The sequence below is a fragment of the Streptomyces sp. NPDC088733 genome (assembly GCF_044751185.1).
In the GTDB taxonomy this organism is placed as follows: domain Bacteria; phylum Actinomycetota; class Actinomycetes; order Streptomycetales; family Streptomycetaceae; genus Actinacidiphila.
This window is the reverse complement of the sequence record NZ_JBIVLH010000044.1, coordinates 1-41,348: the sequence shown is the minus strand read 5'-3', so window position 1 is coordinate 41,348 and position 41,348 is coordinate 1. Positions and strand designations below refer to the sequence as shown.

The 41,348-nt window shown below is 73.5% G+C and carries 4 protein-coding genes and 5 pseudogenes; 2 read left to right on the top strand and 7 right to left on the bottom strand.

Annotated elements, in window-relative coordinates; all coding sequences use genetic code 11:
• The first annotated feature begins 172 nt into the window (after nucleotides 1-172).
• Nucleotides 173-8,275, top strand: a complete 8,103-nt coding sequence (locus ACIP64_RS40200) for a type I polyketide synthase (protein WP_401597474.1) — start codon at nucleotides 173-175, stop codon at nucleotides 8,273-8,275.
• A 169-nt stretch (nucleotides 8,276-8,444) separates the two neighbouring features.
• Nucleotides 8,445-9,641, top strand: coding sequence for a cytochrome P450 (locus ACIP64_RS40195; protein WP_401597472.1), 1,197 nt, complete (start codon nucleotides 8,445-8,447; stop codon nucleotides 9,639-9,641).
• Between the two features lie 126 nt (nucleotides 9,642-9,767).
• Here the strand turns inward: ACIP64_RS40195 and ACIP64_RS40190 are convergent.
• The 7 genes and pseudogenes from ACIP64_RS40190 to ACIP64_RS40160 form a co-directional block, all read right to left on the bottom strand.
• Nucleotides 9,768-15,050: pseudogene (locus tag ACIP64_RS40190) on the bottom strand (SDR family NAD(P)-dependent oxidoreductase); the annotation flags it as partial.
• 122 nt (nucleotides 15,051-15,172) lie between these two features.
• Complete coding sequence (locus ACIP64_RS40185; protein WP_401597476.1) at nucleotides 15,173-21,604, bottom strand: type I polyketide synthase; 6,432 nt, start codon at nucleotides 21,602-21,604, stop codon at nucleotides 15,173-15,175.
• Between the two features lie 52 nt (nucleotides 21,605-21,656).
• Nucleotides 21,657-24,503, bottom strand: a pseudogene (locus ACIP64_RS40180) (type I polyketide synthase); the annotation flags it as partial.
• Nucleotides 24,504-24,716: 213 nt separating this feature from the next.
• Nucleotides 24,717-27,276 (bottom strand): annotated as a pseudogene (locus tag ACIP64_RS40175) (type I polyketide synthase); the annotation flags it as partial.
• 45 nt (nucleotides 27,277-27,321) lie between these two features.
• Nucleotides 27,322-32,937 (bottom strand): annotated as a pseudogene (locus tag ACIP64_RS40170) (SDR family NAD(P)-dependent oxidoreductase); the annotation flags it as partial.
• Between the two features lie 60 nt (nucleotides 32,938-32,997).
• A pseudogene (locus tag ACIP64_RS40165) lies at nucleotides 32,998-39,213 on the bottom strand (type I polyketide synthase); the annotation flags it as partial.
• 475 nt (nucleotides 39,214-39,688) lie between these two features.
• Nucleotides 39,689-41,348: phosphopantetheine-binding protein (locus ACIP64_RS40160; protein WP_401597470.1), on the bottom strand; the 1,660-nt coding region annotated here is incomplete at its 5' end.

Sequence of the window (41,348 nt, the reverse complement as noted above, 5' to 3'; positions counted from 1 at the left end):
GCTCCACACCCGCGGGATCCCCGTCGACTGGACCCCCGCCTACACCAACACCCACCCCCGCCGAATCCCCCTGCCCACCTACGCCTTCCAACACATCCACTACTGGCTGAACTCCGACGCGGCCGCCCGCGGCGCCTCGGGCCACGGCCAGATCTCGTCCGCCCACCCGCTGATGACCGCCGTGATCCCAATGCCGGACTCCGACGGTGTGACACTCACCGGGCGGATCTCGCTGGACACCCACTCCTGGCTGGCTGACCACACCGTTCTCGGCAGCACTGTCGTGCCCGGTACGACCTTCGTCGAGCTGGCGATCCGCGCCGGCGACCAGGTGGACTGCGGGACCCTGGACGAACTCACCCTCCAGACGCCGCTGGTCCTGCCGCCGCAGGGCGCTGTCGCGATTCAAGTCGCCGTCGGCCCGGCCGAGTCCGACGGCCGACGCCCGGTGAGCGTCTACTCGCGCGGCGAGGGGCAGTCCCCCGACGCCCCGTGGATCCGGCACGCCCAGGGACTGCTCGACCGGACTCGCCGGAGTGAAGACGTCGACCTGCGGGTCTGGCCGCCGGCGGGAGCCGTCCCGGTCGACGTGACGGGCCTGTACGAGGAGATGGCGGGCCGCGGTTACGGTTACGGTCCGGTGTTCCAGGGGCTGACGGCCGCCTGGCGACGTGGCGACGAGGTGTTCGCCGAGGTCGTGCTCCCCGAGGCGGCCCGGTCCGACGCGGCCGCGTTCGGACTGCACCCCGCCCTGCTCGACGCGATGCTGCACGCCACCGAACTCTTCGTACGCCCCGACACCGCGGAATCCGGGATCGCGCTGCCGTTCGCCTGGACCGGGGTCCGCCTCTACGCGAGCGGCGCCACCGCCCTGCGCGCGCGGCTGGCGGCCGATCGGTCGGGCGCGGTGTCCTTCACCTTCGCCGACCTGCAGGGTGAGCCGGTCGGTTCGGTCGGGGCACTGGTCTCACGTCCGGTGACCGCCGACCAGCTGGACCGGCCGAGCGACCACGCCGCGGCCGGGCTCCACCGGATCGCCTGGACGCCCTGGACTCCTGCGAGGTCAGGCGGTGCGGCCTCCGGCGCCACACCGACCACCCCGCACGCCTGGGCCGTTCTCGACCTCGACCGGGACGCTCCTCAGCTGCCCGTACCGGCGCACACCGCCGTCACTCACCACCCCGATCTGGCCACGCTCACCGAGGCCGTCGACCAGGGTGCCTCTCGGCCTGATCTCCTCGTGCTTCCGCTGAACCCTCCGGTGGCCGACCCCGCCGTCCTGCGGGCCACCCTGCACCGCGTCCTCGACGTGCTGCAGAACTGGGTCACCACCGCGCACTACGACGACGTCCCGCTGGTCGTGCTGACCCGCGGGGGCGTCAGCACCGACACGGACGAGCACGCACCCAACCCCGTGACCACGGCGATCGCCGCCATGGTCCGATCGGTACAGGCGGAGAACCCCGGCCGTGTCGCGCTGGTCGACCTCGATCCCTCGGGTGACCCGGCCGCCGACACCGCGGTCCTTGCCCACCTCGCCGAGATCACCGATCCGGCCGTCGACCACGAGCCCGAGGTGGCGGTGCGTGCGGGTGGGGTGGTGGTGCCGCGTCTGGTGCGGGCGGTTGCCGGTTCGGGGGTGGTGTCGTTCGCCGAGGGCGGGACGGTGCTGGTGACCGGTGGCACCGGCGGCCTCGGAGCCCTGACGGCTCGTCATCTGGTGGAGCGACACGGCGTACGGCACCTGCTGCTGGTGAGCCGGCGTGGCCTGGAGGCTCCGGGTGCGCGGGAGTTGTGTGAGGAGTTGTCTGCGCTGGGCGCGGAGGCGGTGGATGTGGTGGCGTGTGATGTGTCGGATCGCGGGCAGGTGGCGGCGCTGCTGGCGTCGGTTCCGGCCGGGCACCCGCTGACGGGTGTGATCCACACCGCGGGTGTGTTGGACGACGGGACCCTGACGTCGTTGACGCCCGAACGCATGGACACGGTGCTGGCGCCGAAGGCGGATGCTGCGTGGCATCTGCATGAGTTGACGCGGGACCTGCCGTTGTCGGCGTTTGTGTTGTTCTCGTCGGCTTCGGGTTCGTGGGATGGGGCGGGGCAGGGGAATTATGCGGCGGCGAACGGTTTTCTGGATGGTCTGGCTGTGTTGCGGCGGTCGGAGGGTTTGGTGGGGGTGTCGTTGGGGTGGGGTTTGTGGGATGTGCGGAGTGGGATGACGGGTCATCTGTCGGGGGCTGATGTGTCTCGGATGGCTCGTGGGGGTGTGGTGGGGTTGTCCGCGGGTGAGGGGATGGCTCTGTTTGATGTGGGGTGTGGTGCGGGGGTGCCGGTGGTGTTGCCGGTGCGGTTGGATGTGGCGGCGGTGCGGGCGTCGGGTGGGGGTGTGCCGTGGTTGTTGCGGGGGTTGGTGCCTGTTGGTGTGGTGCGGCGTTCTGTGTCGGCTGGTGTGGTGGGGTCCGGTGCTGGTTCGTTGGCTGATGCGTTGGTGCGGATGCCGCGTGAGGAGCAGGACCGGGTACTGACCGATCTCGTCCGCAACCAGGTCGCAGCGGTACTCGGACACGAGGACGGCCAGGCCGTCCAGCTCTCGCGGGCGTTCAAGGAACTCGGCTTCGACTCCCTGCTCGCCATCGAACTGCGCAACCGCCTCAACGAGCGGACCGGTATCAAACTGCCGGTCACCCTGGTCTTCGACCACCCGAGCTCGGAGATCCTGACCGGATACCTCAGGACCCGGCTGGTCGGCTCGGAACCGGCCGAGCCGATCCAGGCGCCGGCCGGCGTCGCGGTCTCGGACACGGACCCGATCGTGATCGTGGGCATGGCGTGCCGCTTCCCGGGCGGGGTGACCGGCCCGGACGGCCTCTGGGACCTCGTGGCTCAGGAACGGGACGCCATCTCGTCGTTCCCCGACGACCGTGGTTGGGACCTGGAGAAGATCTTTGACCCGGAACCGGGTCTGCCGGGGCGTACTTACACGCGCGAAGGCGGCTTCCTTCACGACGCGGCGGATTTCGATGCGGAGTTTTTCGGGATTTCGCCGCGGGAGGCGTTGGCGACGGATCCGCAGCAGCGGTTGCTGCTGGAGACGGCGTGGGAGGCGTTGGAGCACGCCGGGATCGACCCGACGGGGCTGCGTTCCAGCCGGACGGGTGTGTTCGCGGGTGTGATGTATCACGATTACGGGTCGCGGGTGCTGGAGGTTCCGGAGGGTGTCGAGGCGTTCCTCGGCAACGGCAGCCTGGGCAGCGTCGTGTCGGGTCGTATCTCGTATGTGTTGGGTCTTGAGGGTCCTGCGGTGAGCGTGGACACGGCGTGTTCGTCGTCGTTGGTGGCGTTGCATCTTGCGGCGCAGTCGCTGCGGCAGGGGGAGTGCTCGCTTGCTCTGGTGGGTGGTGTGACGGTGATGTCGACGCCGGAGACGTTCACGGATTTCGGTCAGCAGCGTGGTCTGTCGGTGGACGGGCGGTGCAGGTCGTTCGCGGCTGCGGCTGATGGTGTGGGTTGGAGTGAGGGGGTGGGGCTGCTGGTGGTGGAGCGGTTGTCGGATGCGCGGCGGCTGGGGCATGAGGTGTGGGCTGTGGTGCGGGGCAGTGCGGTGAATCAGGACGGGGCGAGCAATGGTCTGACGGCGCCGAACGGTCCTTCGCAGCAGCGGGTGATCCGGCAGGCTCTGGCGCAGGCGGGTCTGGGTGTGGGGGATGTGGATGTGGTCGACGGGCATGGGACTGCTACGCGGTTGGGTGATCCGATCGAGGCGCAGGCGTTGCTGGCGACCTATGGTCAGCGGTCGGGTGGGCGTCCGTTGTTCCTGGGTTCGGTGAAGTCGAATCTGGGGCATGCGCAGGCGGCTGCGGGTGTGGCGGGTGTGATCAAGATGGTGATGGCGATGCGTCATCGGACGCTGCCGGTGACGTTGCATGTGGATGAGCCGTCGCCGCAGGTGGACTGGTCGGTGGGTGCGGTGGAGTTGCTGACGCAGGCCCGCGAGTGGGAGGTGGAGGGGCGTCCGCGCCGTGCGGGTGTGTCGTCCTTCGGGATCAGCGGCACCAACGCCCACGTCATCCTCGAAGAAGCACCCGAGGTTCCGGAGTCCGTACCGGGATCGGCAGACGGCTGGGCAGGTGGTGCGTTGCCGTTTGTGGTGTCGGGGCGTGGTGTGGGTGGTTTGCGGGGGCAGGCTGGGGTGTTGCGGGATTTTGTTGCTGGTTCTGTGGGTGTGGGGCTGGCGGATGTGGCGGTGTCGTTGGTGTCGTCGCGTGCGGTGCTGGGTGATCGTGGGGTGGTTGTCGCGGGGGATCGGGAGGGGTTGCTGGCGGGGTTGGACGATCTTGCCGCGGGTCGGGGTGTGTCCGGTGGTGTGGTGTCGGGGGTGGCGCCGTCGGGTGGTGTGAGGCCGGTGTTCGTTTTCCCGGGTCAGGGTTCTCAGTGGGTGGGGATGGCTCGGGGGTTGTGGGAGGGTGTGCCGGTTTTCGCGCGGTGGTTGGAGGAGTGCTGCGGGGCGTTGTCGGCGCAGGGTGGGGTGGATGTGCTCGGTGCGTTGCTGGGCCGGGATGACGCGTTGTCGCTGGATCGGGTTGATGTGGTGCAGCCTGCGTTGTTCGCGGTGCAGGTGGCGTTGGCGCAGACGTGGCGGGCGTTCGGTGTGGAGCCGGGTGCTGTGGTGGGGCATTCGCAGGGGGAGATCGCCGCGGCGTTCGTTGCGGGTGTGTTGTCGTTGGAGGACGCGGCGCGTGTGGTGGTGGTGCGCAGTGGGTTGATCGCTGGGGGGTTGGCCGGTGGTGGGGCGATGGTGTCGGTTGCTCTGCCGGCGGTGGAGGTTGCGGGGCGGCTTGCTGCTTGGGGTGGGCGGGTGTCGGTTGCGGTGGTGAACGGTCCGCGGTCGGTGGTGGTTGCCGGGCAGGCGGATGCGGTTGCCGAGGTGGAGGCTGTGTTCGCGGGGGAGGGTGTGCGGGTGCGGCGGGTTGCGGTGGATTACGCGTCGCACAGTGTGATGGTGGAGGCGATCCGGGGGGAGTTGCTGGAGGGTTTGTCGGGGGTGGTGTCGGGTGTGTCGGCGGTGCCGTTCTATTCGGCGGTGACGGCTGGGGTGCTGGGGGGTGAGGGGCTGGATGCGGGGTACTGGTACCGGAATCTGCGGGAGCCGGTGCGGTTCGAGGAGGTGGTGCGGCGGTTGGCCGCGGATGGTTTCTCGATGGCGGTGGAGGTCAGTCCGCATCCGGTGCTCGTTCCGGCGATCGAGGAGATCTTCGCGGAGGGCGAGGGTGGCCGTTCGCTGGTGACGGTGGGGACGTTGCGGCGTGAGCGTGGTGGTGTCGGTGATCTGTACCGGGCGTTCGGTGAGGCTTTCGTGCAGGGTGCGTCCGTTGATTGGGCGCGGGTGTTCGAGGGTTCGGGTGCGCGGCGGGTGGCGTTGCCGACGTATGCGTTCCAGCGGCGCAGGTACTGGCTGGACCTGGCACGCACGGTTCCCACCGATGCCACCCACCTCGGCCAGACCCCCCTCACCCACCCCCTGGTGGGGGCCGTCGTCCCGCTGTCCGACCCGGACGGTCTCGTGATGACCGGCCGGCTCTCCCTGCCGACCCACCCCTGGCTCGCCGACCACGCCGTCATGGGGCAGACGCTGCTCCCCGGAGCGGCGCTGGTGGAACTGGCGGTCCGGGCCGGCGACGAGACCGGCTGTGATCATCTGGAGGAACTGACCCTGGAGGCACCGGTGTTGCTCTCCGGTCCCGAAGGTGTCGCGCTTCAGGTCGTCGTCGGTGCCGGAGACGAGGACGGCAGGCGGCCGGTGACCGTACGGTCCCGCCCGGACGCCTCCGCGTCCGGTGCCTGGACCCGGCATGCGACCGGAACACTCGCTGCCTCCCGCCGCCCCGCCTCCTTCGACCTGCGGCAGTGGCCGCCGGCCGGCGCGCGGGCGATCGACCTCGACGGGGTCTACGACCGCCTGGCCGACCGCGGTTACGGCTACGGCCCGGTGTTCCAGGGCCTGACCGCGGCCTGGCAGCGCGGCGACGAGGTCTTCGCCGAGGTTGTGCTCCCCGAGGCGGCCCGCTCCGACGCGGCCGCGTTCGGACTGCACCCCGCCCTGCTCGACGCCGCTCTCCAGACGTCGATGCTCGGCGACGATTCCGACGCGGCGGTGTCCCTGCCGTTCTCCTGGACCAGGGTGACCCTCTTCGCCAGCGGCGCGCGGACCCTCCGGGTGCGGCTGGCACGGACCGGGACCGACACGGTCTCGCTCGCGCTGGCGGACGCCACCGGAGCCCCGGTCGCCGAAGTAGCCGGCCTGGTCGCACGTCCACTGCCGGCCGGCGGGCTGTCTCCGGCCGCACCGGCGGAGGACACCGTCCACCAGGTCGCCTGGGAGCCGTTCACCGCCCCCGACGTCGCGATCGACCCGAAGACCTGGGCCCGGCTGGGGACCGCCGCTGACGACGTACGCGTGGCCGGCGGCGCGGGACTCGCGGTCTACCCGGACCTCGCGGTCCTCACCGCGGCGCTCGACGGCGGGGCGACAGCGCCCGAGACCGTGCTGCTGCCCTGCTCCCCGGTCGCGGAAGAAGGTGCCGACGTGCCCGCGAGGCTGCGCCGGACCCTCTGGCACACCGCGGACAGCCTCCGCGGATGGCTCGCCGACGACCGCACCGCCGGCTCCCGGCTGGTGCTCCTCACCCGGGGCGCGGTCCCGGTGACGGCCGGCGGCACGGTCGCCGATCCGGTGGCCGCGTCGGTGTGGGGTCTCGTCCGCTCCGCGCAGGCCGAGCACCCGGGGCGGTTCGTCGTGGTCGACCTGGACGGGGCGGGCACGCTGCCCGTGACGCTGCTGGCGAGCATCCTCGCGGCCGGGGAGCCGCAGGCGGCGATCGGCTCGGGGACCGCGTTCGTTCCCCGGCTGCGGCCCGCCGCATCACCCGGCGCGACCGCCCCGCACACCGGTTTCGCCGAGGGCGGGACGGTGCTGGTGACCGGTGGCACCGGTGGCCTGGGGGCCCTGACGGCCCGTCATCTGGTGGAGCGGCACGGGGTACGGCGCCTGCTGCTCGCGGGCCGGCGTGGTCTGGAAGCCCCGGGGGCGCGGGAGTTGCGGGAGGAGCTGTCCGCGCTGGGGGCGCAGGTGGTGGACGTGGTGGCGTGTGATGTGTCGGATCGCGGGCAGGTGGCGGCGTTGCTGGCGTCGGTTCCGGCCGGGCACCCGCTGACGGCTGTGATCCACACCGCGGGCGTGCTGGACGACGCGACGCTGACCTCGCTGACGTCCGAGCGGCTGGACACGGTGCTGGCGCCGAAGGCGGACGCCGCCTGGCACCTGCACGAACTGACCCGGGACCTCCCGCTGTCGGCGTTCGTCCTCTACTCCTCTCTCGCCGGCACGCTGGAGACCGGAGGCCAGGCCAACTACGCGGCCGCCAACGCCTTCCTCGACGGTCTGGCCCACCACCGGCGGACCCTCGGACTGCCCGCGCTGTCCCTGCCGTGGGGGCTGTGGTCCCAGCCGACCGGGATGACCGGCGGTCTGGACGCCACCGGCCTGCACCGCATCAAATGCACGGGCACGGTGCCGCTGACCCCGCAGGAGAGCCTGGCGCTGCTCGACCGGGCACTCGCGGCCGCGGACGCCGCAGTCCTGGTGCCCACCCGGCTCGACCTGGACGTGTTGCGGCGCAGCGACCCGGAAACGGCGGCCGCGCTCCTGCGCGGCTACGTCCGCCCGCCGCGGCGGCAGGCCGCCGCGGGCGCGGCCGGCCCCGCGTCATGGCGCGACCAGCTGGCACGCCGGACGCCCGGGGAGCGGCGCCGCGCCGTGACCGAGATGGTCAGGCGGGCCGTCGCGGGTGTGCTCGGGTACGACGGTGCGGAAGCCGTACGTCCCACGCAGTCCTTCCGCGAGATGGGATTCGACTCGCTGGGCGCTGTCGAACTGCGCAACCGCCTTGCCACGGAGACCGGTATCCGGCTGCCCGCCACGCTGGTCTTCGACCACCCGAGCCCGTCGGCGCTCGCCGAGCACCTGCTGGAGCAGGTCGCTCCGGCGGAGGCGGCGGCAGCCGTTGACGACGCCTCGGCCGGGGAGCGACTGCGGGCGATCCCGCTCTCCCGGATTCGGGAGGCCGGCCTTCTGGACGCTCTGCTGGCACTCGCCCAGCCGTCCGATCGGTCGCCGGCCGTCTCGCCGGCCGAACCGGCCGCCGACGAGAGCGAGTCGATCAAGGCGATGGACGTGGACGCCCTGATCCGGAAGGCGCTCGGTGAACCGACGGCCGAGTGACGGCGTTCGCGGGGCCCGGCGAACAGCGCCCCCGCGGGGAGTCGACGCCGCGGGCGGGGTGTCCCGCCCGTAAGGGCCGTTCAGGTATCTGAAGTCCGGCAGCAGCCGTCCCGGAAGGGACGGCTGCTGCCCTGGTGATTGCGAGGACCACATGACAGAAGCGGCTTCGGTGAACGCCGCACCACCCACCCCCGTCCCCTATCCCTTCACCGGCAGTCACGGCCTCGATGTGCACGAGGCGTACGCCGCCGCCAGGGCGGCGGACGGGATGATCCGCGTGCAGTTGCCGTACGGTGAACCGGCCTGGCTCGCCACGCGCTACGAGGACGTGCGGTTCGTCATGGGCGACGCGCGGTTCTCACGCGCGATGTCGGTGCAGCCCGGCGAACCCCGCTACACACCGGCCGTCAGCGAGACGACCATCATCTCGTTCGACGCGCCCGAGCACACGCGGCTGCGGACCCCGGTGGTCCGCGCCTTCTCCAGGCTTCGGGTGGAGGACATGCGCCCCTGGGTGCGCAAGGTCGCCGACGAGCTGCTGGACGCCATGATCGCGGGCGGCGACCGTGGCGATCTGGTGGGGGGATTCGCGTTGCCGCTGCCGATCGCGATCCTCTGCGAACTGCTCGGCGTGCCGGACGCCGACCGGCCGCAGTTCCGCGAGTGGAGTGATGCGGCCCTGTCGACGAGCCCGCTGCCGGCCGAGGAGCGGGAGCAGCGCATCATGGCCCTCTACGGTTATCTGGCGGCGCGGGTCGCGGCGGCCCGCGGCGCGGAGGAGCCGCAGCAGCACGACCTGCTGTCCGCGCTGGTGGCCGCGCAGGACCCGGAGGACGAGCTCAGCGAGCAGGAGCTCACCGAACTCGTCCTGGGCATCGTCTTCTCGGGCTACGAGACGACCGCCTCGATGTTCCCCGACTGTGTTCACGTGCTTCTGGGGCATCCGGACGAGTGGGCCGCTCTGGTCGCCGATCCCGAGCTGATCCCCACCGCTGTCGAGGAGTTGGTGCGGTTCGTGCCGATGGGTATCGGCGGGGCGTTTCCGCGTTACGCCAAGGAGGACGTGGAAGTCGGCGGAGTGCTGGTCCGCGCGGGCGAGCCCGTCCTGCCCGTCATCTACGCGGCGAACCGCGACGCCGGCCAGTTCCCCGAGCCGGACGCGATCCGGCTCGACCGGTCGGCCAACCAGCACCTCAGCTTCGGCCACGGAGCCCACTACTGCCTCGGCTCGAGGCTGGCCCGAGTCGAGTTGCAGGAGGCACTGCACGCACTGGTGACGAAGATGCCGGAGCTGAAGGCGGTCGAGGACATCCAGTGGAAGGAATCGGTCATACGGTCGCCGGAGCGGATGGTCGTGAGCTGGTGAACAGCGGGAGGCGGGTCTGCTGAGCAGGCCCGCCGCCCCGGCGACCGCCGTGTGTACGGTGGCGGCACAACGCGCGACGCCCCGGGCCTGCCAGGCCCGGGGCGTCGCGCTGTCTCTGTCACACCGTCAGATCAGCCGTTTCGACGTCAGCCAGTCGTGAACCGCTCGGGCTGTGTGAGCGCCGTGTTCCTCCATCATCGAGTAGTGGTTGCCGGGCACGTCGACCACGTGGTCCATGCCCTCCAGCGTCGTCTGCCAGGGGCCGTGCGTCGACTCGGGGTCCATCGGCTCACTGGCCCGGACCAGGAGCACGGGCACCTCGATCGGCCGGGGACGCCAGCCGGTGAAGAACCCGAACGACCAGATGTAGGCGGCCAGTCGAGTGCTGTCGATGGGTACCACCCCGGCGGCCCGGTCGTACATCACCCGCATCATCGCGACCCGGGCCTCGTCCAGGTAGGGGTCGTCGAGGGTGTAGGTGTCGAGCAGCGCCACCGCCCGGGGCGGACGGCCCAGTGCGCACAGATGCCGGGCGATCTCGTACGCGACGAGTCCCCCCGAGGACGTGCCGAGCAGGACGAACGGTTGGTCACCCACATGCCGCAGCACCGCCTGCGCCTGGAGCGACAGCAGGGCCGCCGCGTCGGCGGGCAGCGGTTCGTCCTCCGTGAACCCGGGCGCGGCCAGGGCGGAGACGCTCCCCGGACCCGGCCAGGCGGCGGCGAACCGGTAGTACACGTGGGCGCCCGTGATCGGGACGATCGGGTTGACGCAGACCATCCGCAGGCCGCCCTCGCCCGACACCAGGGGCACCGGCGCGGGTGGCTGCGCCATCTGGGACGGATCGCTGAACATCGGCCGCAGCCGGGCGACGCTCATCAGCAACTGCCCGGCGTCCTCGGCCCTGCCCCGCTCGACGGCGTCGAAGTACAGGTCGCTGACCTTGTCGGTCATCGCGGTGTCGGCCGCCGTTGCCGCTGCCGCCCCGGGGTCCGCGCCGGCCAGCTGCTCGCCGACGTACTGCGCGAAGTCCGCCAGGTCGGGGTGGTCGAAGACGACCGTGGGCCGCAGGTTCAGGCCGGTCGCCCGGTTCAGCCGGTTGCGCAACTGCATGGCGGTGAGGGAGTCGAATCCCAGGTCGGGGAAGGCGCGACGGGTGTCCACGGCCTCCGCCGCCTTGTGGCCGAGCACCGCGGCGACGTGCTCGCGGACCAGTTCCAGCGCGGCCTGCTGCCGTGCGGCCCCGCTGAGGGCGGCCGGCCTGGCCGCCGTCCCGGCCGGATCGCCGTCCGGTACCGTGTCGCGGTGCTCCGCGGTGGCCGGCTCTCGCAGTGCCCGCCGCACCTCGGGCAGCTCGCCGAGCAGGGGGCTGGGGCGCCCGGAGGTGAACCCGAGCGCGAAACGCGCCCAGTCGACACCGGCGATCACGGCGCAGCCGTCGTCATGGGCCACGGCTTCCAGCAGTGCGTCCAGCGCCCGGTCGCCGTCCATCGGCAGCACTCCGCGCCGCCGCAGGAACCGTTCGGCCTCCGCGTTGCCCGCCATGCCGTCACCGGCCCAGGCCCCCCAGGCGATCGAGGTGGCCGCGGCGCCGCGGGACCGCCGCCGCTCGGCGAGCGCGTCGAGCGCGGCGTTGGCCGGCGCGTAGGCGCCGTGTCCGGCACTGCCCCACACCCCGGAGCCGGAGGAGAACAGCACGAACGCGTCCAGCGGGCGGTCACCGAGCAACTCGTCCAGGAGCTCGGCGCCCCGGACTTTGCCGGACAGCGTCTCGGCGAGCTCGGTGATGTCCAGGTCCCCCAGCGGCACCGGCCGTACGGTCCCCGCGGCATGCACCACCGCTGTGACGGGCTGCGCCTGCGGTACCGCCGCCAGCACCGCGGCGAGCGCCTCTCGGTCGCTGACATCGCATGCCGCGAGCGTCACCGAGGCGCCGGACGCCTCCAGTTCCGCGGTGAGCTCCTCGGCCCCCGGGGCCTGGGCGCCCCGTCTGCTCAGCAGCAGCAGGTGTTCCGCGCCCTCGGCCGCGAGCCTGCGGGCGACCCGCGCCCCCACCCCGCCGGTGCCGCCGGTGATCATCACCGTGCCGTGCGGCCGCCAGTCCCTCGCGGTCGCGGGATCCGTCCGAGGCTCGGCGCGGACCAGGCGTCGTACCGAGGCCCCACCGGCTCTCAGGGCGATCTGGTCCTCGCCGTGGCCGCCGCAGATCGCGGAGGCCAGCAGGTCGGAGCCGGCGTCCGGCGCCCAGTCGACCAGCCCGCCCCAGACATGAGGAAGCTCCAGCGCGGCCACCCGCCCGAAGCCCCACAGCTGCGCCTGTGCGACAACCGGCGCCGCGTCCGACGGGGAGACCGCCACCGCGCCCCGGGTCAGCAGCCAGAGCGGGGCGCCGGACGCGATGTCACCGAGCGCCTGCACCAGCGCCAGGGTGGCCGCCATCCCGGTGGGGACCTCAGGACGGGCAGGGTGCGGCCGCTCGTCCAGGCCGAGCAGGCTGACCACACCTGCGGCGCCCTCGGCGGCGGTCCGCAGCCGGTTCGTCAGCGAGGTCCGGTCCGCTGCCGCCTCGACGGTGAACAGCTCCACCTGGGCGCCCGCCCGGGTGAGGGCCTCGGTCACCGATGCGGCCGGCTCAGCGTTCACATTCCCGTCCGGCACGGCCAGCAGCCACCGGCCGGATGCCGTGGCGGCGGGCAGCGCACCGGGCCCCCGCCACACGACCTGGTGGCGCAGGCCCTCGGACGCCGGGTCCTCGGTGTCCTGGGTGTCGGGCAGCGGCAGCCAGAAGCGCTCGTGCTGGAAGGCGTACGTCGGCAGGTCCACCCGACGTCTCCCGGCGCCGAACACGGCCCGCCAGTCCACGTGCGTGCCGTGCACATGGACCTCGGCGAGGGAGGCCAGGAACCGGTCCCAGCCGCCGTCCCCGCGGTGCAGCGTGCCGGTCGCCACGACGTCAAGACCGAGGGCGGCCGCGGTCTCCGTCACGGCGAAGCGCAGCGCCGGGTGTCCGCTGGGCTCGACGAAGACCCGGTGGTCCTGTGCGAGCAGCGCCCGGGTGGCCTGTTCGAAGGAGACCGTGAGCCGGAGGTTGTCGTACCAGTAGGCGGCGTCGAGCCGCGCGGTGTCCAACTCGCCACCCGTCACGGAGGAGAAGAACGGGATACGGGAGGAGCGCGGTACCGTCCCGGCCAGGTCGGCCAGCAGGGCAGCCCGGACCTCGTCCACCTGCGCCGAGTGGGAGGCGTAGTCCACCGCCAGCCGGCGTGTCCGCACTCCCTCGGCCGCCCACTGCTCCTCCAGGGCCGCGAGGGCCTCGGGCTCGCCGGCGACGACGGCCGAGGACGGTCCGTTCACCGCGGCCACGGACACCCGTCCCTCCCAGGGCCTGAGGTATTCCGCCAAGCGGTCCTCCGGCAGCGCCACGGACGTCATCCCGCCGCGGCCGGCGATCCGGGCCACCGCCATGCTGCGCAGTGCCACGATCCGTGCCGCGTCCCGCAGCGTCAGCGCCCCGGCCACATAAGCGGCGGCGATCTCGCCCTGGGAGTGACCCACCACGGCGGCGGGCTCCACGCCGACGGAACGCCACACGGCGGCGAGGGAGACCATCACCGCCCACAGCACCGGCTGGACGACGTCCACCCGGGCCAGCGCGGCCTCGTCGTGCAGGACGTCCAGGAGCGACCAGTCCACGAACTCGCCGAGTGCCGCCGCGCATTCGGCCATGCTTTCGGCGAACACCGGAGAGGTCGCCAGCAGGCCGTCGGCCATACCGAGCCACTGCCAGCCCTGTCCGGGGAAGACGAACACGCTCCGGGCGCCGGGCTGTGCGACGCCGTCGACCACCGGTGCCGCCGGGTCCCCGGCCGCGAAGGCCGCCAGGGCGCCGGTCAGCTCGGCGTGGTCCCGCCCCACCGCGACCGCACGGTGGGCGAGGACCGGACGGCTGGACACCAGCGAGAACCCGACGTCCGCCGGGTCCGGGTGCGGCTGGGCGGACACCCGGGCCACCAGCCGGGCCGCCTGCTCCCGCAGCGCCGCCGCACTCGCACCCGAGACCACCCACGGCACCACCTCAGGCGCGGGAGAACCCACCTCCGCCGGCTCCGTCAGTCCCTTCGGCTCGGGTGCCTGTTCGAGAATGACGTGGGCGTTGGTGCCGCTGATGCCGAAGGCCGACACGGCCGCGCGGCGCGGCCGGCCGCGGTCCGGCCAGGGGGTCTCCCGGTCGAGCAGTGCGACGGCGCCGGCGGTCCAGTCGATGTGGGTCGAGGGTCTGCCGATGTGCAGCGTCACCGGGAGGGTGCCGTGCCGCATCGCCATGACCATCTTGACGATCCCGGCGATTCCGGCCGCTGCCTGGGTGTGGCCGATGTTGGATTTGACGGAGCCGAGGTGGAGGGGGTGTTCGGCGGCGCGGTCGCGGCCGTAGGTGGCGATCAGCGCCTGCGCCTCGATGGGGTCGCCGAGGACGGTGCCGGTGCCGTGGGCCTCGACGGCGTCGACGTCGTCCGGCGCCAGTCCCGCGTCGGTCAGCGCCTGCCGGATGACGCGCTGTTGCGCCGGGCCGTTGGGGGCGGTGAGGCCATTGCTGGTGCCGTCCTGGTTGACCGCGCTGCCGCGGACGACGGCGAGGACGGGATGCCCGTCGCGTACGGCGTCGGACAGCCGCTCCAGCACCAGGACACCGGCGCCCTCGGACCAGACCGTGCCGTCCGCTGCGTCCGAGAACGGCCGGCAGCGGCCGTCGGGCGAGAGCCCGCGCTGCCGGCTGAACTCCAGGAACATCCCCGGCGTCGACATCACGCTGACCCCGCCGGCGAGGGCGAAGGAGCACTCCCCGCGCCGCAGCGCGTTGGCCGCCAGATGGACCGCCACCAGCGCCGACGAGCAGGCGGTGTCCACCGACAGTGCCGGGCCGCCCAGCCCGAGGGCGTAGGAGATCCGGCCCGACATCACGCTGGTGGCCGCCCCGGTGCTCAGGTAGCCCTCGAACTCCTCGGGAACCGTGCCCATCCGCCCGTAACCCTGGTGGAACGCGCCGACGAACACCCCGCCGCCGCTGCCCGCCACGCTCTGCGGATCGATACCGGCCCGTTCCAGCGCTTCCCAGGCGGTCTCCAGCAGCAGCCGCTGCTGGGGGTCCATCGCGTGCGCCTCGCGCGGGGAGATCCGGAAGAACTCGGCGTCGAAGCCGGTGGCGTCGTCGATGAACCCGCCGGTGCCGACGTACGTCGTCCCCGGCTGGTCGGGGTCGGAGCTGAACAGGTCAGTGGTGTCCCAGCCGCGGTCGGTGGGGAAGGGGGAGATGGCGTCGACGCCCGCGGTGACGAGATTCCACAGGTCCTCTGGGGTGGTGACACCGCCGGGGAAGCGGCAGCCGATGCCGACGATGGCGATCGGCTCGTGCTGTGCTTCCTGGACGGCGGTCAACCGCCCCCGGCTCTCGTGGAGTTCGGCTGTGACCCGTTTGAGGACGTCGACCAGCTGTTCTTGCGTAGCCACTGAGGCTTCCTTTCCGGTGCCCGATCTCAGGCGATGCCGAACTCGTTGTCGATGAAGGCGAGGATCTCGTCCGCGCTCGCGTCCTGGAGCTGCTTGGTGACCTCGGTGTCCGGCGTCTCCGCCTGGTGCCGCTCACGCCAGCGCGTCAGCAGCTGCTCCAGCCGGTCCGTCACATCGGCCACGTCCGCGCTCTCCGACACCCCCTCCAGCTCCGACTGGAGCCGTTCCAGGCTGCTGCGCACCCCGTCCAGCCGGCGTCCCTCGAAGACATCGGCGAGCAGCCGCTCGCCGAGCAGCGCGGACGTCGGGTAGTCGAACACCGAGGTCGCGGGCAGCCGCAGCCCGCTGGCCGCCACCAGCCGGTTCCGCAGCTCCACCGCCGACAACGAGTCGAACCCGAGCTCCCGGAACGGCTGCGCGGGATCGACCGCCTGGGCGCCGGGACGGCCCAGCACCACGGCGGCGTGGTCGCGCACCAAATCGACCGTGAACCGCAACCGGTCGGCCGCGGGTACCCCGGCCAGCCGGTCCGCGAGCGACGTGGCCTGCGCCGCCGCCGGCGCGGCCCGGCGTGCGGCACCGCGTACCAGCGCCCGCATCACATGCGGCACTTGTTCGGGGGAGTCGGCCTTGACCCGTGCCAGATCCGCCGCTCCCACCACCGGTTCCACCGCGCGCGACGCGGCGTCGAACAGCGCGAGCCCGCGCTCCGCCGTGAGCATGCCCAGGCCGTTCCGCTCCAGCCGGCGGATGTCCGCCTCGGACAGCGCGGACGTCATGCCCTGGCCCTGGCTCCAGGAGCCCCAGGCCAGCGACAGACCCGGCAGACCCAGCCGGCGCCGGTGCTCCGCCAAGGCGTCGAGCGCGGTGTTCGCCGCCGCGTAGTTGCCCTGTCCCGGTCCGCCGAACGTACCGGCGAGGGAGGAGAACAGCACGAACGCCGCGAGGTCGGTTCCCCGTGTCAGTTCGTGCAGCCACCAGGCGGCATCGACCTTGGGGCGCAGCACCACGTCGAACCGCTCGGCGGTCAGCGCGTCCACTGTGCCGTCGTCCAGCACACCGGCCGTGTGGAAGACCCCAGTCAGGGGGTGCTGCACGGGGACCTCGCCGAGCAGGCGTTCCAGCGCTCCCCGGTCCGCGATGTCGCAGGCGGCGACCCGGACTTCGGCGCCGAGCGCGGCAACCGAGGCCACCAGGTCGCCGACACCGGCGGCCCGCTCGCCACTGCGGCTGACCAGCAGCAGGTGTCGTACGCCGTGCTTCTCCACCAGGTGCCGGGCCAGCAGCCCGCCCAGACCGCCGGTACCGCCGGTGATCAGGACCGTCCCCTCCGGGTCGAGCGCGGCGGGAACGGTCAGTGCGACCTTGCCGACGTGCCGGGCCTGGCTGATGAAGCGGAACGCCTCCTGGGCCTGGCGTACATCCCACGCACGGACCGGCAGGGGAGCGAGAGCGCCCTCCCGGAAGAGGTCCATCAGCGCGAACAACATCTCACGGATGCGGTCGGGCCCCGCGTCGACGAGGTCGAACGCCTGATAGGTGACGGCGGCGTGCGCGGCGGCCACCTCGGCGGTCTGGCGGATGTCGGTCTTCCCCATCTCCACGAAGCGCCCGCCGCGCGGAAGCAGTCGTAGTGACGCGTCGACGAACTCGCCGGCCAGGGAGTTCAGCACCACATCCATGCCGCGCCCACCGGTGGCCGCCCGGAACCGTTCCTCGAACTCCAGCGTCCGGGAGGACGCGAGGTGGTCGTCGGGCACGCCGAGTGCGCGCACCGCGTCCCACTTGTCCTCACTGGCCGTGGCGTACACCTCGGCGCCCAGATGCCGCGCCAGCTGCACGGCGGCCATGCCCACGCCGCCCGCGCCCGCGTGCACCAGCACCGCGTCGCCGGGGCGCACCCCCGCCAGGTCGACCAGCCCGTAGTACGCGGTGAGGAACACCACCGGGGTGGAGGAGGCCTGCGCGAACGTCCATCCGCCGGGAACGGGGGCCAGCATGCGCTCGTCGGCCACCGCGACCGGCCCGAAGCCGCCCGCGGTCACGCCCAGCACCCGGTCACCCGGACGCAGGCCGGTCACACCGGGGCCGGTCTCCAGCACCACGCCCGCGACCTCGCCGCCCAGCGGTCCGGGGTCGCCGGGGTACATGCCCAAAGCGCTCAGGACGTCGCGGAAGTTCACGCCCGCGGCCCTTACCGCGATGCGTACCCGCCCGTCGGCCAGGGGTGCCTCGGCGTCCGGGGCAGCCGCCAGCGACAGGTCCTCCAGCACCCGGCGCTCACCGCGTTCCAGCCGCCATGCGGCCGTGGCGGCCGGCGGCGTGAGAACCCCCGCGTTGTCGAGCGGTACCAGCCGTGCACCGCTGAGCGCGCCGTCCGCCACCCGCAGTTGGGGCTCGCCGGAGGCGACGGCCTCGGCCAGCAGGGCTGCGGGGAGGCCGGCGGTGTCGGAGACGACCAGGACGAACCGCCCGGGGTTCTCCTGCTGCGCGCTGCGCACCAGGCCCCGGCCCGCAGCCGCCGCGACACCTGCCTCGTCCGTCCCGTGCAGGAGGACCACCAGCAGGGAGGCTGCGAACATCTCGTCCGAGACCCAGCGCTGCAGGGGCGCCAGGAGCTGCCCGGCCACCGAGCGCGTCGCGTCCGGAAGCCCCGCGGCGGGCGCCGTCACCGGCAGCACCACCACCTCCGGGACCGCCGTGCCCGCCTCGACGGCGGTGCTGAGGGCGTCCAGGTCGGTGAAGTGCCGGAGGCCGGGAACCGACGACCCGTCACCGAGGACGGCCCACCGGTCACCGGGCTCGGGGGCGGTGCCGTGCCCGGCGGGAACGGCCGACCAGTCGAGCCGGAACAGTGACCGGGCGGTGTCCCGGGGTGCGCCTGTCGCGCGGGCGCGCGGACGCACGGTGAGGGCGCCCACGGACAGCACCGGCAGCCCTGAGACGTCTGCCGCCTCGACGGACACGGTGTCGTCGCCCACCGTTCGCAGCCGGACCCGCAGCGAGGTCGCGCCGGCGTTGTGCACGGTGACGTCGCTCCAGGAGAACGGCACCACGGATGTGTCCCCGCCGCCGATGGACATGAGCGCGATCGGGTGCAGCGCGGCGTCGAGCAGCGCGGGGTGCACCGAGGAGCGGGCGCCCTCGTCGAGCTGGGCGTCGGGCAGGTGGATCTCGGCGAACATCTCGTCGTCCCGCCGCCAGGCCCCGCTCAGCCCGCGGAAGGCCGGTCCGTACACCAGGTGCGCCTGGTCGGCGAGCCGGTCGTGGAACCCGTCCAGGTCCACCGGTTCGGCGCCGGACGGCGGCCACACGGCGGCGTCGAAACCGCCGCCGCCCGCGGCGCCGGCCGCCGCCAGCACGCCGGAGGCGTGCCGGACCCAGCCGGACTCCTCCTCGCCGGATCCGTCGTCCGTCAGGCGGGACAGTATCCGCACCGGACGGCGGCCCGACGCGTCGGCCGCCTCCACGACCACCCGGACGTCCGCCGACGCGCCCTCGGGCAGCACCAGGGGAGTCTCGATGGTGAGTTCCTCGACCACCGGGCAGCCGGCCTCGGCGCCGCCGCGTACCGCGATCTCCACGAAGGCCGTGCTCGGCAGCAGTACCTCACCGCTCACCCGGTGGTCCACCAGCCACGGGTGGGTGTGCACCGCAAGCCGACCGGTGTACACGAACCCGTCGGAATCGGGCAGTTCCAGCCCCGCGCCGATCAGTGTGTGGTCGACGGGGGTCAGACCCACCGCTGAGACGTCGTCACCCGACGGTGCCGTACGCCAGTAGGGCTGGTGCTGGAAGGGGTAGGTGGGCAGGTCGACGTGCCGGGGGCCGTCGGTGAAGAACGAAGCCCAGTTCGCGGGGGTCGCGTGGGTGTGCAGCCGGGCGAGGGAGGTGAGGAACTGGCGCCACTCGCCCTTGTGGCGGGTGAGGGTGCCCGTGGTGGTGATGTCGAGATTCCCGGTGGAGGCGGTGTCGGTGACGGCGAGTTGGAGGACGGGGTGGGCACTGAGCTCGACGAAGGTGCGGTAGCCCTGTGCGAGGAGCGCCCGGGTGGCTTGCTCGAAGGCGACTGTCTCGCGGAGGTTGTTGTACCAGTAGCCCGCGTTCAGCTCGGTGGTGTCGAGTTCGGTGCCCGTGAGGGAGGAGTAGAAGGGGACGCGTGAGGGCCGGGGTGCCGTCTCGGCGAGGCCGGTGAGCAGATCGGTCCGGAGCCGTTCGACCTGTGGGGAGTGGGAGGGGTAGTCGACGTCTATGGTGCGGTTTCGCACGTCCCGGGCTGTCCACTGCTCCCGCAGCGCTGCGAGTGTCTCGGTGTCACCGGCGACGACGGTCGCGGAGGGGCTGTTGACGGCGGCGACGGCCGCTCGTCCCTGCCAGGGCTCGAGGTCGCGTGCGACCTGGTCCGCGGGGAGCGCGACGGAGATCATGCCGCCGTGGCCGGACAGTTCGGCGGCGATGGCCCGGCTGCGGAGCGCGACGACGCGGGCGGCGTCCTGGAGGGTGAGGGCGCCGGCCGCGTAAGCGGCGGCGATTTCGCCCTGGGAGTGGCCGATGACCGCGTCGGGTTCGATTCCCGCTGATCGCCACACTTCGGTGAGCGAGACCATGACGGCCCACAGGACGGGCTGGATGACGTCGACCCGGGTGAGCGCGGCCTCGTCGTGCAGGACGTCCAGGAGCGACCAGTCCACGAACTCGCCGAGTGCCGCGGCGCACTCGGTCATCGTCCGGGCGAAGACGGGCGAGGACGCGAGCATGCCGTCGGCCATACCGAGCCACTGCCAGCCCTGGCCCGGGTAGACGAAGACGGTCCGGGTGTCGGCGCGCGCGGTGCCGTGGATGACCGGGGACGCCTCGTCCCCGGCGGCGAATGCGGCCAGCGCGCTGGTGAGTTCGGCGTGGTCGTGGCTGACGGCGACCGCGCGGTGGGGGAAGACCGACCGGGTGGAGGCGAGGGAGAACCCGATGTCCGCCGGGTCCGGGTGGGGGTCCTGGGACACCCGGTCCACCAGCCGGGTCGCCATGTCCCGTAGTGCGCCGGGGCTGGCGGCCGAGATCACCCAGGGCACGGCCCGAGGCGCGGGAGCCCCGGTCCCGGCCTGCCCGGCCTGCTGTTCCGGACCGGGACGTGCGCTCTGTCCGGTCCTCCGCTCCGGCTCGGGGGCCTGTTCGAGGATGACGTGGGCGTTGGTACCGCTGATACCGAACGAGGAGACGCCCGCCCGGCGCGGACGGCCGTCGGATTCCCAGACGCACGGCTCGGTCAGCAGCTCCACCCGGCCCTCGGACCAGTCCACGTGCGTGGAGGGCCGGTCGATGTGCAGGCTCCTGGGGAGCCGGTTGTGCCGTAGCGACATGACCATCTTGATGATCCCGGCCACTCCTGCGGCGGCCTGGGTGTGGCCGATGTTGGACTTGACGGAGCCCAGGCGGAGGGGCCGCTCGGCGGGCCGGTCCTGGCCGTAGGTGGCGATCAGTGCCTGTGCCTCGATCGGGTCGCCCAGGACGGTGCCGGTGCCGTGCGCCTCGACCGCGTCGACGCCGGCGGTGGTCAGTCCCGCCGAGGCCAGGGCCTCACGGATGACGCGCTGCTGGGCTGGGCCGTTGGGAGCGGTGATGCCGTTGCTCGCGCCGTCCTGGTTGACGGCGCTGCCGCGGACCACGGCCAGCACCGGATGCCCGTTCTTCACCGCGTCGGACAGCAGCTCCAGCACCAGCATGCCCGCGCCCTCGGACCAGATCGTGCCGTCGGCGCTGTCGGAGAAGGACTTGATCCGCCCGTCGCGGGCGAGGCCCCGCTGCCGGCTGAACTCCACGAACACGCCCGGTGTCGACATCACGGTGGCGCCGCCGGCCAGGGCCAGAGTGCACTCACCGCTGCGCAGTGCCTGGCCGGCCAGGTGCACCGCCACCAGCGAGGACGAGCAGGCGGTGTCCAGCGAGACCGCCTGGCCCTCCAGCCCGAGCATGTACGCCACCCGGCCGGAGGCCAGGCTGCCACCACCGTCCGCGCCGTAGTAGTCGTGGTACATCTGCCCGGTGAAGACGGCGGTCCGGGAGCCCGCGAGCGACAGCGGGTCGATCCTGGCACTCTCCAGCGCCTCCCACGAGGTCTCCAGCAGCAGCCGCTGCTGCGGGTCCACCGTCGCCGCCTCACGGGCCGAGAAGTGGAAGAACGCCGGGTCGAAGGCGCCCGCGTCGTGCAGGAACCCGCCCTGGTTTACGTAGCTGGTGCCGGGGCGCTCGGCACGCGGGTCGAACAGCGCCCCCAGGTCCCAGCCGCGGTCGGCAGGGAAGTCCGACACGGCGTCCCGGCCCTCGTCCACCAGGCGCCACAGCTCCTCGGGCGAGGTCACGCCACCGGGCAGGCGGCAGGCCATGCCCACGATGGCGATGGGCTCGCTCCGCGCGGCGGTCAGCCGCTCGTTGTGCTCGCGGAGCCGCTCGTTCTCCTTCAAGGAGGCGCGCAACGCGTCAAGAATCTGCTTGTCGGACGGTGTCATTGCCGGCTCATGCCTCTCGTGTCGTGCCGTCGTGCGAAGAACCGCCCAGAGCCAGGTTGACCAGGCTCTCGGCGTCCATGGTGTCGATCAGGCCGACCCCGTCGACCTGGTGCGGGCCGGTCCGCGGCCCGGTGCCGGGCTCCTCGGCCAGCGCCAGCAGTGATGTGAGCAGTCCGGCCTCGTCGAGCCGCTCCAGCGGGATCGAGCCCAGCAGCCGCCGGACCTCCTCCTCGCTGCGGGTCGGTACGGAACCGCGTCCGTCCCCCGGCGCGGCGTCGGCCTGCCGCCGTGCCATCTGCTCCGCCAGGTGGTCGGCCAGCACCCGCAGCCGCGGGTAGTCGAAGACCACCGTGGCCGCCAACCGCACCCCCGTCACCGCGTGCAGCCGGTTGCGCAGGTCCACCGCGGCGAGCGAGTCGAAGCCGAGCTCCTGGAAGGCCAGATCGGGTTCGATCTCCTCGGTGCCGCTGTGCCCGAGCACCATGGCCACCTGCTCGCGCACCGTGTCCAGCAGCAGCCGGCGCCTGCGGCGTTCGGGTTGCCCGGCGAGCCGGGCCGCCAGGGCGCCGGCGTCCGAGGAGCTGCCGCCGTCCCGCCGGGCCGCCGCAGTCCGGGGCCGGCCCACCGGCCGTAGCAGCGGCGGCAGTTCGTCCGGACGTGTCGAGCGTGCGACCTGGAAGCGCATCGGTACCAGTTCGGACTCCTCCGCGCGCAGTGAGGCGTCCAGCAGCTCCAGCGCGCGCCCGGTGGCGAGGCCGACGACGCCGCCGCTCGACATCCGCGCCACGTGGGTGTCCGACAAGTGCCCGCTCAGTTCACTGCGCTGCTCCCACAGACCCCAGGCCAGGGATACCGCGGGCAGTCCCAGCGCCCGGCGGTGCCTGGCAAGGCCGTCGAGGAAGCCGTTGGCACCCGCGTAGTTGGCCTGGCCGGGGGAACCCAGGGTGCCGGCGGCCGAGGAGAACAGGACGAACGCGGACAGGTCCAGGCCGCGGGTCGCCTCGTGCAGCCGCCAGGCCGCGTCCGCCTTGGGCCGCAGCACCGTATCGAGACGTGCCGGCGTCAGCGCGGACAGCACACCGTCGTCCAGTACGCCGGCGGCGTGCACCACGGCGGTCAGCGGGTGCTCCGCGGGCACCGCGGCCAGCAGCTCCGCAAGGGACTGACTATCCGTCAGGTCGCACGCCTCGACCCTGGCCACGGCGCCCGCCCGGCCGAGTTCGGCCACAAGGTCGGCCGCCCCCGCGGCCCGCATGCCGCGCCGGCTCACCAGCAGCAGCCGCCGCATCCCGTGCACGGTCACCAGATGCCGGGCGACCAGCGAGCCCAGCAGCCCGGTGCCGCCGGTGACCAGCACGGTGCCCTGTGGGTTCCAGCCGCCGGGCACCGCGCCCCGGGCTGTCCCGGTGCCGGGCGCGGGGACGGACTCCGGGGCCTGCACCAGGCGGGGTACCAGGATGTCACCGCCGCGAACGGCCAGTTCCGGCTCGTCGGCGGCTGCCGCGAGCACCGCACCCATCGGCACCGCGGCGCCGGCCGGGTCCACGTCCACCAGCACGAACCGGCCGGGGTTCTCGGAGCGTGCCGAGCGGACCAGACCCCACACCGCGGCGCCTGCCAGTGCCCGAGCGGGGTCGTCCGTGCCCGCCTGCCGCCCCGGAGCCACCGCGCCGCAGGTCACGACCACCAGCCGCGAGGCGGCGAACCGTTCGTCGGCGGCCCAGGCCTGGGCCGCTCCCAGCACGTGGTTCAGGGCCGTCCGTGCCGCGTCCGCGGGCTCGTCGCCGGCCGCGGTGGCGCCCAGGGCAGGCAGGACCACCCAGTCCGGTGCCGGCGAGCCCTGGTCCACGGCCTGTGCCAGCGCGTCCAGATCTGCGTGGTGGACCACCGAGGCGCCGGCGAAGTCCCCGTCGCCCCCGGTCGGCGCACCGGTGCCGAGCACGGCGACCGGACCGGTGAGCGGGGAGGCCGCACCGGACGTCCGGGACCAGTGGAACCTGAAGACGCTGCCCTGCTCGTCAGGGGCCGCGAGCCGGTCCGAGGCCACCGGCCGGAACGCCACCGACGCCACCGAGGCGACGGGCCGCCCCGCCGCGTCCGCCAGTTGCAGTGCCACCGCGCCCGCTCCGACGCCGGTCATGCGCACCCGGGCAGCCGCGGCGCCGGGGGTGAACAGCCGTACCCCGGACCACGCGAAGGGCAGCCGCAGGGCGCCACCGGCCTCGTTCCCCGCAGCCGGGGCCAGCGCCACCGTGTGCAGCGCGGCGTCGAGCAGCGCCGGGTGAATGCCGTACCGTCCGGCCTGCTCGGACACCTGGTCCGGCAGCGCGACCTCGGCGAAGACCTCCTCGCCCCGCCGCCACGCCGCACGGATGCCCTGGAACGCCGGGCCGTAGCCGTAGCCGGTCGCCGACAACTGCTCGTACAGGTCTGTCACATCGAGGGGGACCGCGCCCGCGGGCGGCCAGGAGGCGAGGTCGAAGTCCTCCCGCGTGGTGTCCGGGACCAGGGAGCCCGAGGCGTGGCACATCCATTCCTCGTCGTCGTGCCCGGCCGCGTCGGGCCGTGCGTGGACGCCGATCTCCCGGCGGCCGGCCGCGTCCGCGGCGCCGACGACGAGCTGTATCCGGACCCCGCCGTCGGCGGGCAGGACCAGCGGTACCCGCAGCTCCAGCCCCTCCAGCAGGTAGCCGGCGATCCGGCCGGCGACGTGCAGCGCCATGTCGGCGAAAGCCGCGCCCGGCAGCACCACCCGGCCGGACATCACGTGGTCGACGGGCCAGCCGAGAGCGTCCGCGCTCAGCCGGCCGGTGTAGACCGTGGTGTCCGACTCGGCGAGCCGCACCGCGGCACCCAGCAGCGGATGCCCGGCCGCGTCGAGACCCGCCGACGTCAGGTTCCGGCTGGTCTCCGTCTGCGGCACCCAGTACTTCCTGCGCTGGAAGGCGTACGTCGGCAGGTCCACCCGCTCGCCGCCGAGGCCCGAGAAGACGTCGCTCCAGCGGGACTGGACGCCGGCGACGTACAGGGTTCCGAGCGCGGCCCACAGCGTGGACACTTCCGGCTGGTTCGCACGCAGCAACGGCGCCAGCACGACCTCCTGCCCCTCCTCCACGTCGCTGCCGACGATGCCGGTCAGCGTCCCGTCGGGACCCAGTTCGACGAACCGGTCGGCTCCGGAGCGGCGCAACTCCGTCATACCGGCGGCGAAGTGCACCGTGCCGCGGACATTGCGGACCCAGTACTCCGGCGAGCACAGCTCGTCCGCGGAGACCGCACGGCCCAGGACGCTCGACACGATCGGGATCGCCGGATCGGCGTAGGCCACCGTCTGTGCGACCTCGCGGAAGCCGTCCAGCATCGGCTCCATCAGCGGTGAGTGGAACGCGTACGGCATCCGCAGCCGCCGGGTCCGCCGGCCCAGCGCGGCGAAGTGCGCCTGGATCTCGTCGTTCGCCGCCTGCACACCGGACACCACCACCGCGGTGGTGCCGTTGACCGCGGCGATTCCCACCTCGTCCGCCCGGCCCGCCACCAGCGGCGCGACCTCCTCGGCAGTGGCCTCGACCGCCGTCATCGCGCCGCCCGGCGGCAGCGCGTGCATCAGCTTGCCGCGCGCCGCGACCAGCCGTGCCGCGTCCGCCAGGGTCAGCACCCCGGAGGCGTGCGCGGCGGCGAGCTCGCCCACCGAGTGGCCCAGCAGATGGGCCGGGCGTACCGCCCAGGACTCCAGCAGCCGGAAGAGGGCGACCTGAACGGTGAACAGGGCGGCCTGGCCGTAGTCCGTGCGGTCCAGCTCCCGCGCCGCCTGCTCGCCGGGCTCGGCGAAGAGCACCTGCAGCAGCGGCCGGTCCAGGTGCTTGTCGAACTCCGCGCACGCGGCGTCCACCGCGTCCTTGTACACGGGGTAGCGGTCGTACAGTTCACGGCCCATACCGGGCCACTGCGTGCCCTGTCCGGAGAAGAGGAACGCGGTCGAACCCTCGGTACGGCGCCCGGTGACAACTCCCGGGACCGTCCGCCCCGCCGCCAGCGCCTCCAGCCCGCGCAGGTACCCGGCCAGGTCCGTGCCGGAGACGACCGCCCGCTCCGCGAACGCCGACCGGGTGGTGGCGAGCGACAGCGCCACCGACGCCGTGTCCGCTCCGGGTCGCCGGGCGAGGTGGTCCACAAGCCGTGCGGCCTGGTCCCGCAGCGCCGCCCGGCTGCGTCCGGAGAGCAGCCAGGGAGCCTGCGGAGCGGCGTCACCTGTCCGGTCGGCCGGTGACGGCCGCTCCTCCGCCGGTTCGGGGGCCTGTTCGAGGATGAGGTGGGCGTTGGTGCCGCTGATGCCGAACGAGGAGACGCCCGCCCGGCGGGGGCGGCCGCGGTCGGGCCACGGGGTTTCCCGGTCGAGCAGCGCGACGGCGCCCGCGCTCCAGTCGACGCGGGTGGAGGGCCGGTCGATGTGCAGGCTCCTGGGGAGCGTGCCGTGCCGCAGCGACATGACCATCTTGATGGTCCCGGCCAGTCCGGCGGCGGCCTGGGTGTGGCCGATGTTGGATTTGACGGAGCCGAGGTGGAGGGGGTGTTCGGCGGGACGGTTCTGGCCGTAGGTGGCGATCAGTGCCTGTGCCTCGATGGGGTCGCCGAGGACTGTGCCGGTGCCGTGCGCCTCGACCGCGTCGACGTCGGTGGTGGCCAGTCCCGCCGAGGCCAGGGCCTCGCGGATGACGCGCTGCTGAGAGGGTCCGTTCGGTGCGGTCAGACCGTTGCTGGTGCCGTCCTGGTTGACGGCGCTGCCGCGGACCACGGCCAGCACCGGATGCCCGTTCCTCACCGCGTCGGACAGCAGCTCCAGGACCAGTACGCCCCCGCCCTCGGCCACGGCGATACCGTCCGCCGAGTCCGAGAACGGTTTGCAGCGCCCGTCCGAGGCGAGACCGCCCTGTCCGCCGAACCCGGCCGACAGGTAGGGGGTGGTGAGCACGGTCGCCGCGCCGGCGAGGGCCAGCGAGCACTCCCCGCGCCGCAGGGCATGGGCCGCCAGGTGCACCGTCACCAGTGCCGAGGAGCACGCGGTGTCCACCGTGATCGCCGGGCCCTCGAGGCCCAGCACGTACGACAGCCGGCCGGAGGCCGCGCTGTTGGACAAGCCGGTGATCTGGAACGCCTGGTACTCGGCAGGAGCCTCCTGCATGAGGTAGGTGTAGTCGGTCATGCTGATGCCCGTGTACACGCCGGTACGGCTGCCGCGGATGGTGGCCGGGTCGATGCCGGCCCGCTCCAGGCCCTCCCACGCGCACTCCAGCAGCAGCCGCTGCTGAGGGTCCGTCCCGTGCGCCTCGCGCGGTGATATCCCGAAGAAGGCGGCGTCGAACGCGGCGGCATCGGGCATGAAGCCGCCCAGCCGGACGTCGGTGGTGTCGTCGCCGGTGTCCCAGCCGCGGTCGGTGGGGAAGGGCGAGATCGCGTCCACACCGTCGGCCACCAGCCTCCAGAGGTCTTCCGGGGAACTCACCCCCCCCGGGGAAGCGGCAGCCGATGCCGACGATCGCGACCGGTTCGGTGTGCTGCTGCCGGACCGCGCGCAGCCGGCCCCGGGCGTCGTGGAGTTCGGCAGTGACCTTCTTGAGGTAGCCGACCAGTTCTTCCTGCGTAGCCATGTGTGGCTGCCTTTCCGGTGCCCGATCTCAGGCGATGCCGAACTCGTTGTTGATGAAGCGGACGATCTCGTCCGCCGAGGCGTCCTGCAGCCGGTCGGTCACCGCGGCGTCCTGTACCGCTGGTTGGTGGCGCTCCCGCCAGCGGGCCGCCAGCCGTTCGAGGCGGGCCGTGATGTCCGCGGCGTCCTCGACCGAGGAGGCGGCGTCCAGCTCCGCCTCCAGGCGGTCCAGCCCGGCCCGCAGGCGGTCCGTACCGGCGCTCGCGGACAGGTCGGTGAGCAGCCGCTCGGCGAGCGCGGCCGGGGTGGGGTGGTCGAACACCAGGGTCGCGGGCAGCTGCAGCCCGGTCTCGGCGGTCAACCGGTTGCGCAGCTCCACCGCGGACAGCGAATCGAGCCCCAGCTCCCGGAACGCGGTCTCCGTGTCCACCGCCGAGGCCCTGGTGAAACCGAGCGCGGTGGCCGTGTGGGCGCGTACCAGCTCCAGCACGGCCTGCCGCCGCTCGTCCCCGGTGAGGCCTGCCGTTCGCGCCGGGAACGACTGCGCCGGCTGCCGGACCGCGGCCGGCGGCCGCCGGACGGCGGTGCCACCGAGCAGACCCCGCAACAGCGGATGCGACACCTCGGCGCCGGTACGCGTCCGCAGCGCGGGCAGGTCCAGCACCGCCGGCAGCAGGACAGGTTCCGGCCGGCCGAGCGAGCGGTCGAACAGCCCCAGGCCCTCCTGGGCGGAGAGCGCCCCGGCGCCCGATCGCCGCACACGGTCCAGGTCGCGTTCCAGGAGGTGACCGCTGATCCCGCTGGCGGGCGACCACATGCCCCAGGCGAGGGACGTCGCGGGCAGACCGAGCGCCGCGCGGTGGCGGGCGAGCGCGTCCAGGAACGCGTTCGCCGCCGCGTATCCGCCCTGCCCGGGGTTGCCGAGCACGCCTGCCGCGCTGGAATACAGCACGAAGGCCGAGGGCGACAGGTCCCGGGTGAGTTCGTGCAGGTGCCAGGCGCCGTCCACTTTCGGCGCCAGCACACTGCCGATCCGTTCCGGGGTCAGCGAGGTGATGACGCCGTCGTCCACGACGCCCGCGACATGCACCACGGCGGTCAGCGGCCGGTCCGCGGGAAGGGACGCGAGCAGCTCGGCGACCTGGCCGCGGACGGACACGTCGCACGCCGCCACCACGACCTCGGCGCCGGCCTCGGCCAGCTCCGCCACCAGTACCGCGGCGCCTTCGGCGGCCGGACCGCCGCGACCCGCCAGGACAAGGCGACGAACGCCGTGCTCGCGGACCAGATGGCGGGCGAGGAGCGCACCGAGGGTGCCGGTGCCGCCGGTGACCAGTACCGTGCCCTCCGGGCCGGGGCCGGGAGCCGCCACGGGGGCGTCGGCGGCCTTCGCCAGCAGCGGTACGGAGACGATCCCGTCACGCACCATCATCTGCGGCTCGCCGCAGGCCACTGCGGAGGCGAGCACGGCGGTCGAGGCGTCGGCCCCGTCGGTGCCCTCCCGGTCGTCGAGGTCGAGCAGCGTGATCCGGTCCGGGTGTTCGGCCTGGGCCGAGCGGACCAGGCCCCAGATAGCCGCGTCCGCGAGACCGGCTCCCGCACGCTCCTGCGCCGTCACGGCGCCGCGGGTCACCAGGACCAGACGGGAGGACGTGAAGCGCTCGTCCGCCAGCCAGGCGTGCAGCGTCTCCAGCGCGAGCCCTGTCGCGGCGCGTACCGCCGCCGGCAGCGCCCGTCCGGCGGGGGACGTGGCGAAGGGGACCAGGACCACCGGCGGTACCGGGAGTTCGTCGGCGACCGCCCGCAGCCCCGGGTACGACCGCACCGGCACACCGGCGCGCGTGAGCCGGGACACCAGGGACAGCGGGTCGTCACCCACGACCGCCCACCCCGGTGCGGCCGGTACCGCGGCAGCGGGGGCGAGTGGAAGCGGCAGCGGGGTCCACTGCAGGGTGTACAGCGCGGCGGGGGCGCCCGGCCGGTTCGCGGCGGCGGGTGCGGCGGGCAGCGGCCGGGTCAGCAGTGAGTCGACACTCGCCACCAGGCCTCCCGCGGGGTCGGTGGCCACCAGCGCCATGGCGCCCGATCCGTTGTCCGAGATCCTGACCCGCAGTTCGCGCGCGCCCGTGGCCGACAGCCGCACACCGGACCAGACGAAGGGCAGGCCGGGTTCGCGGGTGCCGCCGTCGGCGTCCTCGGCCGCGAGGGCGTGGAGGGCGGCGTCCGACAACGCCGGGTGGAGGCCCATCAGTTCCGCATCCGCGGTCAGGTCCTCGGGCAGCGCCACCTCGGCGAAGACCTCGGCGCCGCGCCGCCAGGCGGCCCGCAGCCCGCGGAAGCGCGGACCGTAGTCAAGTCCCGCTTCCGCCAGCCGCGCGTACAGGCCGGGCACGTCCACCGGTGACGCTCCGTGCGGCGGCCAGCTCTCCTCCTGCTTCTGCGGGGACGGCGGCAGCGCCGTGCCTCCGGCGAGCAGGCCGGTGGCGTGCCGGGTCCACGGTGTCTCCGGAAGACCGTCGTCCGGCCGGGAGTGGACGTGCAGCGTCCGGCGTCCGTCCTGGTCGCCGTCCCCGATCGCGAGCTGGATCAGCACGCCGCCCTGCTCGGGCAGCACCAGGGGTGCCTCAAGGGTGAGCTCGTCCACGGCACCGCAGCCGGCCTCGTCGCAGGCGGCGAGGGCGAGTTCGACGAAGCCCGTGCCCGGCAGCAGGACCGCACCCTGTACCCGGTGGTCCGCCAGCCAGGGATGCGTCCGCACCGACAACCGGCCGGTCAGAACGGTGTCGCCCTTGCCGGCGAGGCGGACGGCCGCCCCGAGCAAGGGGTGTCCGCTGGGCCGCAGTCCGGCCGCCCGGACACCTCCGGTCCGCCGGGCGGCGGGCATCCAGTAGTGCTCGTGCTGGAAGGGATAGGTGGGGAGTGCGGTGGCGGTCGGGTGGGTGGGTTCGAGGACGGTGGTCCAGTCGGCGGTGATTCCGTGGTTGTGGAGTCGGGTGAGGGCGGTGACGAGCGTGGGGTGTTCGGGTTCGGCGCGACGGAGGGCCGTGGTGGTGAGGGTGGTGGGGGGCAGCGTGCTCTGGCCGAGGGTGGTGAGGGTGGTGTCGGGCCCGAGTTCCAGGGTGGCGGTGGTGCCGAGGCGGGTGAGGGTGGTCAGGGCGTCGTGGTAGCGGACGGTGTGGCGTATCTGCCGGGTCCAGTAGTCGGGGTTCCGGAGGGTGTCGGCGTCGGTGAGTTCGCCGGTGAGGGTGGAGATGACGGGGATGGTGGGGGAGTGGTAGGTGAGCTGACGCGCGGTGCTGCGGAATTGTTCGAGAATGGGGTCCATGTGGTGGGAGTGGAATGCGTGACTGGTCTTCAGGGGGGTTGTCCTGTAACCGAGGTCGGCCAGGTGGGTGCTGATCTCCCGCATGGCGTCGGTGTCGCCGGACAGGACGAGGCCGGCGGGCGCGTTGACGGCGGCGATGGCGACGTGGTCCAGCCAGGGCGCCAGGTGGGGGGTGATGTCCTGTTCCGTGGCGTTGACGGCCGCCATGGTGCCGGTCCGGGGGAGGGTGTCCATGAGGATCGCGCGGGTGGCGACGAGGGTTGCGGCGTCGTGGAGGCTGAGGACTCCGGCGATGTGTGCGGCGGTGATCTCGCCGATGGAGTGGCCGATGAGGTGGTCGGGACGGACGCCGAAGGTCCGCAGCAGGTGGTGGAGTGCCGTGCCGAGGGCGAAGAGCGCGGGTTGGGCGTAGCGGGTGTCGTGGATGAGACGGGCGTCGGGTGAGTCGGGATGGGCGTGCAGGATCCGGTGGAGGGGGGTGTCGTAGTGGGGCTGGAGGTGGGCGATGGCCTCGTCGAAGGCTTCCGCGAAGGCGGGGTAGTGGTGGTAGAGGTCCTTTCCGGCTGAGGGGCGCTGGCTCCCCTGGCCGGGGAGGAGGTAGGTCAGGCGCGGGCCGGGGTGGGGGGTTGTGGTCCGGGGATCGGTGGTGAGGGCGGCCAGGGCCTCGGTGAGTTCCTGCGTGGCGGTGCCGACGGCGGCGGCGCGATGGGGGAGGCGGGGTCGGGAGGTGGCGAGGGTGAGGGCGACGTCGTGGGGATCGACGGGTCGTTCGGTGACGTGGGTGAGGAGCTGCCGGGCCTGGTCCTGGAGGGCTTGCGGGGTGTGGGCGGACAGCAGCCACGGCACCGCGATCACCGGCCGGTCGTCCACGGCCGGCAGCCCGTCCGCAGCCCGATCCACGACGCCTGCCGGCTGATCGTTCGCAGAAAGCCGGGGGTACTCCTGCACCGGAACGGGGGACTGCTCCAGGATCAGGTGGGCGTTCGTGCCGCTGACACCGAAGGCCGAGATGCCGGCGCGGCGCGGGTGGCCGGTACTGGGCCAGGGCTGGGACCGGGTGAGCAGCCGCAGGGGTGTGGTGGTCCAGTCGACCTTGGTGGTGGGCCGGGTGACGTTGAGGGTGCGGGGGAGGGTGCCGTGCCGCAGGGCGAGGGTCATCTTGATGATGGCCGCGACGCCGGCGGCGGCCTGGGTGTGGCCGAGGTTGGATTTGAGCGTGCCGAGCCAGAGCGGTTGGTCGTGCGGGCGGTGCGGGGTGTAGGCGTCGATGAGGGCCTGGGCTTCGATGGGGTCGCCGAGGACGGTGCCGGTGCCGTGTGCCTCGATCGCGTCGATGTCACCCGGCGTGAGGCGGGCACGGGTGAGGGCTTCGTGCATGACGCGCTGCTGGGCGGGTCCGTTGGGCGCGGTCAGGCCGTTGCTGGCGCCGTCCTGGTTGACCGCGCTGCCGCGGACCACCGCCAGCACGGGGTGCCCGTTGCGCACGGCGTCCGAGAGGCGCTCCAGGACGAGCATGCCGGCGCCTTCCGACCAGGCGGTGCCGTCGGCGCTGTCCGAGAACGACTTGCACCGCCCGTCGGGTGCCAGACCCCGCTGACGGCTGAAGCCGATGAAGGTGCCGGGGGTCGACATCACCGTCGCGCCGCCGGCCAGGGCCAGCGTGCACTCCTCCAGCCGCAGTGCCTGACTTGCCAGGTGCACCGCGACCAGCGACGAGGAGCAGGCGGTGTCCACGGTGATCGCCGGGCCCTCGAGCCCCAGCGTGTACGCGATCCGGCCGGACAGCACGGAGGCGGCGGAGCTGATTCCCAGGTAGCCCTCGAACTCCTCCGGCACGTCGGTCACATGGCTGTCCCAGTAGTCCTGGCCGCTCGATCCGACGTAGATCCCGACCCGCTGGCCGCGCAGCGTCTCCGGCCGGATGCCGGCTCGCTCGCACGCCTCCCAGGACGTCTCCAGCAGCAGCCGCTGCTGCGGGTCGATGGCGGTCGCCTCGCGGGGCGAGATGCCGAAGAAGGCGGGGTCGAAAGCTCCGGCGTCGATGAACCCGCCCGCCCGCACGTAGCTGGTGCCCGGGTGGTCCGGGTCCGGGTCGAAGAGTGCGTCGAGGTCCCAGCCGCGGTCGGTGGGGAAGCCGGAGACCGCGTCCCGGCCCTCGTCCAGCAGCCGCCACAGTTCGTCCGGCGTGGTCACGCCGCCCGGCAGCCGGCAGGCCATGCCGACCACGGCGATCGGCTCGGCCTGCCGCTCCTCGGCCTCCTGCAACCGGTCGCGCGTCTCGCTCAACTCGGTGGTGACGCGCTTGAGGTAGTCCAGCAGCCGTGCTTCGTTGTTCATGTGCGGTCTCGCATATTCCTGGTCAAGGGGTCCGGCTCCGGCTCAGGACAGGCCGAGTTGCGTGTCGATGAAGGCGAACACCGCTTCGGCGTCGGCCTGGTCGAGCCGTTGTGCGGCCGGGGCGTTCGGCTCCTGGGCCGCCGGGGCACTCAGTCGGGAGGCAAGGGCCGACAGCCGGGAAGCCGCCCGGATGTCTGTCAGCTCCTGCGGGGGCAGGCCGGCCACCAGTGCCTCCAGCCGGTCCAGCTCGGCCAGTACGGCAGCCGCGCCGGTGACGGACTCCGGGAACAGCCGGGTCCGCACATGGGCGGCCAGTGCGGCCGGAGTCGCGTGGTCGAAGACGATGGAGGCCGGGAAGGTCACCTCGGTCTGCGCGGAGAGCAGATTGCGGAACGCGATGGCGGCGAGCGAGTCGAAGCCGAGATCCCGGAAGACCCGCCCCGGCTCCACGGCAGTCGCGTCACCGTGTCCGAGCACGGTCGCCGCCCAGCCCCGGATGCGCGTCAGCAGTTCGCTCTCCTGCTCCGCCCCGGACAGGGCGGCCAGCCTCTCCCGCAGCGACGGCCCGGAGGAAGCGCTGTCCTGGGGGACGGCGTCGCCGGCGCCGGAGCGGTGCTCGGCGAGGACCAGGTCGAGCAGCGGAGGAACCGGGACACCGGTCCTGGCCGCTGCGAGCGTCGCCGCGTCGAGGTCGCCGACCACCACCTGTGTCTCGCCCCGCGCCACGCTCTGGGCGATCGCCCGGACAGCGGTCTCCGGATCCAGGGGAACGCAGTGATCCGCGGGGTCCGGCGCGGGCAGCAGTCCCGACATCACCGGAAGGAGATCGTCCGGTGTCATGGCCAGCAGTGCCGCGGTGTCGGGAGCGACGGGGAACAGTACGGCGTCGTCGGTGCGCAGCGCGAGGTCGAGCAGCGCCATGTTCTCGGCCGCGGGCAGCGGGACCAGCCCTGAGGCCCGCAGGTGCCGCAGGTCGTCCGCCGACAGCCGCCCGCTCATGCCCGCCGGGGCGTCCCACAGACCCCAGGCCAGTGCCGTCGCCGGCAGGCGTAGGGCGTGCCGGTGGCGGGCCAGGGCGTCCAGGAAGCCGTTCGCCGCGGCGTAGTTGGCCTGTCCAGGGCCGTTCAGCGTGCCGGCAACGGACGAGAACAACACGAACGCCGACAGCGGGAGGTGCCGGGTCAGTTCGTGCAGGTGCCAGGCGGCGTCCGCCTTCGGCGCGAGCACCGTGTCCAGGCGTTCGGGCGTCAGCGAGGTCAGGGTCCCGTCGTCCAGAACGCCCGCGGTGTGGATCACACCCGTCAGCGGGTGCCCAGCCGGAACCGACCCCAGCAACGCCGCCACCTGCCCGCGATCCGACACATCGCACGCCACCACGTCCACCTGCGCGCCCAGCGCGGACAACTCTTCCCGCAACTCCGGTGCACCCGGGGCCTCCAGGCCGCGCCGGCTCACCAGCAGCAGCCGCCGCACCCCATACCGCTCCACAAGATGACGCGCCGTCACCGCTCCCAGGCCGCCGGTGCCACCGGTCACCAGCACCGTCCCGCCCTCGGCGAACGACACCGCCCCGGAACCGGCGACCGCCCGCACCAGACGCGGCACCACGACCCCGCCCGCGCGCACCGCCACCTCGGGCTCCGGACACCACAGTGCCTGCTGCCAGTGGGCGGCGCCCGCTCCCGGTTCCCAGTCCAGCAGTGTCACCCGACCGGGGTGCTCGGCCTGCGCGGAGCGGACCAGCCCCCGCAGTGCCGCCGCCACCACCGCGCTCTCACCGCCGCCGGCAGCACCGCCCTCGAACGCCACCACCAGCCGCGACCGCGAGAACCGCTCCTCCTCCACCCACCGCTTCAGCACACCCAGCAGTTCGCCCAGCGCCGCACGCGTACACTGCGGAACCCCTGCGCCCTCCACACCCAGCGGAGCGGGCAGCACCACCACACCCGGCACCACCGCCGACCCCGCCAGATCCACCCCCACCGGCACCGACACGCCCGCACCCCGCAACGCGTCCACCACCCCGCCACCCGCACCCCACACCGCACAACCACCCACCACACCCGACACCGACGACCGCTGGGGTACCCAGGCGATCCGGTGCAGGCCGGGCCGGTCGTGTTGGCCGTCCGCCGGGACGCCGGTTCGGTCCTCGGCGTCGGCGGTCGCCCAGGAGTCCCAGGCCACGGTGCTCGCCCGCAGGCCGCGGGCCCGCCGCATATCCGCGACGGCGGTGAGGAACGCGCCGGTGGCCGCCTCCACAGCGCGGCCGCGGCCACCCCAGAGCGCCGATGCCTGGGTGACCAATACGAAGGCGTCCAGGTCCCGTTCGGCGAGCAGACCGTCCAGGTGCATCGCACCCAGTGCCGCGGCCCGGCCGGCCGCACCGAACTCGGTGAGCGACGACAGCGCCAGTTCGCGACGCGGAGCCCGGGCTCCCGCCGCGTGGACCACCGCGGTCAGCGGGTGGTGTGCGGGCAGGCGGTCCAGCAGGCCGGACAGTTCGGCGTGGTCCGTCACGTCGCAGGACGCGAAGGTGACCTCGGCTCCCGACGCCCTGAGATCCCGGGCCAATTCGGCTGCCTCGGGGGCGCGTTCGCCGCTACGGCTGACCAGGAGCAGGTGCTCGGCACCCTGCCCGGCCAGCCAGCGGGCCGCACGGCTGCCGACGGTCCCGGTTCCGCCCGTCACCAGCACCGTCCCGCGCGGCCGCCACGGCTTCGCCGGTCCCGCGGTGTCCAGCGGGTCCGGCAGCAGCCGCCGGACGAGAATCGCGTCCGGCCGTACCGCCAACCGATCCTCCGCCGTTCCCCGGTCCAGCAGCGCGCCCAAGGAGCCCACAAGCCCGGCGTCCGCCTCCGTCGACAGGTCGACGATGCCGCCCCACAGATCGGGCTGTTCCGTGGCCAGCACGGCAGCCAGCCCCCAGAGCGCGGCCTGTTCGGGACCGGCGAGGCTTTCGCCGTCCCGCGCCGCGACGGCTCCGACGGTCCCGAGCCACAGGCGTGCGCCGACGGCCCGCGCAGCGGCGACCAGGGCATGGGTGGCCTCGAAACCCCGGGAGAGCCAGGACCGGTCGGCGGACGGACGCCGGTCCAGGCCAAGCAGGGAGAACACTCCGTGGGGAAGCCGGCCGGGCCCGTCCTGCGCCAGCAGCGCGCCGAGGCCGGCCGGGTCGTAGGCGTCGTCGGGGACCCGCACCAGCCGGGCCCCACCCTGGGCGAGAGCAGCCGCGATCTCCTCCGCGGACCCGGACCCGCACGAGGACCCGGACGCGGGCACCAGCACGCACCAGCCCTGCGGCAGCCCGCCGAGCGTTCCGCCGGCCGTTTCGCCGCCTGCCGGGAGCTCCTGCCACACCGTTCGGTACCGCTGCCGGTCCAGCACCGCGACGGACCGCTCCTCGCGGTGCCACGCGAGCAGCGCGGGGAGGACGGCGTCCAGGGACGCACGCTCCCGCGGACCGTCGAGCCGCAGCGTGCCGGCCAGGGCATCGCCGTCCCCGCGCGCCACGGCCTGCCAGAACTGTTCAGCGGCAGCCGTACCGCCCGACGTGGAGGCCTGGGGCGTGCCCGAGCCGGCGGGCCGGTCCGTGCCCAGCCAGAACCTGCTGCGCTGGAAGGCATACGTCGGGAGGGCCACCGACCGGGCGCCCGATCCCGCGTGGAAGGCCGCCCAGTCCGTACGGAGGCCGGACGCGTGCAGCCGGGACAGCGCCGTGACGACCGTCCGCGCCTCGGGCTGCCCGTCACGCAGCAGGTCCACGGCCACCGGAAGCGTTCGGACGTCGTCGAGTGCTTCCTGCACCATGGCGGTGAGCGCGCCGCCGGGGCCCACTTCGACCCAGCGACGCACGCCCTGACCGGCCAGGTGCCGCACGGCGTCGTGGAAGCGCACAGCCTCCCTCGCCTGACGCACCCAGTGCCCGGGGTCGGCGAGTTCGGCGGCGGACAGCGGACGGCCGGTGAGGGTCGACACCACCGGTATCCGCGGCGCCACGGCCGTCAGCCCCGTGGCCACCTGCCGGAACTCCCTGGCCACGGCGTCCAGGTGGGGCGAGTGGAAAGCGTGGCTGACCCGCAGCCTCTTCGCACGCCGCCCCCGGGCCTCCAACTGCCGCACGATGTCCAGCACGTCCGCGCGGTCGCCCGAGACGACCACCGAGGCCGGTCCGTTGACCGCCGCGATCGCGACCCGGTCGGTGCGACCGGTCAGGAGCTCGGCCACCTCGGACTCAGCCGCTCCCAACGCGGCCATCGCCCCGTCCGCGGAAAGACCCTGCATCAGCCGGCCACGGGCCGCGACCAGCGCCGCCGCTTCGTCCAGCGACAAGGCACCGGCCACGTGCGCGGCCGCGATCTCTCCCACCGAGTGGCCGCTCAGGTAGTCCGCGGCGAGACCCCAGGACTCCAGCAGCCCGAAGAGCGCGGTCTCCACGGCGAACAGTGCGGGCTGGGTGTACTCCGTGCGGTCCAGCAGAAGGGAGCCGGCCGAGCCCTCGGCCGCGAACAGCACGTCCCGCAGCGGCCTGTCCAGATGCGGGGCGAAGGCTTCGCAGACCCCGTCGAGCGCGGCGGCGAACGCCGGGAACGCCGCGTACGACTCCCGCCCCATCCCCGGGTATTGCGAACCCTGGCCGGGGAAGAGGAATGCCGTCGCCCCGTCCTGCACGGTGTCGCGCACCACGGCCGGGCCGCTGCCGCCGGCCGACACCAGGTCGAGTCCGGCGGCCAGCTCGTCCCGGTCCGCGGCCACCACCACAGCCCGGTGCGTGAGGGAGGCACGCGAGGTGGCAGCCGAGTACGACACGTCCACCAGACGTGTCCCGGGATCGGCGTCGAGCCGCCGGCGCAGGCGGAGGGCCTGTTCACGGACGGCCGGCTCTGACGCGCCCGACAGCACGACGGGAAGCGGAGTCCGCGGACCGCTCCCGGTCCGTTCGGGCTCCAGCGAGTCCTCGGCGGTCACCGGGTCGGGGGCCTCCTCCAGCACGACATGCGTGTTGGTGCCGCTGACTCCGAACGCCGACACCGCGGCCCGCCGCGTGCGTGCCGATCGCGGCCAGGGGGCCGGTTCGGTCAGCAGCCGTACGGCACCGGCCGTCCAGTCCACCGCGGTCGTGGGTTCGGCCGCGTGCAGCGTGCGGGGAAGCAGCTCGTGCCGCATCGCCTGCACCATCTTGATGACCCCGCCGACACCGGCCGCGGCCTGGGTGTGGCCGATGTTCGACTTGAGGGACCCCAGCAGCAGCGGGCGATCCGAGGCGCGGTCCCGGCCGTAGACGGTCAGCAGCGCCTGGGCCTCGATCGGATCCCCCAGCCGGGTCCCCGTCCCGTGCGCCTCCACCGCGTCCACCTGGTCGGCGGTCAGTCCCGCGGCATCCAGCGCGTCGCGGATCACCCGCTGCTGGGCCGGGCCGTTGGGGGCGGTCAGGCCACTGCTGGCGCCGTCCTGGTTGACGGCCGTTCCCCGGACGAGGGCCAGCACCCGGTGGCCGTTGCGCCGGGCGTCGGAGAGCCGCTCCAGCAGCAGTACGCCGACGCCCTCGCTCCATCCGGTGCCGTCCGCGCCGGCCGAGAACGCCTTGCAGCGCCCATCGGGGGACAGCCCCTGATGACGGCTGAACTCGATGAAGACATCAGGCGTGGACATGACGGTGGCGCCGCCGGCCAGGGCTAGCGAGCACTCGCCGCCGCGCAGTGAGCGGACCGCGAGGTGCAGGGCGACCAAGGACGAGGAGCAGGCGGTGTCCACGGTGACGGCCGGCCCCTCCAAACCGAAGGTGTAGGCCACCCGTCCCGTCATGATGCTCGGAGCGCTCCCGTTCATGAGGTAGCCCTCGAGCTCTCCCGGGTCCTGCGGAGCCAGCGTGGCGTAGTCGTTGTAGACGACGCCGGCGAACACGCCCGTCCTGCTGCCCCGCAGGGAGTGGGCGTCGATGCCGGCGGTCTCGAACGCCTCCCAGCACGTCTCCAGCATCAGACGCTGCTGGGCGTCCATGGCCATGGCCTCGTTCGGGCCGATTCCGAAGAAGGCCGGGTCGAAGTCGGCGGCGTCGTGCAGGAAACCACCGCGGCGGGTGTAGCTGGTCCCCCGGCGGTCCGGGTCCGCGCTGTAGAGCGCCGCCAGATCCCAGCCCCGGTCGGTGGGGAACTCCGATGTGGCGTCGCGGCCCTCGGACACCAGCCGCCAGAGTTCATCGGGAGTACTGACGCCTCCGGGGTAGCGGCAGCCCATCCCGACGATGGCGATCGGTTCGCGGTCCCGGTTCTCGGCGTCGCGCAACCGCATCCGGGTGTCGCGCAGGTCGGCGGTCGCCTGCTGGAGGTAGGCAAGCAGCTTGGCCTCGTTGTTCACCACAGTCCCCTCGATGAGTACACGCCGTGACAGCACACCGCTCCCTGTCGGATCGCGTGCCGTCGCGTCTTCGGAGCCGGGGCCTGTTGCCGGATACCTCGCGGTCAGTGGGCACGCGGGGCACTCCGGCCGGTCCCGCACCGAGTCGTGGCCGCGGCGGGGAGGGCCCTGGGGCGGTGCGGACCGCGGTATCCCCGGATCGTTTCGACCCTAGGCTTCGCGCCCGTGCCGCTGACCCCTAGGGCCCCCCTAGTCCCCCCTTAGAGGTGGCAGCTGACGTTCCGTCGGGGCCCGGCGGCCGGCAGCGGAGGACGGGCAGGTCGGGCACATGCCGCGCCCCTGCCCGGGCGAAGGCTGCCGGCCGGTCGCCACGCGCTCATCCGGTCGGGCCGGCCCCGTCTCCGTACGCGCCGTCCAGATAACTGAACAGCTCCTCCGCGTCCGCCGTCCGCAACGCGCTGGACGCCTCCCGATCCGTCTCGGGCATCCCCGCCGGCGCGGCCTGCTCCCACCGCGCCGCGAGCTTGCGCAGCCGGGCACCCACCCGCAGGTACTCGTCCTCGTCCGGCAGGGCTGCGGAGAGTGCCGACTCCAGGTCGGCGAGCCGCCCGTCCACAGCGGATCGCTCCCCGGCCAGCAGCAGGGTTCCCAGGTGCCCGGCCATGGCCGCCGGCGTCGGGTGGTCGTAGGCCAGGGTGGCCGGCAGCGTGAGCCCGGTCGCCGCGGCGATCCGGTCCCGCAGTGTGAGGGCGGTCAGCGACTCGAAGCCGAGTGCCACGAACCCCCTTTCTGCGTCCACGGCGCCAGGGTCGTGGTGGCCCAGCACCGTGGCGGCCTCGCCGCGGACGAAGTCCAGCAGGGCGCGCGGCTGTTCGGCCGGCGCCAGCTCCGCCAGCCGGGACCGCAGGACACCCGGATCGTCCGGTGCGCGGCCCGCCGCCGTCCTGCGGGCGGCGGGTTCCGTGGCGGCGGCCGGTCCGGCCGCCCCGCTGACGGGCTCGGGAGCCGGGAGAACCGGCCCGGCCGCTTCCGCCGGCCAGGAGGCCCGCTGGAACCGGACGCGCCGCACGGAGGCCACCGGCTCACCCGCCGCGTCGGCGAGCCAGAACCTGGCGCCGTCTTCCGCCACCGTGGCCCGCACCCGGAGCGTCGACGCGCCGACCGCATAGAGCGAGACGCCCGCCCAGGTCGCGGGCCACGTCTCCAGCGGATCCGTCCCCAGGGCGGTGCGGACGGCCAGGAGCGCCCGGTCGAGGAGGACGGGGTGCAGGCCGAACGCGGATGTGTCGTCGGCCCCTTCCCCGTACGGTGCGGCGACCTCCGCATACACGTCGTCCCCGTGCCGCCACAGTCTGCCCGGCGCCGCGCCGCCGCCTCCGTGCACCTCTGCGGGCCGGTCCGCCTCGCGGGGGGTGACAGGGACAGCGCCAGGAGGAGGCCAGGAAGCCAGGCCGAAGGCATCGCCGGCGCTCCCGCCTTCCCCGGTGGCCGAGACGGCGTCGGCGGTCAGGCGTCCCGTCGCGTGCCGGGTCCACGGAGCCGCGAAGCGATACGGCGGCCCGGCAGGCTCCGGTTGCGAGTGCACGGAGAAGGGCCGAGCCCCGTCCGGGCCCGGATCGCCCACGTACACCTGGATCCGCAGCGCCCCGCGCTCGGGCACCACCAGCGGTTCCGCCAGGGCGAGTTCCTCGACCCGGCCGCACCCTGCGCGGTCGCCCGCGCGGATCGCCAGATCGAGCAGGACCCCGCTCGGCAGGGGGGAGCCGTCGCGGTACGCGGCGGACGCCCACGGGACGGTGTCCGGTGAGAGCCGACCGGTGAAGACCAAGGACTCGGTTCCGGCCAGCGCTGCGACGGCTCCCAGCAGCGGATGGTCGGACCGGTCCAGCCCGGCGGCCGCCACATCCGCGGCCGTCCGGTTGCGCGTGGGCCAGTAGCCGGTGTGTTGGAAGGCGTAGGTGGGCAGGGGGATTCGGCGGGGGTGGGTGTTGGTGTAGGCGGGGGTCCAGTCGACGGGGATCCCGCGGGTGTGGAGC

Excerpts from the sequence above, each read along its gene's own strand:
- ACIP64_RS40200 (WP_401597474.1), top strand. The coding sequence starts at position 173 with ATGACCGCCGTGATCCCAATGCCGGACTCCGACGGTGTGACACTCACC.